Raw genomic sequence first — 56,735 nt, 5'->3', positions numbered from 1 at the left:
AGGTGACGCATTCCGTGACAGGCCCCGGCCAGCCCAAGCACATCCTTCCGGTACACCTTCTTGCCACCGCCTGACTGTCCTTCGTCGGACGTCGGCGTGCGCAGGAACTCCGGTAAGGAATTGACCTGTACGCCCAGGCCGGTATAGCTGTCCAGGTCCAGCAGATGCATGTAAAGCGAATAGAACGTGATGGAGCGACCGTCTCCCGTTTCGGTCGAATGCTTGAGCAGCACGAACCCTGCATTGCTATCGAGCACGCCTTCACCACCATCAATTGCTTTCTGGCACACACGGTAAGCCACCACCTCGCCGTCTGCGATGGCGCGTACCCGCTCATTCTGTGTGTCGGGCATCAGGTGGACGCCGGTATGCCAGCGTCTATCAAAGGCAATCGGATAGATGCCATGCGCGAGTTCGAACTGGTCGACGGCATCCATCATCGGATCGATGGCATCCGCACTAACGGACGCCGCGCCTGCTGCGGGCAAAAAGGGGGGGCTGATAATCATTGTTAGTGCGACATGTTATAGGTGTTCTTCATCTTGAGATCACCTTGCGGGAGGGATGGCAGCGGGGTATCGTCCCCCGCCGGTCCTTCAAACGAGTGCGATGCAGCTTTGACCGTGAATTTTCCAGGACAATGGATTTCCACGTTGCCGTTCTCAATCGTGATGCTCGCGCCACCGCTCGTCACAACCACTTTCTGTTTTGCCGCGACCAGCACATCCTGACCGGCACTGGATATGCGCAACTGCTTTTCCGAAAACAGATCCATCCCGTCGTTCTGTGCCTGAATCTCCACCTTGCCATTGCCCGCGAACAGCTTCATTCCGGCGCTCTGGACAAACAGGCTGATCTTTTCGGCTACGCTCGCCACGAACGATTTTCCGGCAGCGAAATATGTACTTTCGCCACTCACGAAATTCAGGTGCTGATCTGCGGTCATGCGTGCGGATTTTTCCGTTGAGATGCCGATTCCGGACGGGCTGCCGAATAGCATTTGCGGCTCACTGAAAGCGGTTGCATTGCCTGTACCGCCTCCGGCCGTCCGGCCTCCTGTAGATTGAGCAGCGACTGTATGTTTTGTCGCACTGGTGTACTGCGTGAGCGAATCGTGTCCCGGCTGCAGGCTTTCCGCGTTGCGCTGCCTGCTCGCGTCCGACAGACCCTTGACCACGTTTTCCGCGCGCATCAGTTGCTGCTGCGTATCCGACGTGTCGAACGGTTGGCTGCCTGCTGACGTGGTGTGCGTCGTGACGTAAAGACCCTTGTTCGCACGTACCGCGCCATACGCATCGGTTTTCAGGTCAAACCCGCTTCCCATATATGAGCCGCGCGTGTTCCCGTTCTGGTCAACCAGATAACCCAGGTGGAGCAGGCTGTTCGCGCTGCTGCTGAAAAGTCGCGCCCTCGTCTGACCGGTCGCGTCATCGAGAACCATCTCGTTATAGCCCGAGCCCGAGTACTCTTTGGACCGATAACCCGACAGTATTCCGTTGCTGTTCCATTGCGGTTTGACCGCACCGTTGTAGACCCGATGCAAAACCAGCGGCCTGTCGCAATCCCCACCGACATAGCCCACTATCACTTCTTCACCGATACGCGGAATATGGACACCGCCGTATCCGCTGCCCGTATCCGACTGTGCGACTCTTATCCAGCATGATGCCTGCTCGTTGCCAGGATTCAGTCGGTCCCAGACGAACTGAACCTTTATGCGGTTCAGTTCGTCCGTATAGGCTTCTTCCCCCTTCGGCCCAACGACAATCGCCGTTTCAAGGTGCATCTCGGGCTTCCGGTGCTCGAAAGGGCTGCGATACGGCACACTCACGCGTTGCGCCTCGACCTCGACCAGATAAAAGCCTTTGCTGCCGTCCGCGTGAGCAATCGTCAACGACTCATTGCCAGCACTTTCCGCCCTCGCCTCTGCGAGTTGCTTTTTCAGGCTATGTGGAAAATTCGATTCACCCGACGACAGCGGCAGATTGTTCTCGATGTAGCGCCGCACCTTTATTGCAGCGAATTCGCGCTGGCTGGCCTGATCGCTGTCATGCACCGGATGACTGTCCAGAGTGAAACGAAGGCCAGCGTCTATGGCAAGCACACCACCCGCGCCATGAAACCGCTTGGCCCGCGACTCCCATTCTTCCAGACGTATTTTCGACAGATGTTCGCCCCGGTCCTGCGTGGCGTAGGTGTACGGTCCCGTGTACTCGTACACCTCGGCCTGCTCAGGCAGGTTGCCCTGGTTCGCCCGCGTCGGCAGCGTCGTCCCTTTGGGATTGGACGGTGCGGATGGTGACTTGTAGTCGAATGTGCATGTCGTATGGATCGCACTTTGAAGTGTGCGTGATGCGCCCCATTGCGTGAATGCATTCGCCGCGCTGGTGACGCCAGAACGGTAGAATTCGACAGTCTCCGGCGACATCGCATCGAGGCTGTAGACGTCGTCGGTAATGACGAGCGTGTGCGACTTGCCGTCCGTGCTATGTCGCCAGAAGCCGAACAGGCCTTCGTCTTCCATCAGGCGATGCACGAAATTCCAGTCGGTTTCGCTCTGCCGACAGTAAGAGCGTGGCGGCAGCGGCTGTGATAGCGCAAACTGGAAATATCCCTTCGCCTGTGGATGCTCGTTGAATACGTCGGTAATGATTTCGTCGGCGGACTTGTCCTGCCAGTTCCGCATGTCGCGCCGGAACCTCAGGAAATGCATCCACGATGCGAAAGATAATTGATAGCTTGCCAGACTCCCATCTGCGCCAAGCCTTCGCGCCGTATGGATATAGCCGTTAACCGGCTTGTACGATTTATCACCCTGCTGTATCCAGAGTGTCATCGGCTGCGCGATGAGCTTCTTGAGCTCGACGTCGCCCGCCCCCGACAGCATATCCAGCGTCACGCTGAAATCGCGGCCCAGTTCGCCGTGCGTGACGGCACGGTGCGGCACCAACGTGTCCTTCGGCAAGGCAGGAATGTCGGTTTTCAGCAGTCGGTCCTGCTGAATCAGGCCACCCCGGATGGCCTGGACAAGGTCAGTCATGTTCATGCGTTATCCATCTTGTCGGGTAAGCGCCTCGCGTGCTCTCTCACGGAAACGCCTTCGTGAATCTGAATGCCTGCAATTCTGGCGCGATTTAGATGTTAAGAATTTACCGCAAATTAAAGCCCCCCGTACATCCTGAAAACGCCAAATCGTGTTTGGGTGCTTAGCCGACGACCATCTAATTCGGGGTGGTCGCGTACTGCGTAGCGATTTATCCAATATGCATACGAGATATGCATGGGTCGCCTGAGATGGGACGCGCGGCGGTATTTAATCGGTTGCACGGTGTCGGCCAGCCGCTCCGCCGGTTCCTGATTACGCAGGTGATGACGACCAGCGACCAATCAAGCAGCCGCTTCGTCTGGCAACGCACGAGGACTATCCCGCTCAAGATTGCACGGAAGTTGTCGATAAAAAGCATCGAATGGTCATAGCGTAGTTTTCTCGGTTCGAAACTCCTGGAAATACACCTGAACAATGAAAGCAGCAAAACCAAGTATTTTTCTGGCGTGGGCGTTGCCAGTGGCAGCCTTCGCCGGTACCGGATGTCTAGTAATACTCCAAAGCGAACACCCTTGGGTCTCCACGCTAACGCCACCACTAGGCCTCGAAAAGCATCCCCTGCTTGTCGGCTTTTGCTGCGTATTGGGAATATGTGCAGCGACCGCTGTCGCCATCTTCCGCCTTACGCTTCAGGAATTGGCGACCGGTCACCCCAAAAAAACGTGGGTGAAGTTTCGTGCGGAATGCTACGCGGCAGCCGGATTGTTGTCTGTGATCGGGTCAGTCGTCATCGGAGCGGCGACCGTTGACGCCTGGACAGATCAGGTTCACGAAATGGGCAACGCCGCAGCCCCAAAAATGACTGTCGTCTTTACAGACTGCAATGCGCGCCTCGAACGTAACCCAAACAAAGGGATGCCTTCAACTTCAAAGCCGGCCCAGCAGGCGTCGGTTGGTCACGACGCGGATCGTGCGCCCCGTGCCGTTAATGTCTCCGGGCAACAACCGACAGCACCATTCACAATGTATTGCGAATCATCGCAACCAGCGCCTGCTCCACCTACAAGAGATTTAGTTACGGTGGTGATGGCTGTAGTCATTTTCAGTCTAACGGGCTGTGCCGTTGCTACCAAACTGGCTATTGCTTGGCACGAGCATCAGAACTCCAAGGAGACACCCACGAAAACGCCAATAACCGATTCACCAGGCCCACGCGAATCATCGCCTACCCCCAACCCTCAAAGCCCCAACTTCCCCTCTCTACCGGCAATTTTGCTCGTCGGTCTAGCGCTTTTCTGTTTTTGGGCGGACAGTGGTCAAGGTCGCGAAAAGTAGTGAGGACGGCGGGCGATTTCGTCATGCGCATGTTTGTGGCACTTGACGGAAAGTAAAGCAAGATTTGTCGCGGGTGCCGCCACGCAAAAGAATTCGGCGCATCGCATCCGACCATCAGCAAGGCGGCAGCGGACGCCGCCTGAATTTCGTGCCACGGTGACTTTTTGAGCGCACCGCTCGTATAGCGTGTGACGTCGAGTGTCGCTGACCGACCCCGAACGGTCGGAGGCCGCAGCCATAAGCAGCCGTTCAAAGGCATCTCATTGCTCCAAGCGCTGCCCAGAAATGACCTCCTTTTAGACACGTAGCTGGCTAAGCCCGTCGTTCATCGCACAATGAATAAGTTCACCACGCGAAGTACACCGCGCTCGATTTCGCGCCACCGAGCAAGATCGGCTTTATCGCGGATGTTTGTAACTTCGGCCCGCACTCTGAGTTCGGGCACATCGAAATGAATTTCGCATCGAGTGAGCAGGTCACGCGGTGGAAGCTTCTTCAGAGTGCTCCTGCAAAACATGAATGTTGAGTCGTCTTCCGGGTCGTAAAAGTACTCCACCTGGTCGCTTGGGATATCCGTCGATGGGTGCTGAATCGAAACATAGTGTGCGAGGCCCCAGACATCCGGGGCTCTATCGTAGGGTCCCCAGTGTGTCTCATCCTCGTGCCACCGTTCCGCAACCGCCCTGGCTGCAGTCGGGTAATAATGAGTTTCAAAGCCTACATGTATCCAGCGGTTGCCCGGTGGCGGCAAAGTCTTTACCGTGTTGTACGACCGAATGTAGTCCGCGTAGTCGCTCGCATTCTCGATAGGTTTGAAATCGGTTTGCCGTATCTTGATTGCAAAATCGGCAATTTCGTTGTCGAACGTAGGGCGTTTGGGTGCTTTTTATAGGACTCAGCGCTCCAAATATCGATTCCTTTGTAGGCAACGGGCCCAATCAGGTACTCGGTCGGTACCACGAGCTTTGCTCCTCCCATGGTTCCCACAACCGGGCACGTCGCCCCTGTCAAAGGATTTGGCGTTTGGCGCGGAACCCCTGGCGCACACTCCTCTGCATTCGCCGTGGGAGCAGCGAACAAAAGCCCCATGAACATAAATTGCCTTAGACGCAAATGCAGCTTCGAAGTGGTAAAAGAGAGGTGCATAAATGAATACGCAATCGGGTAGCGGACCAGTATCAGCGAGCGGGTCGACTGATGGGCGTCTCAGTCGTCGGCACGGTGGCTTTTGAGCATTTTCACAAGCGCAAACGCGCCTAGGATCGCCCCGCCAATGGACATTGCCGATAAGCTCAAGGTCAGAATATCGAGCAAACTATCTTGCGGAAAGTCCAACACGGAGTGTTGCGGCACGGCAGGGTCGTAGTAGACCCATACAGTACTTCCAACTGCCCGAGTCTCTTCATCAGCTTCGGCTCGGTGCTTAGATGAAAACATATGAACGAAATAGGCATTGCTCAAGGCCGTGCTTTTAGCCTCGTATTTCCGCCCATTCACTGAATATGAGTAGGTCCAGCCGGTCTCCCAATTGACGTGGCGACCCATAGCCCGGTGAACGTATGCCGTCTCTATGGTTCCGTCGGTCGACGCCCAATTTTGCTGAATATTTTCCCAGTGCCAGCGATCAAAAACTCCGTACCCCAGCCACCCGCCACCGACCAATAAAGCGAGCAAATTTAGAGCAACAATCCCCTTCCGCAAAGGCTGCACTTTCACCTGCGCGCCACTAGATGATAGGTTGGTCACTATTAACTCTTCTGGTCGTTTTAGCATGGTTTGTACGATACATTCCGCAGCATCTCTCCGGCCCGTTTACGCACATTCGACAATATTTGACGCTGTTCATAGAGTGATTGTCAACAATTGGCATTCCTTCGTCGAATGTCTCAGACTGGCCGCGGCCCATCCGATGCAATCGGCATACGTCACCTGAAACTTACGGGCCGGTGGCAGAGCAGTCGCCTATCTGTTTGCTGGAGAGAGTCGAAGAATTGGTTCAAGTCGCTAATCTCGTTTCGCGCTAAGCAATACGTTGCAAGTCGCGTGGTCAGAAGGTCGGCGTGATCGAGGGCGGCTCAGGTTGCACTCGCTTCAACGCGGAATCTCCGTCTGCAACCCACAATAGACGGTGGACGAGCCGATAAGCGGACACTCAACCGCGTATCGCTGTGCGATACTCGCGCCTTAACTTTGGTTCGTTCATGAATAGCTTCCAGTATCGTCGCGTCAATATCGTTGGCGCTCCTGGATCAGGAACTACAACACTGGGGCGTGCGCTCGCAGCGCGGCTCGACTTCAACTTTATGGATGCTGACAGCTTCTATTGGAAGCCGACCGTCCCACCGTTCAAAGAGAAATATGATCCGGATGCGCGCTTGGCGATGCTTCTTGCTGAACTTGAGGCATCCCACGCATCTATAGTCGCGGGCTCAGTGTGCGGCTGGGGTGACAATCTCGAAGATGGATTTGACCTCGTTATCTTCCTGTCGCTGCCGACCAAGCTTCGGCTGCAGCGAATCGAAGCACGGGAGATTTCCTTATTCGGGGGTGCCGATCCTGCCTTCCTTGCTTGGGCCGCACAGTATGATGAGGGTAGGTTGCCGGGTCGTAGCCGCTCGCGCCACGAAGCTTGGCTCGAAAGCCGCCTATGTCGCGTGCTGCGATTTGAGGAAGATCAGGCTGTTGACATCCGGGTCGAACAAATTATCGAATCAATTTCGCGGCCCGCCTGATTCTTATCAGCAGCATCAAGGGCCGCTTCTGGCCGAACCCCGCCCGACGTCCAGCGCGCGTGAATTCGTCGGGCGCGCATCGTGCGTCGGACCGTAACCGACCCATAAGGGACCTTCGGATTCGCCGATAGCGGCCATTGGGTAGCTTGCTGCTAAACTCGAAATTAATCTCGATCACCGTGCCACCCTCGTGAGTAACGCCGAACAACGCCCTCCTGACTTCGAGCCGGACAAATTTATCGACTTGCTGCGTCGCCGTTATGAAGAGAACCCGGAACAGTTCTCCATTACGCAGGAGCATATCGAGCGATGTACAGGCCCACTAGGCGAAGTAATACCGCACAGATTCGATGCTTTTGCACTCGTGCTCGCTCGTGGATATCACGATGGACAACTGTCCTTTGCCTTCTGCGATGCGGTTGTGAATATCATGGTCGGGAAAGTGCACTCAGATTCGGTAGCTCAACGCGATACGTGGCCGCCGCTGTTCTGGGATGTCTTTCTCGCATTCGATGCTGGAGAGTTCTTCCGGGCTGGTGAACGTCACATCGATCCGGCCGAGAAGTACACAAGACCGTTGATTGCGAAAATCATCGACGAGTCGAAAAATGATGCTGGATGATCGTTCGCGGCCAGCTAGCCGGGAATTTCTATGAAGATTTCCGTACCGTGACCAAATCTGACATCTTTGCTGCGGCGACGGCCTTTGTGGACTGGTCACGCCCATGGATTTTTTATGACACGGTGATGGCGCAGCCCGCACTTACAGCGTCTGATCGCGCCATCATAGAAAAGATTTGGCTAGAGGTGTGCGGGTCCAGTCACTGGCGACATACCGACCTCAGTCAATGCTGTGCGACCGCCGATCACGCGCTTACGATTGCTTTTCCATGGCTGCCTGAGCAAGCACGTGCAAAGTTCGTGCGTGCCGCTGCGTATCAATGGAAGTAATCAACGTCACCTTCCGTAACCAACCAGAAGAGAGCAATCGAGTAACACCAAAGTGGTTTTTCAGTCTGCTATTAGCCGCCACGTTTCTTCATCGCAAAGGCTCACTGTATTTTTATTCTCATACCATCCGTTCACCGTTGGCAGGGATGTAATAACCGCAGGAATGCCTTCTGAAAACTCCACAAGGCAAATGGTTTTCCAACCATGTGGTATCTCATCAAATGGCGCGGCAAATTGCTGCGTTACACCAAGAATCTTGCAGCGTGTTCGTGTGACTGACTGTGGTGCGTTCTTCGGAAAAGCAATCGCGAAAGTCCGACCTACTGGAATATCGGCGTAAGCAAACGAAATGAGCAAAACTTCACAGTTTGCGGGCCGTTCCTTCGGAAGTGCGCCCCACACATGGAACAGGACTGTCGGCGAGGCTCGCCCCTCAACGTCTAGCACTCGTTCACGCAGGGGTACGTTACTCTCAGGGCGCACGTCTAAATTCCTTGTTGATCGGGTTTAGAGCAACGTTTGGTTGGGTATGTCATCGAATCAAGCCGCCGCGTCGAACGACTCAAATTGGCCGGTTACTGTCTCATGAATCCGGCATGCGGTAACCCGCTTCGGGTCGCCAGCCACGCCAAGACTTAACTAATAATCGAAAACGACATGATTGCTGTTTGACCGCTATCGAAACTGAGTGTTACGCCTTGACCGAACGTAAGGATCTCAGAGCCAACCTTCTCTTTGAGTAGGCTCATTTTCAGTTGTGTCACGCCTCTAGCCGTGGGCGATGGCTCGATCAGCCGAAATGTAATATCTGGGCCGATGAGCGTCCTAACGCCGCCACAAGTCTCCGAGATATATCCGAGTGCAACAAGCTGACGCCCAAAGCTGGCTGCTTCGAACTCATTTAACGCCACGGTGACTTCGTCGATATCTTTCATGTAGCGAGTTGCTTGAAACTTCGCAGCGTTATATTGGTGGCGACTGATGCCTTCTCCGCCGGACCACAGGCTGCCCCGGCTCTTTGTCAGAAAGTCTCGATCCACCTCCATTACCCACGAACAAAACGGCTCGGCCTCGCCTTCGGGATATTCCACTAAAGGAAGATTCCAAAACCAAGGGATTGGATCTCCATCGACTTTACGTTCGAATAGTGAAGGGGCGCGTGGACGCCCCATCGAACCCAAACACTTCGCTACCCGCTCTATACCCCCGACTTCCTCTACCGAGAGGGCGACCCCGGAATCGCCCACTTGTTCCAGGCTCGACGGCGCGCGAGATGGACTGAAAAACTCAATGTAGGTATTAGCACCTGTCAAATAGATGCCCGTCCAGGCGCGGTCGTCACCGGCCTCTATCGTGCTAACTTCCATATTGGCGAATTCATTTCGCATGAATTCAGACTCAGCAATCGCATTTTGTGCGGTCACGTCAACGTGAACGTAAAGATGATTTAGGTGTACGTCAGGCGTTTTCAATTTCTCTCCGCTTGAATGACATCGCACTAGCAAATGCTCACGCTGCTGTCTCGCTCCACAATATGGACACCGATTGTCGCCGATTCCGACTGCGGGGTCGACCGACCGTAGCTGGCCGACCACAGTCCGACGCGATTCTCGCTCAACCTACACGAGTTCTGATTTTTTCAGCACCTTCACAAATTCGTGGACAATTCCCGCACACGTCCCATGTTCAACGATGGTATCGAGCATAGACAGCAGGTCTCGAAGTTCGCCTTTCGTGAGAGGGCCATATTCTCCGCTGATTTCCTCGTAGCGCGAGGTACCGCGCGAGGCGGTCGAACGGTGGAGTCCGTACCCTTTCGCCTGGCCCTCCACTGAGAGCTGAAGCCACAGTGAACCCCCATCAGAAGCGGCAGCACAGTTGACTACGACTGCGGAAGGCGACGTGTAGTCTGTCATATTGAAGTTGTGGTAGATGGCAATCAACGAACAGGGATAGGTTCCACCTGTTCGGAGAGAGGTGGTGCGATTAAGTCAGCAGGGAACCCGGTACCGTTCGATTGTTGACGATCTACGGTGCGATGTCGAAGGTCCGTTCCTGGCCGCAGGTGGCCGAACCGAGTCCGACGCTGCACACCAGTTCAAGGCCCTCGTTCGTAGGCTTCGTCAAACAGAAGCTCCAGCCCCGAATGCGCACCTCGCAGGCCATCCACGACGGACCTAGCCCAATCATAGTACTCGCGCTTACGCTCCCACGACCAGTCGGCTGGAGGGCTGGCCGAAATATCGCGCAGGTTGCATATCTTGTCGGCGAGCTTGACCAGCTTCGCCGCATGACTGAGGTTCTGCGCATGCTCTACCTGAAGACGCTTTCTGTCCTGCTTAGGAAGCCGTTTATCGTCGGTCACTTCAAGAACGATGCTTGACACTTCTGACCCGAAGATCGCTTGTAGTTCTTCAAAGGTGGTTTCGGTGTCTTCAATTGTGTCGTGGAGAATCGCCGCGATCAGCACGACCTCGTCGCTGACATCGGCCTCGTTCGCCAGGACGTTTGCAAGTGCAATCGGATGATTGATGTAGGGAGACGCGTCGCGGTCCTTCCGCCTCTGCCTGCGATGCTTTTCCGCCGCGAAGGCTATCGCCTGAATGATTCTGTGCATACGTGTGCTCCGATTTACGTCCCGTCGCCGTGCCGCAGTCTATCCGGGATTACCGGCCTGCGTTGTGCAGTTTCGTTCCGTCAACCTGATTATCGCCCGGTCGCGCGATGCCCGGTCAAAACAGGCTACCGCTGCGGCGCCGGACCTGGCCGGTATTAACCAGGAAATCATCCCTTGCTGCGGTGATCTCTTGCCATAGGGCTTGGAATATTTATTCGCGTATGTCGTGTTTTGCGCGCAACCATCGCTGCTCATGGACTCATGCTCATCGGGTTGCTCCCGCACATTCGGCATCCGGAGGTGAATCAATCCAGACGGAAGGTCTGGCGATTTCATACGGATCGACAGGTGTCGTTGTGTCTGCAAGCTTCGTCCACGTCGCGCCATTGTGCATGGCGGAAATAACCAGTACGCGGGCAGGAAGAAGTCGCATGCGAACCCATTGACGGAAGGGATTGAAAACTTCGGTATGCCACAGGCTGTCGAGGTCGCGAAAAACCCGTTGCCATTCCGGTAACCGAAAATTGTTCAGCCACCCTCCCACAATCCTTTCCGGCGCAACGTCGATATCAACGAGCAGATCGAACCACTCGCCGTTGCGGTAAATAGCTACGCCGATTGCGACCGCAGTGACGAAAATGCGGATGTCCGGGTTGAGACGCGAGAGCCGGAATTCCATAAATTCGGTTGTGTGTTCAACGGGCTCGACCGCGCCCACCAATGCGGACATATCGTCCAGCCAGTCAAGCAGTTTGAGCCGGTGCCGGAGATAGCATTCCTGGAGAGACCGATATCCCGATGCCCTCCGCCGTCTATAGGTTGCACGCTGAAAACGGACCGAGGTGCTGTCGCGTAGATTGTGGGTGCGCTTGCACGCCAGTGGTCCGGTGCGCTGTTCAGAAAATCTGGTGCGGGTTGTGCCGGGGCGCTTTCGCCGTTTCCATGGATGCGACCGCATCTTTATTGTCCTTCTTCTATACCTTTTAGGATATCGGCTGGCCTGTAACCGGTGTGTTGCTGGTGGCTAGACGCCTGAAGAAAACGATCACGGGGATGTGTCTACTGGCAAACGCGGTCGAAGCCTCATGCTACATCTTGGCCGACCAGAACCGCACCATCGAAATCATCCCCGCTCGGAAACACGAACGGACTTGATATCCCTGCGACGCTCGATCAGGTTGCGAAATGCTTCACGCACGGCTGCCCCGTCAGGTATCGCACGAAGGTGTGCTATCGGTCGTACCGCGTCAAATCCGACTACGGTTACGTTGGCGCGTCCAACGATCCTGATCCAGAACGGCTGATCGAGGACCACGTCTTTCACGCGGTACAGTTCGATTTCGTGAAAGTTCCTCGACAGCACGCCGAAGCGGTATTTGTAGCGTTCGCTCGTCAGTGTGTAGGACCAGCAGCGAATGTTCAGGTAAGCCCATCCGGCGATGAGCAACGCAATTGCCGCCACGATGTAGCTGATAAAGTTTCCACCGTTGAGCGTGGCAAAAATGCCAATGGCAAAGACGGCCAGGCACGAGACATATGTCCGGAAATTGACCCACTGCGAAGGGCGTCCGGCCCAGATTTGAACCTCGTTGGTGCTGTTCATATTGGCGTGCCCGTTCACTAGCGCAGCGACGCAACTGCGTCCTGGCAGTCTTCCGATAAGCCCCGGTTAAATGCAAGGAACGTCATCAGGTTAACGACTGACTTCTGAAGCTGTTCCTTACCCGGTGATGTAGCACAGCGCTCGGCAACCGCGTCTGCACCGTCCCGCTGAATTCCCGCACGGAGAGAGTCGGTCATCTGCTTTTCGGTGGCGCTCAACTGGGAGCGCACCTGGGCTGCATGGGCCGGGTCCGTATATTCGGTGAGATGGACCAGAGCCGCGCCGCATATCCTGGTTGCCGTAACGTACTGCTCGCACGCGGGCGGTATTTCCTGCGCGTGCACGGTGCCCAGCACCAGCCACGTGGCAGCGGCTGCGCCGTATTTCAAAAATGAACTGTTCATTTTTCCCTGTTGCCCGTGAATAGACGTGTGAATAAAAAGCGCCGACAAGAGTCTGTCGGCGAAACGGTCCCGACCTCCGAGGGCTATCTGACCTGCCGGAACCGTGAAACGAAATTAGCGCTGTTTGGATTCGTCGCCTGCGCTATGAAAATCAGCTAACGAGAGAAGGATTCCTTGCGGCGCGGGCGCTTCCTGTGGCACAGGCACACGGCGATGAATCGACGGCCTTAGCTCAAGATTTGGCGTGTCCGTCGCTGGGAATTTCGTCGGGTCGATCAGCAGGAAGTCGGCACCTGGACCTTCGGCAAATACGAGCGCATGCATCGCGAGTGCCTCGCGGATTTTTTCGACCAGGAACGCCGGGAAAATGCCGGTAAAGTGCGTGATCTCGCTTTGCTTGATCCAGGCCGCACGCGGACGCCCCTCTGCCTCGTGATTCGCAAGGATGGCCCGCACAACGATTCCCACCACGACATCTACAGATTCCATTTCGATATCCCGATAAAAAGTTGCGATTGCTAGTCGGGTTGCCTGGCTGCTGATCAGGTATCTCCATCGAGCGCGAGAGCCGGTCTATGCTGCTGCGCCCAAGGAATCGAAGACGGTCTGACGGACACAGATACACCCTCTGGCGATTCGCGCCTACACATAATATACTTCATGACGAATATTATGTGTAGTGACGCCCTTCTCGCTTTGGTGTCGAAAACTGACACTTCCTCGTCAATCGAGGGGGGCACCAGTCTTGAGCAACACAGCACAGCTTGCGAAATCCATTGGCGGAGCCATCGCGGCTCGCCGGAAGGCGCTAGGAATGACTCAGGAAAAATTGTCTGAACTGATTCAGATCGAGCAGTCGTCCCTTTCCCGCATAGAGCGAGGTAACCTCATGCCTAATCTGGAACGCCTTGCCGGTATCGCTGAGAAGCTGGAATGCCGTATCGCGGATTTAATGGGTGCTAGCGGTACGGGTTCGGTAGACCGGGCTATCCGAATTCATGAGCGACTGTCGAAGCTATCACCGGCGCAACAAGAGGTATTTGAGAAGCTGATGGATAGCGCTTTTGCTTTGGTAGAGGCCCCGCACAAAAAACGCAGCACGCGTGGCGGGTAGAGCGCGGTGAGCATGGACGAGTCAGGCAGGACCTGAGAATGGGATTTAAGCGTTCGCGATAGGCGAAAGATCGTCGGTCAACAGAAAGCGGTCCAACCGCTTTTGAGCGTTCTCGATGATGTGCCGGGGAATACTTTCCAGTTGCCTGTCGTGGACCGCAAGCACTTGTTCCACCGCAGCGCAACCGTCGCCGGAAATTTCGCAAATTCCATTTCCTTTGCCTCGCACGGCACTGCCCTGTAGCGCGGCCTCGGCGGCACGGAACACGTCAAGATCGACACGACCGGTCGTGGCTTCGTGCACGAAGTACGAAATGTATATCGCATGGAAAAGTCGGCCAACCGTATCGCGGCTACCTTGGCCGCTCTTTAGCGTGACGAGCGCTAGGTGACATTCGAGCGACGTTTGACGAGCGACATGCGCCGCCAGCGGCAGGAGCATTTCCTTGCTCATTGGCTTTTTGATTTGACGGGCGGCAGACTTGTGCTGCTTCACAGTGTTTCCAAGAAATTTCGACAGACGCAGATTTTCGCACAACGCGATAAAGACATCCTCTCCCTCGCCACGACATCCCGTTCAACCATGTAATCACGGCCCGCTTGCACATCATCTGATGATCCGGAATAATCAAACCAAGAAATCTTTAAATCTTTATCGAGGTTTACATGATTATTCTCATCGGGGCAGAAAAAGGCGGGGCGGGAAAAAGTACGATTGCAACCAACATCGCTGTTCACCTAGCCCAGCACGCAGTGGACCTTGTTCTTGTCGACACTGATGCACAAGCTACATCTGCACGCTTTATCGAGCGTCGTGACGACACGCAAACTCGGCCATCCATTCCTTGCGTACAGAAAACAGGTGACGTTTCATCAACGCTTCGCGATCTCGCCCGCCGCTATCAGGTCGTTATCGCTGATGCCGGTGGCCGTGACTCTCGCGAAATGCGTTCAGCAATGGCAGTAGCCGACCTGATGCTCATCCCTACCAGGGCGTCGCAGGCCGACCTCGAAACGCTTCCCAAAGTCAATGATCTGGTGTCGCTCGCACGCGGGCTGAACCCGGAATTAAAAGCTACTGCAGTGCTTTCGATGGCACCGACGAACCCGACCATCCGTGAAGTGCAGGACGCACGCGAGCTATTTTCGCAGTTCGATCAGCTAACGCTAGCCGACACGACCATCTGCGAACGCAAGGTTTACCGGGATGCACTGCTGAGCGGCAATGGCGTTGTCGAACTCGGCAACTCGCAGGCACGGGCGGAAATCCAGCTTCTGGCGCAAGAATTCTTCGAACTCGATCACGTCTAAGGGCCATACATGACCACCAGCAAATTCAAGTTATCCCCTGCCCGTCAAGGCACGGGACCGGCTGCAAGCAGCATCAGTGAATTCGCAGGCGCTGCAGCAATGGTCACGTCACAGGCGGTCACCAAACCCGAGCGTATGTTCCGCCTCAACATGGACATTGACGCGGACGCTCACCGCCGCCTGAAAATCCGAGCTATCGAAGAAGAAGTAACGGTTTCCGATATCATCCGCAAGCTCGTGGCTGGTTATCTGGACAGCCGGTAACTGCAGCCCTGCGGTAACGGTTGCTGCTTAGCCTGAAGCCGGAGCAAGGCGTACCCTGAGCCGTACGCCTTTTTTTCGTCTGCAAATCTTCATTTGCGTAGTTGATGATTTGTGCAGATGATGATTTGTGTAAATGAAGACTTCTGCGAATCCTGTTCTCACGTTTTATGCAGATCGTGATTACAGGATTTACGGTTCCCTGCAATTCATGTTCTGTGCAGATGTTGACTACTGCGTTTGCAGATTCCTGCGTACTCATTTCCCGGTTCCTGCAAGCGCAGATTTCTGTACCGCGCGTGGACTGTGTGAACTATGCTTGCCACCGTTCATAACCGGAGACCGCCAGATGGCAACGAGCCGCAAGACGTCCAGCACACCGGCAGGCAAGACAGCCAGCCGCATCAAACCGGATCAGGAGCGCGTCAAAGTGCCTGCTGCAGTCGCAGCACCCGGAAAGGCCAGCAAGCCCACCAGGAAGCCGCGTAGCAATGTGGACGAGGTGCCTGTCTCGAACCGCGTCAGAGTGCCGACCAGGGCTGTGCCGTCGATTATCCAGTCGCTCGATGCGTGGGCACCCGACGAAACTCCGGGCGATCCGAAACCGCTCAACCTCCTGGTAGAGGCAGAACTGCACAAGCGGTTCAAGGCGTACGCCGTGGTACACAGCACGACTATTTCCCGGCTGCTACGGGCATTGATTGCGCGCGAGCTAGATAGCGAAGGGGCGTGATCGGTGAAACAGGCGCTGCGGCTGCGCAGGAAGCCTGCACAGCAGGTTCGCGGCTGGTCGGCTACCTACAATGAAAAAGGCCGATATGTGAACAGCAAATCTGCCAGGTGATGCCTTGTCCCACTGCACAGCCAGACGTGATCACCAAACAGGTTCAGGAATATCGGTGCATTTCCTGGAGCCACAAAAGAAAAGCGCCGTTCAGAATTTGACTGAATGGCACTCGAAACTGCAGATACCAGGTTATTTCACGTTATCGGCCTCTGGAGGCAGCAGGAAGTCAGCCCAGGCCTGCATCATCGGAATGCGCTTGTTGAAAAGGTCGGTGCGAAGGTAGGCGCGCTCGGTTTCGTTACCGATTTCATGTGCAATCGCGCTCTCGGCAAGGTCGCTCGAATAATCGTTCTCTCTGGCCCAATCACGGAAACTGGAACGAAAACCGTGCACCGTGGCAAAGCGATCCGGCGTATCACTGCGCCGCTCCATGTACAGCATGAATTCCGACAGGGTTCCATCCTTGACCATGGTTTCGCCCTTCCTGTTTTTCCGCTGTTTAATCGATGGAAAAATCAGGGCGTCCTGTGCCTGTTGTGACTGTTGTGACTGTTTGAGCGACGTCAGGAGTGCCACCGCCTGATCCGGCAGTGGCACGAAGTGCGGCTTATTCAAGTTCCTGCGCCTTTTCATGCGTACAGGCGGAACGGTCCACACGCGAAAGTCCGGACTGAATTCTTGCCATTTTGCCCCACGGACTGCTTCACTGCGCATAGCCGTCAAGATCAGGAAAAGCAACGCTGTCCGCGTCATGTCGTTTGAATCACGTTCGACCAGATGCTTTTTGACGAATGCAGGTACATCACTCCATGGCATCGCCGGGTGGTGCTCAGGCTGGTGATTCTGCGGCGCGAGAAGACGATTAACAACCGCGACGGGATTGGCTTTGATCCTGTCGTCGTGGGCCATAGCCCAGTCCATGACAGCCTGCATGCGCTGCTTCACACGACTGGCAGTTACAGCGTTGCCCAGCCAGATGGGTCTTAGCACGTCAGCGCAGTCGGCGGGCGTGATCGTGTCGAGTTTTCTGCTGCCGATTTTTGGAAATACATAGGTTTCGAGGGTCCTGATCCACTGCTTCCCGTGCTGACCTTGCTCCCCGCCTTTCCAGGTTGGTGCGAGTTCCTTGTACAACTTGCGCGCGGCTTGCTCAAAATGCTGCCCTGTGGCTGCTGCCTCCGCTCCTTCACGCTCGCGGTTGCGCTCGTCAATCGGGTCTTTGCCCTGATCGATCAGCCTGCGGGCATCCTGGGCCTTTCTGCGTGCATCCGCGAGTTTCACAGTCGGGTAAGTGCCCAGACCCATGTCGCGCGGCCTGCGCGTCACAGGACTGGTAAAACGCAGCGTCCAAGTTGCGCCCTTAGCCGTTGGCTTAACAATCAGGCCCGGCACCATGCCATCAGATTTCGGGCTGTCACCCAACCTGAGACCTTGCACCAGACGTTCGTTCAGATTTTCCGCTCCACGTGCCATCCCAGTTCCTCCAGAATTTAACCCCCGAAACGACCCCTGAATCGGGTGGAATTTCTGTGGAACATTTTACACCAGGTCGTCCACGCCATGACAGGTGGACGACCTGGTAAAAATCGCTGAAACCCTTATTGCACAATACGTCAACAAGATTGCACAGAGCATCAACAAGGTGCACAAGACATCAGCAAAATGACGGATTTACCAGTTAAGGAGCGGATACCAGATCATGCCCCACACCGACGCGCCCAGCATGATGGCGAGCGTCGGCCAGCTCGTGCGGATCCAGTTGTTCATCGAGCCGTTCATGACCGGGCGCTCCTGTTCCTGCGCGCGCCGGCCCGCCGTGCTGCAAGACCTGTTTTGCCCTCAACTCCCCACTGCATTGCCTCTCCTGTTCTATTTGCGCCGGCCTTTTCACCCCGGCCGCTTCCCGCTTGCGACACCGGCCACGCCCCCAGGCCACAGCCGCGATCCTGACCTGCGCCGCGCTGCAAGGGCCCGGCCCGCGCGGCCTTGCGCCACGCTATAATCGTCGGTCCGCTGCTGGTGCCCGTTCTTTCACCGTACCACCGTGATTGTCGCCACCGCGCGTGTCCGTCACCTGTCTCCGCCCGTCTTCGATCAGGCCCGATCCGCCAAGTGAACCCGCTACTCGACTCCCTCCAGACCTATCCCTTCGAAAAGCTACGCGCGCTTTTCAAGGATGTCACGCCGCCCGCCGCCCTGCCGCACATCAGCTTCGGCATTGGCGAGCCGAAACACCCTACGCCGGCGCTGATCCGCGACGCGGTGATCGCTTCGCTCGGCGGCCTGGCAACGTATCCCGCCACGCTGGGCTCGGCGGCGCTGCGCGAGTCGATTGCAAGCTGGGTCACGAAGCGCTACCACCTGCCGCCGGTCGATCCGGCCACCGAGGTGTTGCCGGTCGCCGGCTCGCGCGAGGCGCTGTTCGCGCTCGCGCAGACCGTGATCGACCCCAAACGTAACGCTGCGGGCGAGCCCGCGATCGTACTCTGCCCGAACCCGTTCTACCAGATCTACGAAGGTGCGGCCCTGCTGGCCGGCGCCGAGCCGTACTTCGCCAATAGCGATCCGGCGCGCAATTTCGCCTGCGATTACGCGGCGATTCCCACCGACATCTGGGCGCGCACGCAACTGCTGTATGTCTGCTCGCCGGGCAATCCGACCGGCGCCGTGCTGACGCTGGAAGACTGGCGCGAACTGTTCGCGCTGTCCGACCGCTATGGTTTCGTGATCGCCTCCGACGAGTGCTACTCGGAAATCTATTTCGACGAGACGAAGCCGCCGCTCGGCGCGCTCGAAGCGGCTCACCGGCTCGGCCGCAACTTCGAGCGGCTGGTGATGCTCTCGAGCCTGTCGAAGCGCTCGAACGTACCCGGCATGCGCTCGGGCTTCGTGGCGGGCGACCCGGCCATCCTCAAGCAGTTCCTGCTGTACCGGACCTACCACGGCGCCGCCTTGTCGACGGTGTATCAGGCTGCGAGCATCGCGGCCTGGAACGACGAGACGCATGTGCTCGAAAACCGCGCCAAGTACGTGCAGAAGTTTGCCACCGTCACGCCGATGCTCGCCGAGGTACTCGACGTGCGTCTGCCCGATGCCGCCTTTTATCTCTGGGCCGACGTGTCGCGCACGGGCCTGTCGGATACCGAGTTCGCCCAGCGCCTCTACGCCGACTATAATGTGACGGTTCTGCCGGGCTCGTATCTCGCGCGCACTGCGCACGACACGAACCCCGGTCGCAATTTCGTGCGCCTCGCGCTCGTCGCCGATGTCGACGAGTGTACCGAGGGCGCCCAGCGGATCGTCGACTTTTGCCGGGGCCTCAAGCGCTGAGCGCGTCCGGCGCGCCGTCGCGCTGCTTCCAGCCGCAATTCCATTTCTCATCCATTCTCGCCACTACTTACGAATATGTCGCAACAACTTCAGCAGATCATCGATAACGCCTGGGAAAACCGCGCAGAGCTGTCGCCGAAGGCCGCTCCGGCCGACGTGCGTGAGGCCGTCGCACACGCCATCGAACAGCTCGACAAGGGTGTTTTGCGCGTCGCCGAAAAGAAGGACGGCGACTGGGTTGTCAATCAATGGCTGAAGAAAGCGGTGCTGCTGTCGTTCCGCCTCGAAGACAACGCGCCGATGCCGGCCGGCGGCTACTCGCAGTTCTACGACAAGGTGCCGTCGAAGTTCGCCAACTACACCGCTGCAGACTTCGCCGCCGGCGGCTTCCGCGTGGTACCGCCCGCCATCGCGCGCCGCGGTTCGTTCATCGCGAAGAACGTCGTGCTGATGCCGTCGTACACCAACATCGGCGCATACGTCGACGAAGGCACGATGGTCGACACGTGGGCCACCGTCGGCTCGTGCGCGCAGATCGGCAAGAACGTCCACCTGTCGGGCGGCGTGGGCATCGGCGGCGTGCTGGAGCCGCTGCAGGCCAACCCGGTCATCATTGAAGACAACTGCTTCATCGGGGCGCGCTCGGAAGTCGTGGAAGGTGTGATCGTCGAAGAGAACTCGGTGATCTCGATGGGCGTGTATCTCGGCCAGAGCACCAAGATTTACGACCGCGAAACCGGCGAAGTGACGTATGGCCGCATCCCGGCGGGTTCGGTGGTGGTGGCCGGCAACCTGCCGTCGAAGGACGGCTCGCATAGCCTCTACTGCGCGGTGATCGTCAAGAAGGTCGACGCGAAAACGCGCGCCAAGGTCGGGCTCAACGAGCTGCTGCGAGGCGACTGATGGCACGCGCCAACAAGACCGTCGTCTACGGCATCCCGAACTGCGACACCGTGAAGAAGGCCCGTGTGTGGCTGGAAGAACACGGCGTCGAGTTCGAGTTTCACGATTTCAAGAAGGCCGGCGTCACGGCGCCGCTCGTGCAGGACTGGCTCAAGGACGTCAAGCTCGACGCCTTGCTGAACCGCCGCGGCACGACCTGGCGCGGCCTGTCCGACGACATGAAAGCCGCCGCGGATACCGAGTCGGGTGCGATCGCGCTGATGATCCACAAGCCTTCGGTGATCAAGCGGCCCGTCGTGGTGGTCAATGGGCGCGTCAAGACGCTCGGCTTTTCGGTTGAAGAGTACGAGACGTTGTTCGCCTGAACGTCGCTCCTGACCGCGTTGCCCGCTTCGCCGGGCGTGTGCCGGGATCGGGCGGTCGAGGAACGCGTTGAACGCGGCGCCGGTGCCGGGTGGTAACAATGGCCCCGGCGCCGTGTGCGCAAGAAGCTGTTGCCGGCTGCGGCGATTCACCTGCAGCCGGCATTTTTTCATTTCAAAGTGGCTTGTACTGAATCCATGTCCGGCACCCTTGCCCTTACCGAACAACTGATCGCGCGCGCGTCCGTCACGCCTGACGACCAGCATTGCCAGCGCATCCTGATCGAACGCCTCGCAGCGCTCGGCTTCGAGTGCGAGACCATCGAATCGCACGGCGTGACCAACCTGTGGGCCGTCAAGCGCGGCGTCGACGGCACGCGCGGCAAGCTGCTCGTGTTCGCCGGCCACACCGACGTGGTGCCGACCGGCCCGCTCGAGCAATGGAGTTCGCCGCCGTTCGAGCCCACCCATCGCGACGGCATGCTGTACGGACGCGGCGCAGCCGACATGAAGACCTCGATTGCGGGCTTCGTGGTGGCGAGCGAAGAGTTCGTCGCGGCCCATCCGGCCCATCGCGGCTCGATCGCCTTCCTGATCACAAGCGACGAAGAAGGTCCCGCCACCGACGGCACCGTGAAGGTGGTCGAAGCGCTGAAGGCGCGCGGCGAGCGGCTCGACTACTGCATCGTCGGCGAACCGACTTCGAGCGCGCAGTTCGGCGACATGGTGAAAAACGGCCGGCGCGGCTCGATGTCCGGCAAGCTCACCGTCAAGGGCGTGCAAGGCCACATCGCCTATCCGCATCTGGCGAAGAACCCGGTGCATCTGCTGGCGCCCGCGTTGGCCGAACTCGTGGCCGAACGCTGGGACGACGGCAACGAATACTTCCCGCCCACCACCTGGCAGGTGTCGAACATGCACAGCGGCACCGGCGCGAGCAACGTGATTCCGGGCCACGCGGACGTCATGTTCAATTTCCGCTTTTCGACAGCGAGCACGGTCGAAGGTCTGCAAAGCCGCGTGCATGCGATTCTCGACAGGCACGGCCTCGAATACGATCTGCAGTGGTCGGTGAGCGGCCTGCCGTTCCTCACGCCGCGCGGCGACCTGTCGAACGCGCTTGCCCAGGCGATCAAGGACGAAACCGGCGTGACGACCGAACTGTCGACCACCGGCGGCACCTCCGACGGCCGCTTCATTGCGCGCATCTGCGAACAGGTGGTCGAATTCGGCCCGCTGAACGCCACCATTCACAAGATCGACGAGCATATCGACGTCACCCATATCGAGCCGCTCAAGAACGTGTACCGCCGCGTGCTCGAACAACTGGTCGCATAACCCAAGCCCGCCAAGGACACCCCCGCGATGACGCTCCCGTTTTCCACCGTCCGCGACCTGCTGCGTTTCGCAGTGACGCGCTTTAACCAGGCCGAACTGTCGTTCGGCCATGTCTCGGCCAACGCTTACGACGAAGCCGCTTACCTGGTGCTGCATACGCTGCATCTGCCGCTGGACCTGCTCGAGCCGTTTCTCGATGCGAAGCTGACCGCGGCGGAAGTCGACGCGGTGCTGAGCGTGATCGAGCGCCGCGCCACCGAGCGCGTGCCGGCGGCCTACATCACGCAGGAAGCGTGGATGCACGGCTTCCACTTTTACGTCGACGAACGCGTGATCGTGCCGCGCTCGTTCATTGGCGAACTGCTGCAGGACGGTCTGCAGCCGTACGTCGAAGATCCCGAGCAGGTCGGTGCGGTGCTCGAACTGTGCACCGGTTCCGGCTGCCTCGCGATCCTCGCGGCGCATGCGTTTCCGAATGCGGATATCGATGCGGTCGACCTCTCGAAGCCGGCGCTCGAAGTCGCGACGCGCAACGTCGACGAGTACAAGCTCGACGAGCGCATTGCGCTGTTCGAAGGCGACCTGTTCACGCCGCTGCCCGAACGCCGCTACGACGTGATCATCACCAATCCGCCGTACGTCAATGCGGACTCGATGGCCTCGCTGCCGGCCGAGTACCGGCACGAGCCGGAGATGGCGCTGGCGGGCGGCGCGGACGGCATGGACATCGTGCGCCGGATCATCTCGCAGGCGCGCAACTGGCTGACCGACGACGGCGTGCTGGTGGTCGAGATCGGCAACGAGCGCGCGAATGTCGAAGCCGCGTTTGGCGGTCTCGATCTCGTGTGGCTGTCCACCAGCGCGGGTGACGACAATGTGTTCCTGATTCAGGCGGCTGATCTGCCGAGCTGATCCGGCGGTCTGATTCACCGGACTGAAGTATCCGAGGCGCCGCTGGCTGCCGGCACGCCTTTTCCCCCGTTGCCCCTGCAACGAAATGCAAAGAATCTGCCGAACCCGACCGCAACGCGAACGGGTTCGGTAAGATGAGCGCGATTGACTTCTTTGCCGCCACACCGGGCGGTCGGGAAGCGCATCAAAAAATCCTTCGCGCGCCTATGCAATTCGACTTGCTTCATATCGCCCCGCTCGTTGCTCTCGCCCATCTGCTCGGCGTGATCGCGGCGTGCCATGCCATTCTGAATACGCGCACCTCCCAGGGCGCGGTCGCATGGGCGGTATCGTTAGTGGCTATGCCTTATCTGACGCTGGTGCCGTATCTGTTCCTCGGCCGCAGCAAGTTCCAGGGTTACGCCGACGCGCGCCGTCTCGAGAACGAATCGCTGCGCACGCAAGCGCATCCTCACGCATGGGACGAGCACGACTCTTCGGCCGGCTACCCTACCGACGCGCTTGGCCACCAGCTCGTGCGCTCCCTCACGCATCTCGGCGGCATGCCGTTCCTGCCGGGTAATTCGGTGCGCACGCTGGTGAACGGCGAAGCCACCTTCGCCGCGATCCTCGAAGCGATCGACCAGGCACGCAGCTACATCATCGTGCAGTTCTTTATCGTGCGCGACGACGCGCTCGGCGAGATGCTCAAGGACGCGCTACTTGCCAAAGCCGCGCAAGGCGTGCGCATCTATTTCCTCTACGACAGCATCGGCAGCTTCGATCTGCCGCATCGTTACGTGACGACCTTGCGGGCAGCCGGCGTGGAGGTGCATCCGTTCGCCACCCATCGCCGCTTCGTCAACCGCTTCCAGCTCAACTTCCGCAATCACCGCAAGATTGTTTCGGTGGATGGCGAACGGGCGTTTGTCGGCGGCCATAACGTCGGCGTGGAGTATCTCGGCGCCAAGCCACCGCTCTCGCCGTGGCGCGATACGCATATCGAAGTGCGCGGGCCGGTGATCGCCAGCATCCAGTTCGTGTTCACCGAGGACTGGTACTGGGCCACCCAGACCCTGCCGTCGTTCGAGATGCCCGCCTACGAACCGAACGGCGAGGGCATGCACTGCATCGTCATGCCGACGGGCCCGGCCGACAAGCAGGAAACCTGTTCGCTGTTCTTCGTCGAAGCGATCAACGCGGCGCGCGAACGCATCTGGATCACCACGCCGTATCTCGTCCCCGACGAAGCGGTGTTTTCCGCGCTGCGTCTTGCGGTGCTGCGCGGCGTGGACGTGCGCATCCTGATTCCGAGCCGACGCGACCATTACGTGGTGTTCGAAGCATCGAAGCTCTACGCCTACGACTCCGTGCGCGCGGGCATCCGGATCTTCCGCTACCGGCCGGGTTTCCTGCATCAGAAGGTTGTGCTGATCGACAACGTGGCCGCCGCCGTGGGCAGCGCCAATCTCGACAACCGTTCGTTCCGCCTGAACTTCGAGATCATGGTGCTGACCGTGGACCGCGGCTTTGCCGCCGAGGTCGAAGCGATGCTGTTAAGCGACTTCGCGCAAGCGTACGAGATCGACCGCAGCGAGTATCGTCAGGCACCGGCGTTCCGGCGCGTGACCATGCATGTGGCCAGGTTGTTTGCGCCGATTCTTTAGGCGCGTGGCTCAGAGCAGCTTCTCGATCTCGCCGGTAATCGCATCAGGCTTCGTCACCGGCGCGTAGCGCTTGACCACCGTGCCGTCGCGCGCCACCAGAAACTTGGTGAAGTTCCACTTGATGCCCTCGAGCCCCAGCAGCCCCGGCGCTTCGCCGGTCAGATAGCGGTACAGCGGATGCGCATTCGCACCGTTCACATCGATCTTCTCGAACATCGGAAAGCTCACGCCGAAGTTCTTCTCGCAGAAGCTGCCGATCTGCGTCGCGTCGCCCGGTTCCTGCTTGCCGAACTGGTTGCACGGAAACCCGAGCACGACGAAGTCACGCCCCGCATAGGCTTCGTACAGCTTCTGCAAGCCGGCGTATTGCGGAGTGAAGCCACATTCGCTCGCCGTGTTGACGATCAGCAGCACCTTGCCCCGATACTGTTCCAGGCTGACTTCCTCACCGCCGAGCGTGCGCGCCGAGAACGAATAGATCGATGTCATAGGTTGTCTCCGGTCCCATGCAACATGTTTGACGAAAGGCGTCAGTCTAAGCGAAAAGCTCCCGCGGCACAGTTGGCCGAACGGCCAATCCCGCGCGCACCGCTCCCCGGTCTAAAATAGCGTTTTTTCCAAGCCGGCCTCCTCTTTGTGATCCGCTTTAACCAGTTCAGTCTCGCGCGCGGCACCAAGCCGCTCTTCGAACACACCACCTTCACCCTGAACCCCGGCGAGAAGGCCGGGCTGGTCGGGGCGAACGGCGCGGGCAAGTCGACCCTGTTTGCCGTGCTGCTCGGCGAACTGCACGCGGACGCCGGCGATTTCTCAATGCCGCCGTCCTGGCAGATCGCCCACGTGGCACAGGAAACCCCCGCCGTCGACAAAACGGCGCTCGCCTACACGCTCGACGGCGACGCCGCGTTGCGCGCCATCGAAGCAGCGATTGCAGCGGCCTCGGCCGCGCACGACGGCGCCGCGGAGGGCGAAGCCCACGCCGCCTTTGCCGACGCCGACGGCTACACCGCCCCCGCGCGCGCCGAAGCGCTGCTGCTGGGTCTCGGCTTCACGCTCGAACAGACCCGCCTGCCCGTGGCCAGCTTCTCCGGCGGCTGGCGCATGCGCCTGAATCTCGCCCAGGCGCTGATGTGCCGCTCCGACCTGCTGCTGCTCGACGAGCCGACCAACCACCTGGACCTCGACGCCATCGTCTGGCTCGAAGACTGGCTGCACCGCTATCCGGGCACGCTGATCGTGATCTCGCACGACCGTGAATTTCTCGATTCGATCTGCAACGTCACGCTGCATCTGGAGCACCAGCAGATCAAGCGTTACGGCGGCAATTATTCGCAGTTCGAAATCCTGCGTGCGCAGCAGATCGCGCTGCAGCAGAGCGCCTATGAAAAGCAGCAGCGCACGGTCGAACATCTGCAAAGCTACATCAACCGTTTCAAGGCGCAGGCCACCAAGGCACGCCAGGCGCAGAGCCGGGTGAAGGCGCTCGAAAAGATGGAGCTGATCGCGCCCGCACATGCGTCGTCGCCCTTCACGTTCGAGTTCCGCACGCCGGATTCCGCACCGAACCCGATGATGGTGATGGAAAGCGTGCGCTGCGGCTATCGCAACGAAGGCGGCGAAATCCCGATCGTCGAGCACGTCAACCTGTCGATCCAGAACGGTCAGCGCATCGGTCTACTAGGCGCGAACGGCCAGGGCAAGTCCACCCTCATCAAGACGCTCGCCGGCACGCTCGAGGCGCTCGGCGGCGATGTCCGCGAAGGCAAGGGGCTGCGCATCGGCTACTTCGCGCAGCATCAGCTCGAAACATTGCGCCCGCAAGACTCGGCGCTGCAGCATCTGGCACGGCTCGCGCCCGACACGCGCGAACAGGAATTGCGCGACTTCCTCGGTGGCTTCAACTTCTCCGGGGAGATGGCAACGGCGGCGATCGCACCGTTTTCGGGCGGCGAAAAAGCGCGCCTCGCGCTCGCGCTGGTGATCTGGCAAAAGCCGAACCTGCTGCTGCTCGACGAGCCGACCAACCACCTGGATCTGGAAACCCGGCACGCGTTGACCATGGCGCTCGCCCAGTTCGAAGGCACGCTGATCCTCGTCTCGCACGACCGTCATCTGTTGCGCGCCACCACCGATCAATTCATGCTGGTGGCCAAACACAGGCTGCAACCGTTCGACGGCGACCTCGACGACTATCGCGACTGGCTGCTGCAGCACGCCGCCGAACAGCGTGCGGCGCTGAAGGCGGCGAGCGCAGGCAACGCGGCCGGCAACGCAACGAACGGCGGCAATAACGGCAACGCCGAAGACAGCGCGGCAAGCCGCAAGGAACAGCGCCGTCAGGACGCCGAAACACGCCAGAAACTGTCGCACCTGAAGAAGCCGCTGCAAAGCCGCATCAGCAAGATCGAAAAGGAAATGGACGCGTTGAACGCGGAAAAGGCGACGCTCGATACGTTCGTCGCCGATCCAGCCAGTTACGATCCGGAACAGAAGACCCGCCTCACGGAGGCGATCCGCCGTCAGGCGGACGTGAATGCGCGTCTCGAAGCACTCGAGGCCGAATGGCTCGACACGCACGAGGAGCTTGAGCAAATCGGTTAGCGCCGCCGGGTGAAGGCCGGCCCCGCGTTTTCTACCTACGAGAGAGGTTGGCTTTGACGTCTCCCGCTGCATTGCAAGGCCTGCGCGTACTCGATCTGACGCGCCTGTTGCCCGGCCCCGTCGCGGCCCTGCGCCTCGCGGAACTGGGCGCGGACGTGCTGAAGATCGAAGCGCCCGGCGCCGGCGACCCCACGCGCACGATGCTGCAGGCGTCGAGCGATCGGGTCGCCGGCCGCCCCGGCGCCTTCTACCGGATGGTCAACCGCGGCAAGCGCGAGACGCGGCTCGATCTCAAGTCAGAAGCGGGACGCACCGTGCTGCGTGCGCTCGCACGGGAAGCCGACGTGCTGATCGAGAGCTTCCGGCCGGGCGTGATGGAGCGGCTCGGCATCGGCTACGAAACGCTGAGCGCGCTCAATCCGAAACTCGTCTACTGCGCGATCAGCGGCTATGGTTCGACCGGTCCCTTCGCCGGTCACGCCGGACACGACCTGAACTACATCGCCTACGCGGGCGTGCTCGAACAACTGGCGAGCCGCGACGGCACGCCGGTCCTGCCGAACTTCCAGATTGCCGACCTGCTGGGCGGCGCCGCGAGCGCGGTTTCGCAGATTCTCGCCGCGCTGTGGTGCGTGGCGCGCGGCGGCAACGGCCGCTTCGTCGACGTCTCGATGACGCACAGCAGCCACGCGAACAACTTCCTCGCCCAGGTCTCGCTCGCCAACGACGGCGCCGCGCCGCAGGCCGGCGCCGGCCTGCTGAACGGCGGCGTCGCCTGCTACAACCTGTACCGCACGAAAGACGGGCGCTGGCTCGCAGTCGCGGCGCTCGAACTCAAGTTCTGGGAAACGCTGTGCCACGCGCTCGACCGCCCGGAGTGGGCGTTCCGCCACTGGAGCGTCGGCCAGGCCATCGGCGGTCCAGATGCGCTCGCGCTGATCCAGGACCTCGCCGGCCTGATTGCAAGCCGGTCGCTGGAAGATTGGGTACGTTTGCTGGAGCCGCTCGATTGCTGTGTTTCGCCGGTGCTGACGGCCGCCGAAGCGGCGCAGCATCCGCTTTTCAATCCGGAGACGGAGACAGAGACAGATAGCCAGGCGCAGACCAGCGCGAGCGAATCACCGGATGAGGCCGGCGGGCTGCCGCAATAGAAGCCTCCTCCTCTACCGCCGTGGCAAAGTCTGCCGCGGCGCGCGTTCGTCGTCGTACAGCATATATTTGCGGCCTTCCACATGCCGGTCGATGGTGGCACGCACTTCATCGGGCGTCACGTTCTCAGCCACGACGCGCCGCGAGATCTGGCCGGTGGTGTCGATCCACTCGACGATCCGGCACGCTCCGCCCCAAGGCTGGCGGATGGGCGCAGAGACGCGGCAGCCGCGCACCTGCATCGGACGCTCGGTCACGGTTTCATGAGACTGTTTCAAGGCGCGATCCTTTTCCGCTTGAGGGATGGCAGACCCGCCCAGCTTAGGGAATACGCGCGTTGCGTTGGTTACAGGCTCGAGGGAGTTATTTACGGAGCATTACTTGGCAAAGACGGCTTCATTGCACCGCGAACGCGCCTTACTCAAGGGTCCTGATCCGGTCGATCGCCTGTTCGAGCCGGTCGACAGCAATAACCTGTAAGCCGTCGATGGGCTGCTTGGGTGCGTTCGCCTTCGGAATCAGCGCAATCGAAAAACCCAGCTTGGCGGCTTCCTTGAGCCGGTCCTGGCCACGCGGCGACGGCCGGATTTCGCCCGCCAGCCCCACTTCGCCGAACACGATCAAGCCCTTCGGCAGCGCCTTGTTGCGCATCGACGAATGGATCGCCAGCAGCACCGCGAGGTCGGCGGCCGGCTCGGTGATCTTGACGCCGCCCACCGCATTCAGGAACACGTCCTGATCGAAGCAGGCAATGCCGGCATGCCGGTGCAGCACGGCGAGCAGCATCGCCAGCCGGTTCTGTTCCAGACCCACCGCGAGGCGGCGGGGATTGGGCACATTGGCGGCGTCCACCAGCGCCTGGATTTCGACCAGTAGCGGCCGCGAGCCTTCCTGCGTCACCAGCACGCACGAACCCGGCACGACCTGTTCGTGCTGCGACAAAAACAGCGCCGACGGATTCGCCACGCCGCGCAGGCCGCGCTCGGTCATCGCGAACACGCCCAGTTCGTTGACCGCGCCGAAGCGGTTCTTGAACGCGCGCACGAGACGGAACGACGAGTGCGTGTCGCCCTCGAAATACAGCACGGTGTCGACGATGTGTTCGAGTACGCGCGGACCAGCCAGATTGCCTTCCTTGGTCACGTGGCCGACCATGATGATCGCGGTGCCCGACTGCTTGGCAATCCGCGTCAGTTGCGCCGCGCACTCGCGCACCTGGGCGACCGAGCCCGGCGCCGAAGTCAGGGCCTCGGAATAGACCGTCTGGATCGAATCGATCACGGCCACGTCGGGCCGTTCGCTTTCGATCGTCGCCTGGATTTTTTCGAGCTGGATTTCGGCGAGGAGCCGCAGTTCGCTCGCCTTGGAGCCCGGATCGAGCAGTGACAGCCGCTGCGCCCGCAAGGCAATCTGCGCAGCCGATTCTTCGCCGCTGATATAGAGCGCGCGCCGGTCGTGGGCAATTTCCGCGAGCGACTGGAGCAGCAGCGTCGATTTGCCGATGCCCGGATCGCCGCCGATCAGCACCACGCCGCCCGGCACCAGGCCACCGCCCAATACGCGGTCGAATTCGCTGACGCCGGTGGAAAAGCGCGGCACGTCCGACGCTTCGATATCCGCGAGGCGCTGCACCGGCGCGCTCTTCGCGAGCGACTGAAAGCGGTGCGCGGACGGCGATTCGGCCACCGTCTCCACCAGCGTGTTCCATGCATGACATGCCGGGCACTGGCCCTGCCACTTGGGCGCCTGCCCGCCACATTCGGTGCAGGTGTACATCGTCTTCTGTTTAGCCACGCGCCCTTGCCTGTGAGGTTGATCTATCTGCTGCGACGTCTGTTGCGACGTCTGTTTCCGGCGCTGCCTGCAACGCCGGATCAGCGCTGCCTACAGCGTTATTCCGCCCGCACCGGCACCCGCGGTGCCACCGCGCACATCAGCTCGTAGCCGATCGTGCCGCACGCCTGGGCGACGTCGTCGATCGGCAGCGTATTGCCCCACAACTCGACGCGCGAGCCGACGCCCGCCGTCGGACACGGCGTCAGATCGACGGTCAGCATATCCATCGACACCCGGCCGACAATCCGCGTGCGCACCCCATCGACGATCACCGGCGTGCCTTCCGGCGCAACACGCGGATAGCCGTCCGCATAGCCGCATGCCACCACGCCAATGCGCATCGGCGCACGCGCCTTGAAGATCGAGCCGTAGCCCACCGTCTGGCCCGCGGCGATGCTCTGCACCGCGATCAATTCCGACGCGAGCGTCATGGCCGGCTGCAGGCCCGTGCCTTCGATGGCCTTCGTCACGCCCGAAGGCGACGCGCCGTACAAGATGATGCCCGGCCGCACCCAGTCGAAATGCGACGCCGGGTGCCACAGCGTGGCCGCCGAATTGGCCAGGCTGCGCGCCCCCGCGATGCCCTGCGCGCCGCGTTCGAACGCTTCCATCTGCGAGGCGACGCCGCGTTCGCCGTCCGCGTCCGCGAAATGCGTCATCAGCGTGATCTGCCCCACGCCCTGGCACGCGCGCGCCCGTTCCCACGCCGCCCGGAAACGCTCCGGCGTATAGCCGAGACGGTTCATGCCGCTATTCATTTTCAACTGAATATTGACGGGCTTCGACAGGCGCGCCATTTCCAGCATGCGCAACTGCTCGTCCGAATGCAGCGCCGTGCTCAGGCTGTAGCGGTCGATCACGTCGATATCGGTGGGGCGGAAAAAGCCTTCCAGCAACAAAATTGGCCCAGCCCAGCCCAATTCACGCAACTTCACCGCTTCTTCGAGGTCGAGCAATCCAAAGCCGTCGGTTGCGCGCAGACCGGGAAAGGCTCTGGCGAGGCCGTGCCCGTAGGCGTTGGCCTTGACTACCGCCCAGATTTTCGAAGTTGGGGCGTAACGGCGGACGACGGCGAGGTTATTGGCGAGTGCAGCGGTGTGGATCGTGGCTGAGAGGGGGCGCGGCATGGGAAATTTTCGTAAAGACGCTTGCGAATCAGGAGCTTACAGTGCGTTTTCAGTGCTCAGGAGCCCGCTGGGCGGTGCGATCAAGGATTCTGCTAGTCCGAATCCAGCTATTTTCATGATATAAAGCCGTGCGCACAACCCATTTCGAACGGAATAAGCCCGGACGCCTTGCACACGGCCGGGGCGGACGGACCGCAGCGAGGACAGCATCGCATCAGATGAAAAAAGGTTTTTACACCATCATGGCCGCGCAGTTTTTTTCGTCGCTGGCCGACAATGCGCTTCTGATTGCTGCTATTGCACTGCTGAAAGACCTGCATGCCCCGAACTGGATGACGCCGCTGCTCAAGCTGTTCTTTGTGCTGTCGTACGTCGTTCTTGCTGCTTTCGTCGGCGCCTTCGCCGATTCGCGTCCGAAGGGGCGCGTGATGTTCGTCACCAATACCATCAAGGTAGTCGGCTGCTTCACGATGCTGGTCGGCGCGCATCCGCTGATCGCGTACGGCATTGTCGGATTCGGCGCTGCAGCGTATTCGCCGGCCAAGTACGGCATCCTCACCGAACTGCTGCCGCCTGACCGCCTCGTCGCCGCGAACGGCTGGATCGAAGGCACCACGGTCGGCTCGATCATTCTCGGCACGGTATTGGGCGGCGCGCTGATCAGTCCGCATATCGCGTCGCACATCCTCAAGCACCACATTCCCACCGTCAACACGCCAGCCGAAGCGGCGATGCTCGTGATCATGGCGATCTACGTGATTGCCGCGCTTTTCAATCTGCGCATTCCCGACACCGGCGCACGCTATCCGCAACAGGAACGCGGCCCGATCAAGCTCGTCACCGATTTCGCCGAATGCTTCCAGATTCTCTGGCACGACAAGCTCGGCCAGATCTCGCTCGCCGTCACCACCCTCTTCTGGGGCGCCGGTGCGACCTTGCAGTTCATCGTGCTGAAGTGGGCCGAAGTGTCGCTCGGCATGTCGCTCTCGGAAGGCGCGATCCTGCAGGCTGTCGTCGCGGTCGGCGTGGCCGCGGGGGCGATCATCGCCGCCTCGCGCGTGCCGCTCAAGAAGTCGCTCTCGGTGCTGCCGGTCGGCATCATGATGGGTATCGCGGTGATGATGATGGCCTTCTACACCCGCGATCTGTTCCCGGCGCATTGGGGCATTTACTTCGGCCGCATGCACGTGCCGGGCTATCTGATCCTCGCTTATATCTTCCTGATGATCGTCGGCGGCCTGTCCGGTTTTTTCGTGGTGCCGATGAATGCGCTGCTGCAGCATCGCGGCCACGTGCTGCTTTCAGCCGGCCACTCGATCGCCGTGCAGAACTTCAACGAGAACCTCTCGGTCCTCGTGATGCTGTGCCTCTATGCCGTACTGGTGTGGCTCGACGTGCCGGTGTCGGCGGTGATCGTGCTGTTCGGCACCTTCGTCTGCGTGATGATGTGGTTCGTGATGCGGCGCCACCAGGCCAACCAGCGCGCGTTCGATTCGGTCGCCCTGATCGGCGAAGTGAAACACTGACGCGCGCCTTTGAGACGCCATTCTGACGCGCTACGCTAAAGCGCCGGAATGCACGCATGCGGGATGCGCGCCGCGCCCGCGCTTCTTTCTTTCCAGCCTCCCATGACTCAACCGATTCCCAACGTCCTGACGATCGCCGGTTCCGACTCCGGCGGCGGCGCCGGCATTCAGGCCGACCTCAAGGCTTTCTCGGCGCTGGGCGCGTATGGCGCGAGCGTCATCACGGCGCTGACTGCGCAGAACACACGCGGCGTCACGGCGATTCATACGCCCGATCCGGCGTTTATCGCGGCGCAACTCGACGCGGTGTTCGACGATATCCGCATCGACGCGGTGAAGATCGGCATGCTGGCCAACGCGCAGGTCGCACGGGCCGTCGCCGAGGCGCTGCGGCGTTATCGGCCAAAGCACGTCGTGCTCGATACCGTGATGATTTCCAAGAGCAATCACGCGCTGCTCGCCCCCGACGCGGTGGCCGTGGTACGCGACGAGTTGCTGCCGCTCGCCGACCTGCTGACGCCGAATCTGCCGGAAGCGGCCGCGTTGCTGGGACGCGCGCCCGCCACCGACGAAGCCGGCATGATCGAACAAGGCGAAGCGCTGCGGGCACTCGGGGCACGCGCCGTGCTGATGAAAGGCGGCCACCTTAGCGCCGCCGACAGCCCCGACTGGCTGGTGCAGGACAGCGGCACGCTGCGCCTTTACGCTGCGCGTGTGCCGGTGAAGAACACGCATGGCACGGGCTGTACGCTGTCGTCGGCGATTGCAGCGCTGATTCCGCAGCGCGCGGATCTCGCGAGTGCGGTCGCCGATGCGAAGACTTATCTGACCGGCGCGCTGCAGGCGAGCGATCAACTCGACGTCGGTCAGGGCGTCGGTCCGGTGCATCATTTTTATCGGTGGTGGTGAGGCGCGTGGCGGCGTGAGTGGTAGCGCGCGGGGTGGCGCGCCTCGTCACCGCAGCGCCGGTTGCGCTCACTGACGCGCAAATGCCCGCGCCTTTTGCGGCCAGTCGTCCGGCACGATAAAGCCGCGCGAACGCTCGACCCAGCGGCCCGCATCGTCGAGATGGAAAGCCGCCACCATCGTCGGGCCGTTCTGATGGGCGACACGTTCGCTCAAAGCACTGGCTTCGACGAATGCGATGCCCGCCGCTTCCGCCGTCCCTGGCTCATGCCGGCGCGGCGCCAGCCACTCGAGCCGCGGCAACACCCGCCAAGCTTGCGCATGGTCGGCCGCAAAAGCCGGCCAATCCGTGCGAGTGGCCCACCAGCCGCGCGCATGCGCCGGATCGAGTTCGACGGGATCGCTTGTCGTTTCGCCGTGCGGGTAAAACAGCCAGCCCTTGATGAACATCTGTGGTTCCCACGGCCCCACATGTCCGAGCGAGGCGAACTCCTCGCGCGCGCTGAGCGGCAACTGATGATCGAGCACGTGAGTGAGCTTCAGATCGAAGCGGTCCTGCAGATTGGGCCCGACGTAATCGGCCAGTTGCGCCCGTCCATCGCCGGCGTGCAGATAGCACTTGACCGCCAATTCCCAGTGCAACCGTCGCCCCGCCTGCGTCTGCACCAGAAAATCGCACTCGCCCAAGGTCAGACCGGCGCGCCGCAGCGGCACGTTCGCGGCAACCAGGCGGGCCGTCGGCCCGTGCTGCAGAAACCACCCGAGCAGGCATTCCGCGTAGCGGCCAAGACGCGTCACGCGCGCCGCCGCGAGGTCGCTGTGCAGCGCGCCCGGGTTGGCGTCGAGCGCGTGCAGCCACTCGAGCGTGGCGGCTACCTCGTCCGCCGTTTCGAACGCACTCGCCAGCATCCCGATCGGTGGTTGCGCACGCAACAGGTCGGCACTGAACAGCAACCACGCGAGATCGCGCACCGCGGGCTCGCGCAGCGCATCCCAGTGTGCCGTGGGCACAGCGGCCGGAAGCGCTGCGGCCCCAGGCGTATCCATCAGCCGGTCGCCGCTTCGGTCCCGGCCGCCTTCAGCCAGGTATCGCGGGCGAGGCACAGATCGGTCCACGCCTTCGCCTTGTCGGGCAAGCTGCGCAGCAGATAGGCCGGGTGGTACGTGACGATGACGGGCACGCCCTCATACGCGTGGACGCGGCCGCGCAGGGACGAAATGCTTGCGTCGGTCTTCAGCAGGCTCTGCGCGGCGAAACGGCCCAGCGCGACGATCAGCTTCGGCTTGACGAGCGCGACCTGGCGCTGCAAATACGGCTCGCAGCGCGCGACTTCGTCCGGTTCGGGATTGCGATTGCCGGGCGGCCGGCACTTGATCACGTTGGCAATGTAGACGTTGGTGTCGCGCGCGAGCGTCAGCGAACGCAGCATGTTGTCGAGCAGCTTGCCCGCCTGGCCGACGAACGGTTCGCCCAGGCGGTCTTCGTTTTCGCCGGGGGCTTCGCCGATCAGCATCCAGTCGGCGTTGCGGTCGCCCACGCCGAACACCGTGTTGGTGCGCTTCTCGCACAGGCGGCAGCGCTCGCAGGCGGCCACGCGTTCGGCGAGGGCATCCCAGTCGAGGGTCTGCAGCGCGGGTTCGGTGCGTTCCGCGCGTTCGGCCGCAACGATGCTCGCTTCCGACGGCGGCTGGGACGGGAGGTCGTCGAACCACGCGAAATCGTCGTCGGGTGGCGGCGAGGAAGCGGAGGGTTCAGCAGGGGCTGGGCGGGTTGGCTGCGCGGGCCGTGCGGCAGCCCGATCGACCGGCGCGGCGAACTCGCGCGCTTCCTCGGCGCGTGCAGCGGGCGCGCGAGCGCCCTGCTCGAAGGCGTCTTCGCGCCGCCCCGTTGCGGGGCGAGCTTGACCCGCGTCATGTGCAGATCCCTGCCCCAAGCCCTGCACGGGCGCCGTGCCCTCGGCACGCACCGCAGCGCCATCAGGAACAGCCTCGAGCGCCACGGCCACTTCCTCAGCGGCGCCGGCGCCCGCCTGCCCCATGCCGCGCCTCACCCACATCGGCGCGAGGCCGAGTTCTTCCAATGCAGATTCATGCAGCGCCATCTGCGCCCTCCCTGACAAACGAAAAACGCATCACGATGGCGTCCTCCCGGCTGCGATGTCGCGCCGGATAGTAGTTCTTGCGACGGCCGATCGAAGCAAAGCCGAAGCGTTCATAAAGCCGGATGGCCCGTTGGTTCGACGGCCGCACTTCGAGCAGCAGTCCGTCGAGTTTCTCGTTGCGCGTGATGCGCACCGCTTCGCGCAGCAGCGACAGGCCAGCGCCCGCACCCTGCGCGGCGGGCGCCACGCACAGATTCAGCAGATGCATCTCGTCGACCACCGGCATCAGCACGCAGTAGCCGATCAAGGTGCCGGTGACATGGCGCAGGCAGATGCCGAAATAGCCGTTACGCAGCGAGTCTTCGAAATTGCCGCGGCTCCACGGAAACTCATAGGCCGCTTTTTCGATGATGGCGACCTCGTCGAGGTCACCTTCGGTCATTGGCGACATGTAGCGGTCCGCCAGCAACACTCCGCTCATCGTCCGCCCTCGCCTTGAGGTCCGGAGTGAGGCGCCGGCGCGGAGGCAGAGGCCGCTTCGCGGCCGGATGCGGGTTGCGCCGCCTGCTGCGCGCCCGGCGCCTGTTCTGCCTTGGCGGCCTTCTCCGCCTTCCCGGCCATCCGTTCCGCCGTCGTCTGCGCCACCTTGTTGCGCACGTATTCGGGCGCCGCGAGCTCGGCCGGCACAGTACGCCCGGCGCGCAACGCGCGCAACGCCGCAAACGCGAGCGGCAGCGCATGCGGCAGCGCTTCGCCGTCGACGGCCCGCGCCACCGCCCCGGCGGCGAGACGCGCGCCGAACGCGGCAGCGGCATTGCCCGCCAGCGTGAAAGGCGTGTCGGGCAAGGACAGCTTGTCCGGCGCATCGAGCGAGGCCGGCTGGATCGTGCGCCATTCGCCTTCGGCTTCGTCCCACGCAAAGTCGGCCCAATAGACTTCGTCCATGCGGGCGTCAAGCGCCGCCACGACGCGCTTGACCGACGGATCGCGCAGACGCGCGCTCTCGGCACAGGCGAGCAGCGTGCCGATCGGCACGACAGGACAGTTCAGGCCGAAGGCGAGCCCTTGCGCCACGCCCGTTGCAGTCCGCAGACCGGTGAACGAGCCGGGACCGGCGCCGAACGCAATCGCGTCGCAATCGGCCAGCACGAGGCCGGCTTCGTCGAACAGTTCGCGGATCGCGGGCAACAGGCGCGTGCTGGACACGGCGCCGGTCGCTTCGTGGCGTACCCAGACGCGCGGTTCTTCGGAGCCGGGGGCGCCCGCAGCGGCGGACGCAGCGGACAGGAGCGCGACCGAGCAGAATTCGGTCGACGTATCGAGGGCAAGCAGCACAGTTCGGGTCATGGCCGCTATTGTAATGCGACGCCCCGCCTTGCCGGACACGTGCGGCGCGACTGGAGGTGGGGGGTGCCGCTCAAAGCCGCCTTAAAGTCTCCCCAAAACCCTTCGAAGCCCTTCAAAGCCACCTCAAACCGCCCCGCACCGCCCCGCTCCCCGCGCCGTTTGGAAGAATCGTTCGAGCCTGGTTCGACCCGTCCGTCGATCGCGCTTGATATGATCGACAGCCCATCTTGAATTCGCCACGGAGAAAACATGAGCGACGTCGACGCGCAATTCGCGAAAGCCCACGAAGAGGTCCAACAACTGCCGGAACGCCCGGGCAACCTGACGCTGCTACGCCTGTACGCGCTCTACAAGCAGGCCACCAAGGGCGACGTGCACGGCGACAAGCCCGGCTTCACCGACATCGTCGGCAAGTACAAGTACGACGCCTGGGCAGCGCTGAAAGGCACTGCGCAGGACGCCGCCAAGCAGCAATACGTCGAACTGGTCGAATCGCTGAAAAGCGGCGCTTCGGCCTAAGTCCGGCGCACAAACAAGCGGACATCGGCCCTTTCCTTCACGGAAATGTCTTAATTGTGGCGCGGTGCAGCAAAACCCTATACAATGCTGCCTGCGCTTCACTGCTTTGCCCGGCTTTCTCCCAGCGGCCTTTGCGGCGCAGCGCCTCGTAGCGTTTTGCTCCAATCCAGTTTAGAACCTGTCCCCTCCTGCCTAGCCCCCTACGGGCGATCATGTACCAGGCTGGCGGCACGCCGTGTTGGCATGTCGCAACCGATACAGCTTCTAACGAAAAGCTCGCCTTGATTGTCGCGAGCTGCCCCCGTTTTTCGATTTGCTCGCTGCTTCTTTGCTCGCTGAATCCGACGACTTGGGTATGCCGATTGGCGCCGACGTATTTATTCCGTGCATCACCCAGGATCGTTTCAAGGATTCTCATGACTTCGAGCAATACCCCCAGCAGCCCGTTGAACGCCATCGCCGACCAGGCACTCGGTCTCATCGACACCGACGCAGCACCCGCGCAAGCCGCAGCCGTTGCTGCAGCGCCGGAAGCCGTCGCAGTTGTCGCCGAGGCACCGGCCGGCCCGTCGTTCGCGTCGCTCGGTCTGTCACCGGATGTCGTCTCCGCGCTGACCGCCGCTGGCTACCAGACTCCGACTCCGGTTCAGCAACGCGCCATCCCCGCCGGCATCGCCGGTCGCGATCTGATGGTCTCCAGCCCGACCGGTTCGGGCAAGACCGCCGCGTTCATGCTGCCCGCCATCGAGCGTTTCTCGCAACTGCAAAAGGCGCAAGCCAGCCAGCCGCGCGAGCCGCGTCCGGCTGATGGCGCCCGCACGCGCCGTCCGCAACCGGTTGCCCGTCCGACCATGCTGGTTCTGACGCCGACCCGCGAACTCGCCATGCAGGTCACCACCGCCGCCGCCACGTACGGCAAGCACCTCAAGCGCCTGCGCACCGTCAGCATTCTCGGTGGCGTCGCTTACGGTCAACAGCTGATGCTGCTGGCCAAGAACCCGGAAATCCTGGTGGCAACGCCGGGCCGTCTGATCGACCATCTGGAACGCGGCCGTATCGACCTGTCGCAATTGCAGATCCTCGTGCTCGACGAAGCCGACCGCATGCTGGACATGGGCTTCATCGAAGACATCGAAACGATCGTCGCCGCTACGCCGGCCACGCGTCAAACGATGCTGTTCTCGGCCACGCTCGACGGCAAGATCAGCTCGCTGACCGGCCGTCTGCTGAAGGATCCGGAACGTATCGAGATCGTCCAGCGCATGGAGCAGCGCACCAACATCGCGCAAACCGTCCACTACGTCGACGACCGCGATCACAAGGACCGTCTGCTCGACCATCTGCTGCGCGACTCCGGCCTCGACCAGGCTATCGTGTTCACCGCAACCAAGATGGACGCCGACCAACTGGCTGGCCGTCTGGCCGACGCCGGTTTCGAATCGGCCGCCCTGCACGGCGACCTGCCGCAAGGTGCGCGTAACCGCACCATCAAGGCCCTGCGCGAGCGCCGTGTGCGCGTGCTGGTCGCCACGGACGTCGCCGCTCGCGGTATCGACATCCCGGGCATCACGCACGTGTTCAACTATGACCTGCCGAAGTTCGCGGAAGACTACGTGCACCGTATCGGCCGTACCGGCCGTGCTGGCCGCTCGGGTATCGCCGTGAGCCTCGTGCATCACGCCGAACAAGGCGCGCTCAAGCGCATCGAGCGTTTCGTGCGTACGCCCCTGCCGGTCAATGTCGTCGAAGGTTTTGAGCCGCGCAAGTCGGCTCCGTCGGGCAATGGCCGTCCTGGCTTTGGCGGCCGTGGCCGTCCGGGCGGTGGCAATGGCGGCGCTGGCCGTCGCTTCGGCAGCGGCAGCGGTGCCGGCAAGCCGGCCGGTAACGGCGGCGGCGCTCGCAGCGGTAGCGGCGGCGGCAATGGCGGCAGCTGGGCCGGCAAGTCGGCTGGCGGCGGTTCGCGTGAAGGCTACGGCGGCTCGCGTGACGGTGGCTACGGCGCACGCCGCAGCGACGGTCCGCGTACGGCGCGTCGCGGCAGCTAAGCGGCCAGGGTTGGGGTGGCACAACGCCCTGCGCGGCGGTCCTCAGGACCCTGTGCAGGACCTGTTGCCAGACCCGCTGAAAACGGCCACGGGCGGCCCTCGCCACCCGAACGTCAGAAGAAACCGGTGCTCATGCGCCGGTTTTTTTTCGTCCGCACGGTGGTCGCCTACGATATTTCACGATGTGGAAAATTTTTTTGCCTCGTAAAAAATCGTGCTGCGTGGCACAACAAGGGCTATTGCAGCAGGGGAAACAGCATTTCTCAATGCGAAACAACGTCATTAAGCCACTGATTTATAACAACTAAAAATCTCACACAAAGCGTGACACGCGTCTATTGCACGCGCTTCGATTTGCCTAGACTCTTATATAAGACTTCACGAAACGAAACGCCCCCACGGCACAGCGCTTCGCGAAGACAGGATTCACCGATCCACTATCCAGGCAATCAAGGAGCACACCATGACGTCACGCCAACAGCAAGCACAAGAACTCCAGCAACAGTGGGAAACCGATCCGCGCTGGAAAGGCATCAAGCGCACCTACTCCGCCGACGACGTGGTGCGTCTGCGCGGTTCCGTGCAGGTCGAGCACACGCTCGCGAAGCGCGGCGCGCAAAAGCTGTGGGACAGCGTCAATAACGAGCCGTTCGTGAACTCGCTCGGCGCGCTGACCGGCAACCAGGCCATGCAGCAGGTCAAGGCCGGCCTGAAGGCGATCTATCTGTCGGGCTGGCAGGTGGCGGGCGACGCCAACGTCGCCGGCGAAATGTACCCGGACCAGTCGCTGTATCCGGCCAATTCGGTGCCGCTGGTGGTCAAGCGCATCAACAACACACTGACGCGCGCCGACCAGATCCAGTGGTCGGAAGGCAAGAATCCGGGCGACGAAGGCTACATCGACTACTTCGCGCCGATCGTGGCCGACGCTGAAGCCGGTTTCGGCGGCGTGCTGAACGCCTTCGAACTGATGAAGGCGATGATCGAAGCCGGCGCCTCGGGCGTGCACTTCGAAGACCAGCTCGCCTCTGTGAAGAAGTGCGGCCACATGGGCGGCAAGGTGCTCGTGCCAACCCGCGAAAACATCGCCAAGCTGACCGCCGCGCGTCTGGCCGCCGACGTCTCCGGCACGCCGACCGTCCTGCTCGCCCGCACCGACGCGGAAGCGGCCGACCTCGTCACCTCGGACATCGACGATAACGACAAGCCGTTCCTGACCGGCGAGCGCACTGTCGAAGGTTTCTACCGCACGAGGCCGGGTATCGAACAGGCCATCTCGCGCGGCCTCGCCTACGCGCCGTACGCCGACATGATCTGGTGCGAAACCGGCAAGCCGGACCTCGAATTCGCGAAGCGGTTCGCCGAGGCGATCCACAAGGAGTTCCCGGGCAAGCTGCTGTCGTACAACTGCTCGCCGTCGTTCAACTGGAAGAAGAACCTCGACGACGCGACGATCGCCAAGTTCCAGAAAGAGCTCGGGGCGATGGGCTACAAGTTCCAGTTCATCACGCTGGCCGGCTTCCACGCGCTGAACTACTCGATGTTCAACCTCGCGCACGGCTATGCCCGCACGCAGATGAGCGCCTTCGTCGAAATGCAGCAGGCCGAATTCGCGGCCGCCGAAAAGGGCTTCACCGCCGTGAAGCACCAGCGCGAAGTCGGCACCGGCTACTTCGACGCCGTGACGCAAACGGTCGAACGCGAAGCCTCGACCACCGCGCTGCACGGGTCGACGGAAGACGAGCAGTTCTTCGACAAGAAGGTGGCCTGAGAGGCGTTGCCGCAGCGTCGAAGCGACATTGCGGCGCCCTCGAAGGCAGGTTGAGATACCTCGCAGCAGCCTGAAAGAACGCGCAAGCGGATCGATGGAAGGACAGACGGGAAGCGGCCCCGCCAGAGGGCCGCGATCAGGGAGGAGACAGTCAAGCCGGAGAAGGTCTGCAAAGTGGGCTCACAAGGTCCCAGGACAGACCCGAGCGGACTGGAATCTGAGAGAGAAGCAAGCGGCGCAGGGCAACGTGCCGGGATGGGTCAATACGTGCCCATACACGCCTTTACGTGTCGTTAAGTGTCGTTAGGCAGGACCCGCGCCGGCTTCACCGCCGGCGCGTTTTATTGCGCCGTCGTACACCCGTCTCAGCGATACACGATCACCGGAATCTTCGTATGCGTGAGCACCCGCTGCGTCTCGCTGCCGATCAGCAGGCTGCCGAGTCCGCGGCGTCCGTGCGAGGCCATGAAGATCACATCGCACGCGCCCTTCTCGGCCGCCTCGATGATGCCGAGGTACGGCGAAGGATGCACGCTGGTGCGGCTCGTGACGATTACGCCGACGTGGCGTCCGGCCCGCTCGACCTCCTGCAGATGCACGCGCGCCTCTCGCTCGCTGCGCTCCAGAAAGTCGCCCGGCGGCTCGATCACCACTTCGGAGAACGGCGAGTAGGGATATTGCGGCAGGCACGCGTAAGCCGTGACGCGCGCGCCTACGGCCTGGGCGAGATCGATTGCGCCTTCGATCGCTTTGCGTGACAGATCTGAACCATCGGTCGGAACCAGGATGTGCTTGAACACGGTGCCTCCGTCGTCGTCTGCTGCGGCCGGACCCGGCAAGGCGAAGAGCGCTGCCACGGCAGGCGCCAGGCGGGTCCCTCAATCGATTGTAGTGCGCCTGAACGGACGCAGCGCCCGCGTGCGGGTCTGTCCGCATATCGGAAACCCGCGCGGCGGCGCCGTGCGCCGCCCTCACCCCCAATAACCGGGATGACCGTAGGTATGCTTAAGAAAGTCCAGAAAGAGCCGCACGCGCAGCGGCAAATGACGGCGCTGCGGGAACACCGCATGAATCCCGATGGGCGGCGCGGCGAACTCGTCGAGCACGCTGACGAGCCGGCCGGCGGCGATATCCGTGCCCACTTCCCACCACGAGCGCCACGCGAGGCCGTAGCCGTCGAGACACCACTCGTGCAGCACCGCGCCGTCCGAGCATTCCATGGTGCCGGAGACCTTGATGGACACCACCTTGTCGCCCTGCTGAAACATCCAGCCGCGCTGCTGGTTGGCGCTCGCGCCCAGCGCCAGACAGTTGTGATGGGCCAGATCGGCGAGGCTTTGCGGCGCGCCGCGGCGCGTCAGATAGGCGGGCGACGCCACGCAGACGCGGCGGTTTTCGCCCAGCCGCAGCGACACCAGCGACGAATCCGGCAATTCGCCCAACCGCACCGCACAGTCGAAACCTTCGTTGACCAGATCCACCAGCCGGTCGGACAAGTCGAGCGTGATCGAGACGTCGGGATGCGCGACGGTGAAGGCCGGCACCAGCGGCGCGACGTGCCGGCGGCCGAAGCCGGCCGGCGCCGACAGGCGCAGATGGCCGCTCGCCTTCACGCCGCCCGCCGAGACGCTCGCCTCGGCGTTCTGCATGTCGTGAATCACGCGCTGGCAGTCCTCGAGAAACGCCGAGCCTTCGAAGGTCAAGGTGATCTTGCGGGTGGTGCGCACCAGCAGCTTGACGCCCAGCCGCTCTTCGAGCGCGTCGATGCGGCGGCCGATGATGGCCGGCGCCACGCCCTCCGCCTGCGCGGCCGCCGACAGGCTGCCTTTGGCCGCAACGGCGACGAAAGTTTCGATCTGCTTGAAACGGTCCATGGAGGAGTCGGAGCCCTGCGTACACGGTCGGCCAGAGGCCTTGGCCATGCACGAAAGCGCGCGTATCGGAGTGGCAATGCGCGTCAGATTAGGTGGGTGAAAGTAAAAGATCAAGTGATGTTTAGCCTCTTTTTGAGCGCAGAGCATCACTAATACAATTTGTCTGACCTCGAATTGGAGCGCACGGCAATGTCGGCCACAACGGCAATCTTCCCCAAAGCAGTGATTTTCGACGCCTACGGCACGTTGTTCGACGTGCATTCGGTCGTCGCTGCGGCGGAGCAGATGTTCCCAGGCCACGGCGATGCGCTCTCGCAGTTGTGGCGCCAAAAGCAGATCGAATACACCCAGTTGCGCACGCTGGCCGACCCGGCGGGCGGGCGCTATCAGCCGTTCTGGAACATCACGCTCGACGCGCTGCGCTTCGCGGCCCACAAGCTCGGCCTCACGCTGAATCGCGCGGCGGAAAAGCGTCTGATGGACGAATACGCGTGCCTGTCGGCTTTCCCGGACGCGGTGCCCGCGTTGCGCCGCTTGTATGAGCAGCGCGGTCAGCACGCCCCGCTCGGCCTCGCCATCCTGTCCAACGGCAATCCGCAGATGCTCGACATCGCCGTGAAGAGCGCCGGCATGAGCGGCCTGTTCGACCACGTGCTCTCCGTCGACGCGGTACGCGCCTACAAACCCGCCCCCGCCGCCTACACGCTCGGCACCCAGGCGTTCGGCGCGCAGCCGCGCGAGATCGTCTTCGTGTCGTCGAACGGCTGGGACGCGGCCGGCGCGAACTGGTTCGGCTACACGACTTTCTGGCTCAACCGGCAAGGCGCGCCCGCTGAAGAGCTGGGCGTCACGCCACATGGCACGGGCGGGAGCATGAACGACCTGCTCGATTTTTTAACAACCCTCGCAGCGCCCGAGAGGAGCACAAGCCGTCCGCGCCACAGCCCTGGCGCATGACGGCACGAGCCTACCTCATGGACGCATGCAACGCAGTCCGAAGCAACCCCGCGCATTTCAGGCGCATTTGAACATTTGCATCTTTGCAATCTGACCGACCAAGGAGAAAACATGGCGAACCCGCTTTCATCGTCGCAGTTGCCGCAGGGCGTGGAAATCACGGCTGATCTCAAGCCGGGCTACGAAACCATCCTGACCCGCGAGGCGCTCGAACTCGTCGCGGCGTTGCATCGCACGTTCGAACCGCGCCGCCAGGCGCTGCTGAAAGCGCGTGCCGAACGCACGAAGCGTCTCGACGCCGGCGAGCGTCCCGACTTCCTCGTCGAGACGAAAAGCATTCGCGACGGCGACTGGAAAATCGCCCCGCTGCCGCAGGATCTGCAATGCCGCCGCGTGGAAATCACCGGCCCGGTCGAGCGCAAGATGATCGTCAACGCGCTGAACTCCGGCGCGGATTCGTACATGACGGACTTCGAAGATTCGAACGCGCCGAGCTGGGACAACCAGATCACCGGCCATATCAATCTGAAGGACGCGGTGCGCCGTACGATCTCGCTCGAACAGAACGGCAAGTCGTACCAGCTGAACGACAGGATCGCCACGCTGATCGTGCGTCCGCGCGGCTGGCACCTCGACGAGAAGCATGTGAAGGTGGACGGGCAACGCGTCTCCGGCGGCATTTTCGATTTCGCGCTGTTCCTGTTCCACAACGCGAAGGAACTGGTCGCGCGCGGCTCGGGCCCCTACTTCTATCTGCCGAAGATGGAGAGCCATCTGGAAGCGCGTCTGTGGAACGACATCTTCGTCGCCGCGCAGGAAGCGGTCGGCGTGCCACGCGGCACGATCCGCGCCACGGTGCTGATCGAAACGATCCTCGCCGCGTTCGAAATGGACGAGATCCTGTACGAGCTGCGCGAACATAGCTCGGGCCTGAACGCCGGCCGTTGGGACTACATTTTCTCGGCGATCAAGAAGTTCAAGACGGACAAGGACTTCTGCCTCGCCGACCGCTCGCAGATCACCATGACCTCGCCGTTCATGCGGGCCTATGCGCTGCTGTTGCTGAAGACCTGCCACCGCCGCAACGCGCCGGCAATCGGCGGCATGAGCGCGCTGATTCCGATCAAGAACGACCCGGCCGCCAACGACCGCGCCATGGGCGGCGTGCGCTCGGACAAGGCGCGCGATGCGGGCGACGGCTACGACGGCGGCTGGGTGGCGCACCCGGGTCTGGTGCCGATCGCGATGGAAGAATTCGTCAAGGTGCTGGGCGAGCAGCCGAACCAGATCGGCAAGCAACGCGCCGACGTTGAAGTGAGCGCGAAGGACCTGATGGATTTCCGTCCGGAAGCGCCGATCACCGAAGCGGGTCTGCGCAACAACATCAACGTCGGGATTCACTACCTCGGTTCGTGGCTGGCGGGCAATGGCTGCGTGCCGATCCACAACCTGATGGAAGACGCCGCGACCGCGGAAATCTCGCGCTCGCAGGTGTGGCAGTGGATCCGCTCGCCGAAGGGCGCGCTCGACGACGGCCGCAAGGTTACCGCGGAACTGGTGCGCGAACTGTCGAAGCAGGAACTCGCCAAGGTGAAGCAGGCGGTGGGCGGCGATACCCAGCCGTATGACCGCGCGGCTGAGATCTTCGAAGCGATGTCCACGTCGGAGCAGTTCACCGACTTCCTGACGCTGCCGCTGTATGAGGAAATCTGAGGCACGGCGCTAGCCGGGCCCTGAGCTCTGGTGGTACACGAGTGCAAGGGCGCGCGGCATGCGTCCTCGCCTCACGATCTGGCTGCGCCGCTTCGCAATGAAGCGGCGCAGGCCGCAAGGCTGACCGACCGGACGGCCCAGCAGGCTCAGGCTTGCCGGGCCGTTTTTTTGGAGCGGCGATGCGCCACCCAGTCGCCCGAGCGGATCTCCGGCAAGCCCTTCACCGCATGTTTCGTCACCGGATAGAAGCGGCACGCCAGCGCGGCGCCGTCGACTTCCACCGTGACCTCGCGGGCCACGAACAGCCCCTCGACACCCGGATAGATTTCCTCGATTTCATCGAGCACCGCAATCAGATCCGGGTCGATTTCGTAGACGTCGCCGCACACCGGCGGCCCCGCCTCGTCGAGCACCAGACCCGGATACGCGCCGAAATCGAACAGATACCCGCGCACGGTGGCCGTGCCTAGCAGGGTCGGCTCGGCGATGTCGTGGCGCGCGGCAGCCTGGCTGATGTCGTTGATCTCGCCGGCCCGCAGGGTGCCGTACACGAAAACCTTCTGCATCGGATGGGGTCCTCTCTATTGCGTGGGCGTGGCTGGCACGACCCGGTGGGTGTCGGTCGAGCCGGGCGAAGCGCGCGGCGGCGCTCATGGGTCTCGTTTGGCGACGATTCCAGATTCCGGTCGGAGGCATTATGCCCTCCGCGATCGAGGCAAGCGATCTGCAAAAAAACCCGCTGCGGCCAGACCCGGCACAACACCCTACAATGGGAACCACCTCACCGTTCAAGGTTCCGTCAGGTGTCCATGTCATGAACCGGTCCGCCGCTGCCGCCCCTTTCACCCGAGTCGAGTTCTCCGACCTCCCGCCGGCCTTCGCGCCCACCCGTACGCATCCAATCCGTGTGCGCTCGCGGCCCATGCCCGCCGGCGTGCGCATCGCCCGTCACACCCACGCGTGGGCGCAGGTCGCGTACGCCTCGCGCGGCGTGCTGCGCATCGGCACGCTCGGCACCACCTGGATGGTGCCGCCGTCGCGGGCCATCTGGGTGCCGCCGCATGTGACGCATGAAGTGGTGATCGTCGAGGACGCCTTTCTGCGCACGCTGTATATCGACGAAAACGCCGTGCCGCCCGGACTCGATACATGCCGCGTCGTCGAAGTGTCGAACCTGTTGCGCGAGGTGATCGCGGCGCTCGATATGCCAGGCCTCTCCGACACCCGCGAACAGGTGCTCGGCGCCCTCGCGCTCGACGAGCTGACCCGCTCGCAGCCGTTGCCTTTATCCGTGCCCATGCCCAACGAAAAGCGCCTGCGCGCGCTGTGCGAAGCGGTGATTGCCGATCCCGCCAATTCCGATTCGCTCGAGCAGTGGGCCGCGAGTGTCGGCGCCAGTACCCGCACGATTGCGCGCCTGTTTCGTCAGGAGCTCGGCGTCAGTTTTTCGCAATGGCGCCAGCAGGCGCTGCTTGCCCGCGCGATTCCGCTACTCAGCCAGGGACGGCCGCTCGCCCACGTGGCGCTGGAGTTGGGCTATCAGAGCCAGAGCGCTTTTTCGGCCATGTTCCGGCGCGCGTTCGGCAGGAGTCCGCGGGCGTTTATCGAACGCGGCTCGGAGCGTCATACGGCTGAGGGGGATGCGGAAAGCGCGGCTCAGAGCGGCCAGGACGTGCCGGACGGCGCGCAGTTGGCGGATGCGCCGGAGTTCGATCGCTGAGCCTGAACGATGCAGCGGCGCGGCGGCATTGCGGCGTTGCGTTGTGTCATGTCGCTGCGCGGCTCACCCCCGCGCGCTAAACGCGACGCGACAAATGCCGGATCGCCCCGAGTTGCGCGAGGCGCGGACCGGCGAGCTTGTAGCCCTTGCGCAGATACAGCCGCGCGGCGGGATTGTCGACGAACACCCGCAGTTGCAGTTCGCGCAGGCCCCGCTCGCGCGCCCAATGATGCGACATGTCGAGCAGATAGGTGCCGGCGCCGCGCCGCCGATAACCGTCGGCGATCTGCACGTCGCGAATGTGCAGCGAATCGCCCTCTTCGGTGAGGCGCAACACGCCGGCCGGCGTGCCGTCGATTTCGAGGATGTAGTTCTCCGACTCGCGCCAGCTACCGAGAAACAGATCGCTGCGCCAGACGAGATGATGCCGCCGATAGTAACCCTCCATGTTCTTGCGGGTCAGCGCTTCGGCAAAAGCGAAGTCGTCCATGCTGGCTTTGCGCAACTGGAACGGCGACGGAACATCGGTAGGGACGAACATGACACGGCGGGCAAATGGTGGTCCGCACAACGTTAAAACAGGCCGCGCGCGCTGGCAATGGCTGTTTGTCCCGAGATGGGCGGTGAGGCGCGAAACGGGGCAAAAAACCTTCACGCGCCGCGAGGTGGCGGCCCGCCTACGCGGCCACGGGATGTGTTCCAGCAGAAGATAACGTTCTCCTTACAGGTGGCCCGTGGGATCCGAGGCTCTCACACACCCAGCCCGTGCCGCTCAACAATCGCCTGTTCAACGCCGGTTAGACCCCGACACCACATCGATCCACACCGCCAGCACGAGGATGCTGCCTTTGACGATCATCTGCCAGTACGCGTCCACGTCGAGCATCGACATGCCGTTGTCGAGGCTCGCCATCACCAGTGCGCCGATCAACGCCCCATACACCGTGCCCGAGCCGCCGCGCATCGAGGTGCCGCCGATAAAGCACGCCGCGATCGCATCGAGTTCGCCCATCGATCCTGCCGAGGGCGAACCCGCTGCCAGCCGCGCCGTGTTGACGATGCCGCCGAACGCGCACATCAGCCCCATCAGCGCGAAAATCGCCAGCTTCACGCGGTTCGTATTCACACCCGACAGACGCGTCGCCTCGAGGTTCGAGCCGACCGCATAGATGCGCCGGCCGAACACGGTCTGCGTGGCGATCCACGTGAAGATGCCGAGCAGCGCGAGCAGCAACAGCACCGGCACCGGAATGCCGCCGTAACGGTCGAGCGTCGCGACGAAGCCGAACAGGATCACGCCCGCGCCGATAATCTTCGCCACGTCCTGCCAGACCGGCACCACCGCCAGTTGATAGCGTTGCCGGTTGCGGCGCTGCCGCACCGTGAGCAGCGCCAGCAGCACGAACAGCACCACGGCGAGCGTATCGCCGGCGAAGCGCGGCAAATAGCCCTGGCCGACGAACACGAAACTATCGGACACCGGTGCGATAGTCGAGCCGCCGGTCACGCCGAGCAGAATGCCCCGATAAGCCAGCATGCCGCCGAGCCCAACGATGAACGACGGCACCCGCCGGTAAGTCGACCACCAGCCGTTGAAGAGGCCCACCAGCACGCCGAGTACCATCACCACCGGCACGGTGACGCCGATCGGCCAATGACGGTTGACGTCGAGAATCGCCGCCACGCCGCCGAGCAGCCCGAGCAGCGACCCCACCGACAGATCGATCTCGCCCGCGATGATGACGAACACCATCCCGCAGGCGAGCATACCGGTGATCGACATCTGCCGCAGCAGGTTCGACAGATTGCGCGGCGTGATGAACGCCCCGCTGGTGAGAAACGAGAAGAAGATCCAGATAGCCGCGACCGCAATCAGCAGCGCGAGAATCTTGTAGCGCGCGAACAGTTGCTGCAGCCGCTGCGCACCGCCGAACGAGCCGTGCGGCGCGGCATCCTTGGCGTTTTGGGAAGTGACGTCGGGAGTCATGCTGCGCTCGCTCCGGTTGGGTTCGTGGATCGCTGCGCGGGGCGGATGGCGGCCGTCAGGATGTCCTCCTGGGTGAGGCCGTCGTTGATGAAGTCGCCGCGCAATTCGCCTTCGCCGATCACCAGCACGCGATCGCTGATGCCGAGCACCTCGGGCATTTCGGACGACACCATCACGATCGACATGCCGCGCTGCGCGAGCTGAACGATCAGTTTGTAGATTTCGTATTTGGCGCCGACATCGACGCCGCGCGTGGGTTCATCGAGAATCAGCACCTTCGGGTCGGTCAACAGCATGCGCGTCAGCACGGCCTTCTGCTGGTTACCGCCCGAGAGACTCGCAATCGACAGCATCGGATGCGCCGCGCGCACCGAAAGCCGCTTCATCTCCGTGTGAATCGTATCGAGCTCGGCCGCGGAATCGATGCGCGCGCCTTTGGCAAAGCGCTGCAGCACCGACAGCGTGATGTTATGACCGACGCTCAGATGCGGCACGATGCCGTGGCGCTTGCGATCCTCCGGCACCATGCCGATGCCGGCGCGAATCGCATCGGCCGGCTCGCGGATCTTCAGCGGCTTACCCTCGAGCCATACCGTCGCTTCGCTCACCCCCGGATAGGCGCCGAAAATCGCCTGCATCAACTCCGTGCGCCCCGCGCCCACCAGACCGGCGACGCCGAGGATCTCGCCGCGCCGCAAGCTGAACGACACGTCGTCGACGCGCTTGCGGCGCGGATTGGTGACGTCGAAACAGGTGACGTGGCGCGCCTCGAAGATCACGTCACCCAGCGGCCGCGGCTCGCGCGGAAACAGGTTGGTGATCTCGCGGCCCACCATCAACGAGATGATGCGGTCGGTGGTCAGCGCGCGCATCGGCTCGGTCGCCACATGCCGGCCGTCGCGAATCACGGTGATCGTGTCGCAAACCGCTTCGACTTCGTCGAGCTTGTGCGAGATATACACGCACGCCACGCCGCGCCGCTTCAGATCGCGCACGATATTGAGCAGAATCTGCGTCTCCGAACTCGTGAGCGACGACGACGGTTCATCGAGAATCAGCAGCCTCGCGCGCTTGTTCAACGCCTTGGCGATCTCGATCAGCTGTTGATGGCCGCCGCCGTAATTCATCACCGGCTGCGCCACATTGATGCCTTCGATACCCAGTTCGCGCAGCAGTTCGTCGGCGCGCTGGAACATCGCGGCGTAGTTCATGCGGCCGCCGGACAGCGTGATTTCGTTGCCGAGAAAGATGTTCTCGGCCACCGACAGTTCCGGCACGAGCATCAGTTCCTGGTGGATGATCACGATCCCGGCGCGCTCGGTGTCGCGCACGTTCGCCGCCTTCAGGGGCGCGCCTTCCCACAGGATGTCGCCGTCCCACGTGCCATACGGATAGACCCCGGACAGCACTTTCATCAGCGTCGATTTGCCGGCGCCGTTCTCGCCGCACAAACCCACGCATTCGCCGGGCGACACCGCGAGATCGATGCCGTCGAGGGCCTTCACGCCGGAAAACGCCTTGACGATGTTGTGCATCGCCAGTAAAGGTTGCGTCATTCGCTTTTGCCTCGCTGCAAGAAACACGGCGGCGCGGCGGCGCGCAACACGCCGCCCGCCACCGCGTGGAACTTCCGCTTATTGGCTCGCGAGCTGGGCCTGGGTGTAGAACCCGTCCTTCACCACGATATCCACGTTGCTCCTGGTCAGCAGCGTCGGCTGCAGCAGCACGGTGTCGACCTTCTTCTTGCCGTTGTCGTATTGCGCGTTAAAGGAAGGCTTCTCGCCCTTCGCCAGTTGCACGGCAAGCTTCGCCGCTTCGCCCGCAATCAGCTTGAGCGGCTTGTAGACCGTCATGGTCTGCGTGCCGTCGATCACCCGCTTGACGGCGGCAAGGTCGGCATCCTGACCGGAGATCGGTACCTTGCCCGCCATATGCTGCGCCGCCAGCGCCTGAATCGCGCCGCCCGCCGTACCGTCGTTCGACGCCACCACCGCATCGATCTTGTTGTTGTTCGCGGTCAACGCATCTTCCATGATGCGCAGCGCCGTCGATGCGCTCCACTCCGGCACCCACTGCTGACCGACCACCTTGATGTCGCCCTTGTCGATGGCCGGCTGGAGCACCTTCAACTGGCCTTCGCGCAGCATCTTCGCGTTGTTGTCGGTCGGCGCGCCGCCGAGCAGGAAGTAGTTGCCCTTCGGTTGCGCGTTGTAGACGCCTTGGGCCTGCAATTCACCGACCTTCTCGTTGTCGAACGAGATGTAGGCGTCGATATCGGCATCGAGAATCAGGCGGTCATACGACACGACCTTGATGCCCGCCTTGTGCGCTTCGGCCACGACATTGCCGAGCGTCTTCGAATTGAACGGCACGATCACGATCACATCGACGCCGCGCGAAATCAGGTTTTCGATCTGCGAGATCTGCCGCTCTTCACTGGCATCGGCCGATTGCACGGACACCTTGGCGCCGAGTTTTTCCGCTGCGGCCACAAAATAGTCGCGATCGCGCGACCAGCGTTCGACGCGCAGGTCGTCGATGCAGAAACCGATTTCCGGATGATCCTTGCTCGCGTGCGCCAGCGGCGCGGCGAGCGACAGGCTGGCGAGCACCGCTCCACACACGAGCGAACTCAGAACGGAACGACGCGTTGCGAATTTCATGTCTCACTCCTTTTCTCTTATAGCCGGCAATACCGGATTAGCGGCCGTTCGCGGCGAACCGCGCGGCCGGATTCACGACGACGATGGACTACCCCTGTTGCGGCACAGCCAGGACGGCCGTGCGATGCCAATTTCTCTGCATTCCTATGCAGTTGCTTCACTGCTTCAGCACGATCACCACGTACTTTCCATGCGCTGGTGGAGCACGTTGCGCCGTTGTCTTAACGCTAGGCGTGCCCGGCAAACACCGGCTCAAGCGCTCGATACAGCGCCTGGAAGGTCGGACGCCGCTCATTGCTGTACCAGGCGTGCCGCACCCTGTCCGGCTCGCGCACGGCGAGAATCTCCGGCGTCGGACAGATGGCGTCGAGCGGCGCATCCGGTTCCAGCGCAAGATGCGCGAGGCGCGCCGCGCCTAACGCCGGCCCGACTTCGCCGCCGGCCCGCAAGGTCAACGGACGCCCGGCGATATCCGCCAGCATTTGTGTCCAGTAAGCGCTGCGCGAGCCGCCGCCGATCACGGAAATCTCATCGGGCACAAGCCCGGCTGCATGCAGCGCATCCATGCCGTCGAGCAGGCAGAAGCCCACGCCTTCGAGCGTCGCGTTGGCGAGATCGGCACGGCCGGTTTGCGGCGTCAGGCCGTAAAACACGCCCTTCGCATTAACGTTGTTGTGCGGCGTGCGCTCGCCCGACAGGTACGGCAGGAACCATGGCCGACGATCGCGCGCCTCGGCTTGTGCATCGGCGAGCAGCGCGGCGACGTCCGCGTAGCCGGTCAACTGTGCCGTGAAATCGAGGCAACCCGCCGCGTTGAGCATCACCGACATCAGATGCCACGTCTGCGGCAAGGCATGGCAAAAGCTGTGCACCGCCGAAGCGGGGTTCGCGAGGAAGCCGTCCGACACCGCGAAGTACACGCCCGAGGTGCCGAGCGACAGCATCGCCTGTTTCGGCTTGACGATGCCCACACCCACGGCACCCGCCGCGTTATCGCCGCCGCCTGCCACCACCGGGATCTCGCGCAGGCCCCACTCGCGGGCCAGTTCGGGTTTGAGCGTGCCCGTTACGCGATTGCCTTCGAACACCGCCGGCATCTGCTCGCGCGACAGCCCGCAGGCCGACAGCAAGGTCGCGCTGTAGTCGCGCTGCGCGACGTCGAGCCAGAGCGTGCCGGCCGCGTCCGAGGGATCGGTGGCGAAATCGCCGGTCAGCAGATAGCGCAGATAGTCCTTCGGCAACAGCACGTGAGCGATGCGCGCAAAGATCTCCGGTTCATGCTTGCGCACCCACAGCAGCTTGGGCGCCGTAAATCCCGGCATGGCCATGTTGCCCGCGATCTCGCGCAGTTGCGGCACAGCCGTTTCCAGTTCGCGGCATTCGATGTCCGAGCGTCCGTCGTTCCAGAGAATCGCCGGACGCAAGACCTCGCCTTGCGCGTCGAGCAGCGTCGCACCATGCATCTGGCCCGTCAGGCCCAGCGCTTCGATCTGCGTCGCGCCGATGCCTGCCGCGCGTGCTTCGTCCAGCAGATCGGCAAGCGCCGCCCGGGTTGCCAGCCACCAGTCGTGCGGCGCCTGCTCGGACCACCGTGGTTGCGGCCGGCTGACCGAGAGCGCGTGCGTGGCCGTGCCGCGCACGCGACCATCCCGGTCGAGTAACACGGCCTTCACGCCCGACGTGCCGAGGTCGATACCGATGAACATGTCTCCATCCTCGTTTTGCGCAAGTGTGCGCTTCGCCCGCCCGGATGCAATTGCGAAACTGGCGAGTCGTACTAATGTTTTTCAGCTCTTTTTTCGACGCTTGCCGTCATGACCGCGATGGCGCCGCTATCGACGCCATCGCGGCATTCGCCGCCACCATTACCGCTCAGCGCAGACCGTAGATCGCCTGATTCACCACGCTTTCCAGCCGTTCCTGCTGGCCGCTGACGTGCTGCGGATTCAGGCCGCGGTCGAGTGCGTCGCCGGCGAGCGTCGACAGCGAATAGCCACCGGAGAGAATCTTGCGGCCGAATTCCGTCTCCCAGCCGGCGTAACGCTGACGCTTGAACTGTTCGAGCCGGTCGTTTTCGACCAGCACGGCGGCGCGCTCCACCGCCAGCGCGAGGTTATCGATCGCGCCGATGTGGCCGTAGAACAGATCTTCCGCATCGACGCTCTGGCGCCGCACCTTCGAGTCGAAGTTCATGCCGCCTGTCGTAAAGCCGCCATGCTTGAGGATTTCATAGAAGGCGAGCGTCAGTTCCTCGACGCTATTCGGAAACTGGTCGGTATCCCAGCCGTTTTGCGGATCGCCGCGATTCGCGTCGACGCTGCCGAAGATGCCGAGCGCAAACGCCGTAGCAATCTCGTGATGGAACGAGTGCCCCGCCAGCGTCGCGTGATTGGCTTCGATGTTGACGCGGATGTCGTTCTGCAAGCCGTATTGGGTAAGGAAACCGTGGACGGCGGCGACGTCGTAATCGTATTGGTGCTTGGTCGGCTCCTGCGGCTTCGGCTCGATCAGCAGCGTGCCCTTGAAGCCGATCTTGTGCGAATGCTCGACCACCATGCTGAGAAAGCGCGCGAACTGTTCGCGTTCGCGCACGAGGTCGGTGTTAAGCAGCGTGTCGTAGCCTTCGCGGCCGCCCCACAGCACATAGTTGTCGCCGCCCAGCCGGTGCGTCGCATCGAGCGCGTGGCGTACCTGGGTGGCGGCAAAGGCGAACACTTCAGGGTCCGGACTGGTCGCCGCGCCGCCCGCGTAACGCGGGTGCGAGAACAGGTTGGCCGTGCCCCACAACAGCTTGACGCCGGTGTCCTGCTGCTTGCGCGCCAGATAATCGCTGATGCGCGCGAAGTTCTCGCTGTAGGCCTTCAGGCTGTCGCCTTCGGGGGCGACGTCGGTGTCGTGGAACGTATAGTAAGGGGTGCCTAGCTTCGAGAAAAATTCGAACGCCGCGTCGGCTTTCTGGTGCGCCCGTTCCATCGCGTCACCCGGTTGCTGCCACGGGCGGTGGAAGGTGCCCTGTCCGAAGATGTCGACGCCAGGCCAGACGAAGGTGTGCCAGTAGCACACGGCAATGCGCAGATGCTCTTCGAGCGTCTTGCCGAGTACGCGCTTCGTGCGGTCGTAGTGGTGGAAGGCCAGCGGATTGTCCGATTGCGGACCTTCATAGCCAATCTTTGGGATGTGTTCGAAGTAGGACATCTGCGTCTCCGTTTTATGTTGCAATGCAACCCGTGCAGCGTCGTGCAGCATGGCCGCGCCGGGTTCGACAAGGTGACGCCATGCTGCCAGCGCGTGGCCTATGCCCGCAATTGCGAAATTGCACAGCCCAACTAATGTTTCTCACCGCTTGCGCCGTTCTTGCAAGCGCGCGGCGCAATCCCAGCCTAAAATAACCGGACGCTTAAAAAACCGGTGCGACGTTGCTGGCCGCGCCCTATATGGAGACAATGGTCCGCCGCCCCATCAGGCCGCGCGCCATCCAACGCAATGACCCGACCCCAGAGTCCGCAGACGCCGCATCGCATCGCGCTGCTGTTCAACGCGAACAAGGTGTATGACCGCGAGATCATTACCGGCATCGGTAATTACCTGCTCTCGACCCGCGTCGCGTGGGATCTGTTTCTCGAAGAGGATTTTCGTTGCCGGCTGACGGGCATCGAGCGTTTCGACGGCGACGGCATCATCGCGGACTTCGACGACCCCGCGGTCAGCGAAGCCTTGCGCGGTTGTCCGCTGCCGGTGGTGGCGGTGGGTTCGTCGTACGAGGACGAGACGCACTACCCACCCGATCTGCCGTATATCGCCACGGATAACGCCAAGCTCGTCTCGCTCGCCTATACCCATCTGATTGGCGCCGGTCTGCCGCATTTCGCGCTGTACAGCCTGCCGCAGGCGCCGGAGAACCGCTGGGCCCAGCAACGCGAGCTGGCCTTCGCCGGCCTGCGCGCCGCCGAGGGCCGCAGCGCCGAGGACATCGACACCGAGATCTACCGCGGTCTCTCGACCAGCGCACCGGCATGGAATCAGGCCACCGAGCAACTCACCGGCTGGCTCGAAAAGCTGCCCAAACCGGTCGGCATTATTGCGGTCACCGATGCCCGCGCGCGGCACCTGTTGCAAGCCTGCCTGATCGCCGGCATCGCGGTGCCCGAGCAGGTCTCCATCATCGGTATCGACAACGATCCGTTGACGCGCACGCTCACCCGCATTCCGATCTCATCGGTGATTCAGGGCACCGAGGAAAT

General features: G+C 61.9%; 54 protein-coding genes (2 of these 54 cut by a window edge). 25 read left to right on the top strand and 29 right to left on the bottom strand.

Translation table 11 applies throughout. The features are described from left to right. A protein-coding gene (locus tag P3T42_RS07465) for a peptidase M23 (protein ID WP_429305585.1) crosses the window boundary here: on the bottom strand, positions 1 to 509 show its start. The gene continues 1,903 nt to the left of window position 1, outside the view; only the first 509 of its 2,412 coding nucleotides appear in the window; its start codon is at positions 507 to 509; the stop codon falls past the left edge of the window. Between the two features lie 2 nt (positions 510 to 511). Next, positions 512 to 3,046, bottom strand: a complete 2,535-nt coding sequence (locus tag P3T42_RS07460) for a type VI secretion system Vgr family protein (protein WP_429305584.1) — start codon at positions 3,044 to 3,046, stop codon at positions 512 to 514. A 474-nt stretch (positions 3,047 to 3,520) separates the two neighbouring features. On the opposite strand from P3T42_RS07460, the gene P3T42_RS07455 reads away from it, so the two are divergent. Further along, entirely contained in the window at positions 3,521 to 4,381 is an 861-nt protein-coding gene (locus tag P3T42_RS07455) for a hypothetical protein (protein WP_429305583.1), read from the top strand. Positions 4,382 to 5,587: 1,206 nt separating this feature from the next. On the opposite strand, the gene P3T42_RS07450 is transcribed toward P3T42_RS07455, so the two are convergent. Continuing rightward, positions 5,588 to 6,154: a DUF3592 domain-containing protein gene (locus P3T42_RS07450; RefSeq protein WP_429305582.1), complete on the bottom strand. Its 567-nt coding sequence runs from the start codon at positions 6,152 to 6,154 to the stop codon at positions 5,588 to 5,590. A 428-nt stretch (positions 6,155 to 6,582) separates the two neighbouring features. On the opposite strand from P3T42_RS07450, the gene P3T42_RS07445 reads away from it, so the two are divergent. The 3 genes from P3T42_RS07445 (at position 6,583) to P3T42_RS07435 (ending at position 8,064) form a co-directional block, all read left to right on the top strand. Further along, complete coding sequence (locus tag P3T42_RS07445; RefSeq protein WP_429305581.1) at positions 6,583 to 7,113, top strand: AAA family ATPase; 531 nt, start codon at positions 6,583 to 6,585, stop codon at positions 7,111 to 7,113. Positions 7,114 to 7,303: 190 nt separating this feature from the next. Continuing rightward, a complete protein-coding gene (locus P3T42_RS07440) occupies positions 7,304 to 7,735 on the top strand; it encodes a hypothetical protein (protein WP_429305580.1) in 432 nt (143 codons plus the stop codon). Continuing rightward, positions 7,732 to 8,064: a hypothetical protein gene (locus tag P3T42_RS07435; protein ID WP_429305579.1), complete on the top strand. Its 333-nt coding sequence runs from the start codon at positions 7,732 to 7,734 to the stop codon at positions 8,062 to 8,064. The genes P3T42_RS07440 and P3T42_RS07435 overlap by 4 nt, the downstream gene beginning before the upstream one ends. A 635-nt stretch (positions 8,065 to 8,699) precedes the next feature. Here P3T42_RS07435 and P3T42_RS07430 read toward each other — a convergent pair. From P3T42_RS07430 to P3T42_RS07405, 6 genes are all read right to left on the bottom strand, one after another. Beyond that, the gene (locus P3T42_RS07430; RefSeq protein ID WP_429305578.1) at positions 8,700 to 9,536 is read right to left on the bottom strand and encodes a DUF5829 family protein; all 837 of its coding nucleotides are present in this window, start codon (positions 9,534 to 9,536) and stop codon (positions 8,700 to 8,702) included. Positions 9,537 to 10,162: 626 nt separating this feature from the next. Next, positions 10,163 to 10,681 carry an HD domain-containing protein gene (locus tag P3T42_RS07425; RefSeq protein ID WP_429305577.1) on the bottom strand — a complete coding sequence of 173 codons (519 nt, stop codon included), beginning with the start codon at positions 10,679 to 10,681 and terminating at the stop codon, positions 10,163 to 10,165. 265 nt (positions 10,682 to 10,946) lie between these two features. After that, a complete protein-coding gene (locus P3T42_RS07420; RefSeq protein WP_429305576.1) occupies positions 10,947 to 11,411 on the bottom strand; it encodes a hypothetical protein in 465 nt (154 codons plus the stop codon). Positions 11,412 to 11,804: 393 nt separating this feature from the next. Then, on the bottom strand, positions 11,805 to 12,284 hold the full coding sequence (locus P3T42_RS07415) for a PH domain-containing protein (RefSeq protein ID WP_429305575.1): 480 nt from the start codon (positions 12,282 to 12,284) through the stop codon (positions 11,805 to 11,807). Positions 12,285 to 12,301: 17 nt separating this feature from the next. After that, on the bottom strand, positions 12,302 to 12,688 hold the full coding sequence (locus P3T42_RS07410; RefSeq protein ID WP_429305574.1) for a hypothetical protein: 387 nt from the start codon (positions 12,686 to 12,688) through the stop codon (positions 12,302 to 12,304). A 114-nt stretch (positions 12,689 to 12,802) separates the two neighbouring features. Beyond that, entirely contained in the window at positions 12,803 to 13,177 is a 375-nt protein-coding gene (locus P3T42_RS07405) for a hypothetical protein (protein ID WP_429305573.1), read from the bottom strand. A gap of 190 nt (positions 13,178 to 13,367) precedes the next feature. On the opposite strand from P3T42_RS07405, the gene P3T42_RS07400 reads away from it, so the two are divergent. After that, the gene (locus P3T42_RS07400) at positions 13,368 to 13,802 is read left to right on the top strand and encodes a helix-turn-helix domain-containing protein (protein ID WP_429305572.1); all 435 of its coding nucleotides are present in this window, start codon (positions 13,368 to 13,370) and stop codon (positions 13,800 to 13,802) included. A gap of 45 nt (positions 13,803 to 13,847) precedes the next feature. On the opposite strand, the gene P3T42_RS07395 is transcribed toward P3T42_RS07400, so the two are convergent. Further along, positions 13,848 to 14,297: a hypothetical protein gene (locus P3T42_RS07395; RefSeq protein WP_429305571.1), complete on the bottom strand. Its 450-nt coding sequence runs from the start codon at positions 14,295 to 14,297 to the stop codon at positions 13,848 to 13,850. Positions 14,298 to 14,467: 170 nt separating this feature from the next. Here P3T42_RS07395 and P3T42_RS07390 point away from each other — a divergent pair, with 170 nt between their 5' ends. The 3 genes from P3T42_RS07390 (at position 14,468) to P3T42_RS07380 (ending at position 16,106) form a co-directional block, all read left to right on the top strand. After that, complete coding sequence (locus P3T42_RS07390; RefSeq protein ID WP_429305570.1) at positions 14,468 to 15,112, top strand: division plane positioning ATPase MipZ; 645 nt, start codon at positions 14,468 to 14,470, stop codon at positions 15,110 to 15,112. Between the two features lie 9 nt (positions 15,113 to 15,121). Then, positions 15,122 to 15,376: a plasmid partition protein ParG gene (locus tag P3T42_RS07385; protein WP_429305569.1), complete on the top strand. Its 255-nt coding sequence runs from the start codon at positions 15,122 to 15,124 to the stop codon at positions 15,374 to 15,376. Between the two features lie 346 nt (positions 15,377 to 15,722). Further along, a complete protein-coding gene (locus tag P3T42_RS07380; protein WP_429305568.1) occupies positions 15,723 to 16,106 on the top strand; it encodes a hypothetical protein in 384 nt (127 codons plus the stop codon). Between the two features lie 243 nt (positions 16,107 to 16,349). On the opposite strand, the gene P3T42_RS07375 is transcribed toward P3T42_RS07380, so the two are convergent. Further along, the gene (locus P3T42_RS07375) at positions 16,350 to 17,633 is read right to left on the bottom strand and encodes a tyrosine-type recombinase/integrase (protein ID WP_429305567.1); all 1,284 of its coding nucleotides are present in this window, start codon (positions 17,631 to 17,633) and stop codon (positions 16,350 to 16,352) included. 639 nt (positions 17,634 to 18,272) lie between these two features. Here P3T42_RS07375 and dapC point away from each other — a divergent pair. The 6 genes from dapC (at position 18,273) to cls (ending at position 24,651) form a co-directional block, all read left to right on the top strand. Next, positions 18,273 to 19,490 carry a succinyldiaminopimelate transaminase gene (gene dapC, locus P3T42_RS07370; protein ID WP_074299650.1) on the top strand — a complete coding sequence of 406 codons (1,218 nt, stop codon included), beginning with the start codon at positions 18,273 to 18,275 and terminating at the stop codon, positions 19,488 to 19,490. A 75-nt stretch (positions 19,491 to 19,565) separates the two neighbouring features. After that, entirely contained in the window at positions 19,566 to 20,393 is an 828-nt protein-coding gene (gene dapD, locus P3T42_RS07365) for a 2,3,4,5-tetrahydropyridine-2,6-dicarboxylate N-succinyltransferase (protein WP_074299652.1), read from the top strand. After that, entirely contained in the window at positions 20,393 to 20,758 is a 366-nt protein-coding gene (locus tag P3T42_RS07360; RefSeq protein ID WP_074299654.1) for an ArsC family reductase, read from the top strand. The genes dapD and P3T42_RS07360 overlap by 1 nt, the downstream gene beginning before the upstream one ends. Before the next feature lie 195 nt (positions 20,759 to 20,953). Then, positions 20,954 to 22,093 carry a succinyl-diaminopimelate desuccinylase gene (gene dapE, locus P3T42_RS07355; RefSeq protein ID WP_074301657.1) on the top strand — a complete coding sequence of 380 codons (1,140 nt, stop codon included), beginning with the start codon at positions 20,954 to 20,956 and terminating at the stop codon, positions 22,091 to 22,093. Between the two features lie 27 nt (positions 22,094 to 22,120). Then, positions 22,121 to 23,005, top strand: a complete 885-nt coding sequence (gene prmB / locus P3T42_RS07350; RefSeq protein ID WP_074299655.1) for a 50S ribosomal protein L3 N(5)-glutamine methyltransferase — start codon at positions 22,121 to 22,123, stop codon at positions 23,003 to 23,005. Between the two features lie 206 nt (positions 23,006 to 23,211). Then, positions 23,212 to 24,651 (top strand): cardiolipin synthase, encoded by a 1,440-nt coding sequence (gene cls / locus P3T42_RS07345; protein WP_429305566.1) that lies wholly within the window; start codon positions 23,212 to 23,214, stop codon positions 24,649 to 24,651. 9 nt (positions 24,652 to 24,660) lie between these two features. Here the strand turns inward: cls and P3T42_RS07340 are convergent, their stop codons facing one another. Next, positions 24,661 to 25,140, bottom strand: coding sequence for a glutathione peroxidase (locus tag P3T42_RS07340; RefSeq protein WP_074299657.1), 480 nt, complete (start codon positions 25,138 to 25,140; stop codon positions 24,661 to 24,663). Between the two features lie 147 nt (positions 25,141 to 25,287). Between P3T42_RS07340 and P3T42_RS07335 the strand changes: the two genes are divergently transcribed. Continuing rightward, the gene (locus P3T42_RS07335; RefSeq protein ID WP_429305565.1) at positions 25,288 to 27,252 is read left to right on the top strand and encodes an ATP-binding cassette domain-containing protein; all 1,965 of its coding nucleotides are present in this window, start codon (positions 25,288 to 25,290) and stop codon (positions 27,250 to 27,252) included. 71 nt (positions 27,253 to 27,323) lie between these two features. Beyond that, positions 27,324 to 28,403, top strand: coding sequence for a CaiB/BaiF CoA transferase family protein (locus P3T42_RS07330; protein ID WP_429305628.1), 1,080 nt, complete (start codon positions 27,324 to 27,326; stop codon positions 28,401 to 28,403). Between the two features lie 12 nt (positions 28,404 to 28,415). On the opposite strand, the gene P3T42_RS07325 is transcribed toward P3T42_RS07330, so the two are convergent. The 3 genes from P3T42_RS07325 to alr all read right to left on the bottom strand — a co-directional run bounded on the left by P3T42_RS07325 (position 28,416) and on the right by alr (position 31,364). Continuing rightward, on the bottom strand, positions 28,416 to 28,679 hold the full coding sequence (locus tag P3T42_RS07325; RefSeq protein WP_074299662.1) for a DUF2866 domain-containing protein: 264 nt from the start codon (positions 28,677 to 28,679) through the stop codon (positions 28,416 to 28,418). A gap of 139 nt (positions 28,680 to 28,818) precedes the next feature. Further along, entirely contained in the window at positions 28,819 to 30,195 is a 1,377-nt protein-coding gene (gene radA, locus P3T42_RS07320; RefSeq protein ID WP_074299664.1) for a DNA repair protein RadA, read from the bottom strand. A gap of 98 nt (positions 30,196 to 30,293) precedes the next feature. Next, entirely contained in the window at positions 30,294 to 31,364 is a 1,071-nt protein-coding gene (alr, locus tag P3T42_RS07315) for an alanine racemase (protein WP_074299666.1), read from the bottom strand. 218 nt (positions 31,365 to 31,582) lie between these two features. On the opposite strand from alr, the gene lplT reads away from it, so the two are divergent. After that, a complete protein-coding gene (gene lplT, locus P3T42_RS07310) occupies positions 31,583 to 32,890 on the top strand; it encodes a lysophospholipid transporter LplT (RefSeq protein WP_429305564.1) in 1,308 nt (435 codons plus the stop codon). A 102-nt stretch (positions 32,891 to 32,992) separates the two neighbouring features. Further along, on the top strand, positions 32,993 to 33,799 hold the full coding sequence (gene thiD / locus P3T42_RS07305; RefSeq protein ID WP_429305563.1) for a bifunctional hydroxymethylpyrimidine kinase/phosphomethylpyrimidine kinase: 807 nt from the start codon (positions 32,993 to 32,995) through the stop codon (positions 33,797 to 33,799). A gap of 66 nt (positions 33,800 to 33,865) precedes the next feature. On the opposite strand, the gene P3T42_RS07300 is transcribed toward thiD, so the two are convergent. Genes P3T42_RS07300 through tsaB form a run of 4 tightly spaced genes read right to left on the bottom strand, consistent with a single transcriptional unit; the run spans position 33,866 to position 37,245 of the window. Then, a complete protein-coding gene (locus P3T42_RS07300) occupies positions 33,866 to 34,843 on the bottom strand; it encodes a DUF1853 family protein (protein ID WP_429305562.1) in 978 nt (325 codons plus the stop codon). Next, entirely contained in the window at positions 34,843 to 35,898 is a 1,056-nt protein-coding gene (locus tag P3T42_RS07295) for a uracil-DNA glycosylase (RefSeq protein WP_429305561.1), read from the bottom strand. Before P3T42_RS07295 ends, P3T42_RS07300 begins: the two co-directional genes overlap by 1 nt. Further along, entirely contained in the window at positions 35,885 to 36,379 is a 495-nt protein-coding gene (gene rimI, locus P3T42_RS07290; RefSeq protein ID WP_074299674.1) for a ribosomal protein S18-alanine N-acetyltransferase, read from the bottom strand. Before rimI ends, P3T42_RS07295 begins: the two co-directional genes overlap by 14 nt. Beyond that, entirely contained in the window at positions 36,376 to 37,245 is an 870-nt protein-coding gene (gene tsaB / locus P3T42_RS07285) for a tRNA (adenosine(37)-N6)-threonylcarbamoyltransferase complex dimerization subunit type 1 TsaB (RefSeq protein ID WP_429305560.1), read from the bottom strand. Before tsaB ends, rimI begins: the two co-directional genes overlap by 4 nt. Before the next feature lie 249 nt (positions 37,246 to 37,494). Here tsaB and P3T42_RS07280 point away from each other — a divergent pair, with 249 nt between their 5' ends. Then, positions 37,495 to 37,764, top strand: coding sequence for an acyl-CoA-binding protein (locus tag P3T42_RS07280; protein ID WP_074299679.1), 270 nt, complete (start codon positions 37,495 to 37,497; stop codon positions 37,762 to 37,764). Positions 37,765 to 37,801: 37 nt separating this feature from the next. Here the strand turns inward: P3T42_RS07280 and P3T42_RS07275 are convergent, their stop codons facing one another. Then, positions 37,802 to 38,182 (bottom strand): hypothetical protein, encoded by a 381-nt coding sequence (locus P3T42_RS07275; RefSeq protein ID WP_429305559.1) that lies wholly within the window; start codon positions 38,180 to 38,182, stop codon positions 37,802 to 37,804. Between P3T42_RS07275 and P3T42_RS07270 the strand changes: the two genes are divergently transcribed. Further along, entirely contained in the window at positions 38,181 to 39,809 is a 1,629-nt protein-coding gene (locus tag P3T42_RS07270; RefSeq protein WP_429305558.1) for a DEAD/DEAH box helicase, read from the top strand. The two genes, P3T42_RS07275 and P3T42_RS07270, sit on opposite strands and share 2 nt — an antisense overlap. A 463-nt stretch (positions 39,810 to 40,272) precedes the next feature. After that, positions 40,273 to 41,580, top strand: a complete 1,308-nt coding sequence (gene aceA, locus P3T42_RS07265; protein WP_074299686.1) for an isocitrate lyase — start codon at positions 40,273 to 40,275, stop codon at positions 41,578 to 41,580. A gap of 365 nt (positions 41,581 to 41,945) precedes the next feature. On the opposite strand, the gene P3T42_RS07260 is transcribed toward aceA, so the two are convergent. Continuing rightward, the gene (locus tag P3T42_RS07260) at positions 41,946 to 42,380 is read right to left on the bottom strand and encodes a universal stress protein (protein WP_074301659.1); all 435 of its coding nucleotides are present in this window, start codon (positions 42,378 to 42,380) and stop codon (positions 41,946 to 41,948) included. 171 nt (positions 42,381 to 42,551) lie between these two features. Beyond that, positions 42,552 to 43,454, bottom strand: a complete 903-nt coding sequence (locus P3T42_RS07255; protein WP_074299688.1) for a LysR family transcriptional regulator — start codon at positions 43,452 to 43,454, stop codon at positions 42,552 to 42,554. 189 nt (positions 43,455 to 43,643) lie between these two features. Here P3T42_RS07255 and P3T42_RS07250 point away from each other — a divergent pair, with 189 nt between their 5' ends. Both P3T42_RS07250 and aceB read left to right on the top strand, forming a co-directional pair. Next, positions 43,644 to 44,411 carry a haloacid dehalogenase type II gene (locus P3T42_RS07250; RefSeq protein WP_429305557.1) on the top strand — a complete coding sequence of 256 codons (768 nt, stop codon included), beginning with the start codon at positions 43,644 to 43,646 and terminating at the stop codon, positions 44,409 to 44,411. A gap of 111 nt (positions 44,412 to 44,522) precedes the next feature. After that, the gene (gene aceB, locus P3T42_RS07245; RefSeq protein WP_074299692.1) at positions 44,523 to 46,124 is read left to right on the top strand and encodes a malate synthase A; all 1,602 of its coding nucleotides are present in this window, start codon (positions 44,523 to 44,525) and stop codon (positions 46,122 to 46,124) included. A 146-nt stretch (positions 46,125 to 46,270) separates the two neighbouring features. On the opposite strand, the gene P3T42_RS07240 is transcribed toward aceB, so the two are convergent. Beyond that, positions 46,271 to 46,690, bottom strand: coding sequence for a gamma-glutamylcyclotransferase family protein (locus P3T42_RS07240; RefSeq protein ID WP_429305556.1), 420 nt, complete (start codon positions 46,688 to 46,690; stop codon positions 46,271 to 46,273). A 248-nt stretch (positions 46,691 to 46,938) separates the two neighbouring features. Here P3T42_RS07240 and P3T42_RS07235 point away from each other — a divergent pair, with 248 nt between their 5' ends. Next, positions 46,939 to 47,844 (top strand): AraC family transcriptional regulator, encoded by a 906-nt coding sequence (locus P3T42_RS07235; protein WP_429305555.1) that lies wholly within the window; start codon positions 46,939 to 46,941, stop codon positions 47,842 to 47,844. Positions 47,845 to 47,920: 76 nt separating this feature from the next. Here P3T42_RS07235 and P3T42_RS07230 read toward each other — a convergent pair whose 3' ends face one another. From P3T42_RS07230 to xylA, 6 genes are all read right to left on the bottom strand, one after another. Further along, positions 47,921 to 48,385 (bottom strand): GNAT family N-acetyltransferase, encoded by a 465-nt coding sequence (locus tag P3T42_RS07230; RefSeq protein ID WP_429305554.1) that lies wholly within the window; start codon positions 48,383 to 48,385, stop codon positions 47,921 to 47,923. Positions 48,386 to 48,631: 246 nt separating this feature from the next. Further along, entirely contained in the window at positions 48,632 to 49,831 is a 1,200-nt protein-coding gene (locus P3T42_RS07225; protein ID WP_429305553.1) for a sugar ABC transporter permease, read from the bottom strand. After that, positions 49,828 to 51,387 carry a D-xylose ABC transporter ATP-binding protein gene (gene xylG, locus P3T42_RS07220; RefSeq protein WP_074299703.1) on the bottom strand — a complete coding sequence of 520 codons (1,560 nt, stop codon included), beginning with the start codon at positions 51,385 to 51,387 and terminating at the stop codon, positions 49,828 to 49,830. The genes P3T42_RS07225 and xylG overlap by 4 nt, the downstream gene beginning before the upstream one ends. Before the next feature lie 78 nt (positions 51,388 to 51,465). Then, positions 51,466 to 52,494 carry a D-xylose ABC transporter substrate-binding protein gene (xylF, locus tag P3T42_RS07215; RefSeq protein WP_074299705.1) on the bottom strand — a complete coding sequence of 343 codons (1,029 nt, stop codon included), beginning with the start codon at positions 52,492 to 52,494 and terminating at the stop codon, positions 51,466 to 51,468. 227 nt (positions 52,495 to 52,721) lie between these two features. After that, a complete protein-coding gene (gene xylB / locus P3T42_RS07210) occupies positions 52,722 to 54,200 on the bottom strand; it encodes a xylulokinase (RefSeq protein ID WP_074299707.1) in 1,479 nt (492 codons plus the stop codon). 166 nt (positions 54,201 to 54,366) lie between these two features. Then, entirely contained in the window at positions 54,367 to 55,689 is a 1,323-nt protein-coding gene (gene xylA, locus P3T42_RS07205; RefSeq protein ID WP_429305552.1) for a xylose isomerase, read from the bottom strand. Between the two features lie 288 nt (positions 55,690 to 55,977). Between xylA and P3T42_RS07200 the strand changes: the two genes are divergently transcribed. Beyond that, positions 55,978 to 56,735, top strand: the 5' portion of a protein-coding gene (locus P3T42_RS07200; RefSeq protein WP_074299709.1) for a XylR family transcriptional regulator. Its footprint extends 466 nt past the window's final position; 758 of the gene's 1,224 nt are visible here — the first part of the coding sequence; its start codon is at positions 55,978 to 55,980; its stop codon lies beyond the right edge, outside the window.

It is taken from the genome of Paraburkholderia sp. GAS38, assembly GCF_050434965.1.
In the GTDB taxonomy this organism is placed as follows: Bacteria; Pseudomonadota; Gammaproteobacteria; order Burkholderiales; family Burkholderiaceae; genus Paraburkholderia; species Paraburkholderia phenazinium_A.
The sequence above is the reverse complement of the archived record's forward strand: the minus strand, read 5'-3'. Positions and strand labels throughout refer to the sequence as shown.

Bases quoted from the DNA above. Each gene is read 5' to 3' on its own strand.
- P3T42_RS07300 (WP_429305562.1), bottom strand. From the start codon at position 34,843: ATGGATACGCCTGGGGCCGCAGCGCTTCCGGCCGCTGTGCCCACGGCA.
- P3T42_RS07240 (WP_429305556.1), bottom strand. From the start codon at position 46,690: ATGCAGAAGGTTTTCGTGTACGGCACCCTGCGGGCCGGCGAGATCAAC.
- P3T42_RS07460 (WP_429305584.1), bottom strand. From the start codon at position 3,046: ATGAACATGACTGACCTTGTCCAGGCCATCCGGGGTGGCCTGATTCAG.
- thiD (WP_429305563.1), top strand. From the start codon at position 32,993: ATGACTCAACCGATTCCCAACGTCCTGACGATCGCCGGTTCCGACTCC.
- P3T42_RS07380 (WP_429305568.1), top strand. From the start codon at position 15,723: ATGGCAACGAGCCGCAAGACGTCCAGCACACCGGCAGGCAAGACAGCC.
- xylA (WP_429305552.1), bottom strand. From the start codon at position 55,689: ATGTCCTACTTCGAACACATCCCAAAGATTGGCTATGAAGGTCCGCAA.
- alr (WP_074299666.1), bottom strand. From the start codon at position 31,364: ATGCCGCGCCCCCTCTCAGCCACGATCCACACCGCTGCACTCGCCAAT.
- P3T42_RS07405 (WP_429305573.1), bottom strand. From the start codon at position 13,177: ATGGAATCTGTAGATGTCGTGGTGGGAATCGTTGTGCGGGCCATCCTT.
- P3T42_RS07225 (WP_429305553.1), bottom strand. From the start codon at position 49,831: ATGACTCCCGACGTCACTTCCCAAAACGCCAAGGATGCCGCGCCGCAC.
- cls (WP_429305566.1), top strand. From the start codon at position 23,212: ATGCAATTCGACTTGCTTCATATCGCCCCGCTCGTTGCTCTCGCCCAT.
- P3T42_RS07275 (WP_429305559.1), bottom strand. From the start codon at position 38,182: ATGAGAATCCTTGAAACGATCCTGGGTGATGCACGGAATAAATACGTC.
- prmB (WP_074299655.1), top strand. From the start codon at position 22,121: ATGACGCTCCCGTTTTCCACCGTCCGCGACCTGCTGCGTTTCGCAGTG.
- lplT (WP_429305564.1), top strand. From the start codon at position 31,583: ATGAAAAAAGGTTTTTACACCATCATGGCCGCGCAGTTTTTTTCGTCG.
- tsaB (WP_429305560.1), bottom strand. From the start codon at position 37,245: ATGACCCGAACTGTGCTGCTTGCCCTCGATACGTCGACCGAATTCTGC.
- P3T42_RS07445 (WP_429305581.1), top strand. From the start codon at position 6,583: ATGAATAGCTTCCAGTATCGTCGCGTCAATATCGTTGGCGCTCCTGGA.
- P3T42_RS07415 (WP_429305575.1), bottom strand. From the start codon at position 12,284: ATGAACAGCACCAACGAGGTTCAAATCTGGGCCGGACGCCCTTCGCAG.
- P3T42_RS07340 (WP_074299657.1), bottom strand. From the start codon at position 25,140: ATGACATCGATCTATTCGTTCTCGGCGCGCACGCTCGGCGGTGAGGAA.
- P3T42_RS07360 (WP_074299654.1), top strand. From the start codon at position 20,393: ATGGCACGCGCCAACAAGACCGTCGTCTACGGCATCCCGAACTGCGAC.
- xylG (WP_074299703.1), bottom strand. From the start codon at position 51,387: ATGACGCAACCTTTACTGGCGATGCACAACATCGTCAAGGCGTTTTCC.
- aceA (WP_074299686.1), top strand. From the start codon at position 40,273: ATGACGTCACGCCAACAGCAAGCACAAGAACTCCAGCAACAGTGGGAA.
- xylF (WP_074299705.1), bottom strand. From the start codon at position 52,494: ATGAAATTCGCAACGCGTCGTTCCGTTCTGAGTTCGCTCGTGTGTGGA.
- P3T42_RS07435 (WP_429305579.1), top strand. From the start codon at position 7,732: ATGATCGTTCGCGGCCAGCTAGCCGGGAATTTCTATGAAGATTTCCGT.
- rimI (WP_074299674.1), bottom strand. From the start codon at position 36,379: ATGAGCGGAGTGTTGCTGGCGGACCGCTACATGTCGCCAATGACCGAA.
- P3T42_RS07295 (WP_429305561.1), bottom strand. From the start codon at position 35,898: ATGGCGCTGCATGAATCTGCATTGGAAGAACTCGGCCTCGCGCCGATG.
- P3T42_RS07390 (WP_429305570.1), top strand. From the start codon at position 14,468: ATGATTATTCTCATCGGGGCAGAAAAAGGCGGGGCGGGAAAAAGTACG.
- P3T42_RS07270 (WP_429305558.1), top strand. From the start codon at position 38,181: ATGACTTCGAGCAATACCCCCAGCAGCCCGTTGAACGCCATCGCCGAC.
- P3T42_RS07280 (WP_074299679.1), top strand. From the start codon at position 37,495: ATGAGCGACGTCGACGCGCAATTCGCGAAAGCCCACGAAGAGGTCCAA.
- P3T42_RS07235 (WP_429305555.1), top strand. From the start codon at position 46,939: ATGAACCGGTCCGCCGCTGCCGCCCCTTTCACCCGAGTCGAGTTCTCC.
- xylB (WP_074299707.1), bottom strand. From the start codon at position 54,200: ATGTTCATCGGTATCGACCTCGGCACGTCGGGCGTGAAGGCCGTGTTA.
- aceB (WP_074299692.1), top strand. From the start codon at position 44,523: ATGGCGAACCCGCTTTCATCGTCGCAGTTGCCGCAGGGCGTGGAAATC.
- dapE (WP_074301657.1), top strand. From the start codon at position 20,954: ATGTCCGGCACCCTTGCCCTTACCGAACAACTGATCGCGCGCGCGTCC.
- P3T42_RS07385 (WP_429305569.1), top strand. From the start codon at position 15,122: ATGACCACCAGCAAATTCAAGTTATCCCCTGCCCGTCAAGGCACGGGA.
- dapD (WP_074299652.1), top strand. From the start codon at position 19,566: ATGTCGCAACAACTTCAGCAGATCATCGATAACGCCTGGGAAAACCGC.
- P3T42_RS07455 (WP_429305583.1), top strand. From the start codon at position 3,521: ATGAAAGCAGCAAAACCAAGTATTTTTCTGGCGTGGGCGTTGCCAGTG.
- P3T42_RS07420 (WP_429305576.1), bottom strand. From the start codon at position 11,411: ATGTCCGCATTGGTGGGCGCGGTCGAGCCCGTTGAACACACAACCGAA.
- P3T42_RS07230 (WP_429305554.1), bottom strand. From the start codon at position 48,385: ATGTTCGTCCCTACCGATGTTCCGTCGCCGTTCCAGTTGCGCAAAGCC.
- P3T42_RS07450 (WP_429305582.1), bottom strand. From the start codon at position 6,154: ATGCTAAAACGACCAGAAGAGTTAATAGTGACCAACCTATCATCTAGT.
- P3T42_RS07255 (WP_074299688.1), bottom strand. From the start codon at position 43,454: ATGGACCGTTTCAAGCAGATCGAAACTTTCGTCGCCGTTGCGGCCAAA.
- P3T42_RS07375 (WP_429305567.1), bottom strand. From the start codon at position 17,633: ATGGCACGTGGAGCGGAAAATCTGAACGAACGTCTGGTGCAAGGTCTC.
- P3T42_RS07250 (WP_429305557.1), top strand. From the start codon at position 43,644: ATGTCGGCCACAACGGCAATCTTCCCCAAAGCAGTGATTTTCGACGCC.
- P3T42_RS07410 (WP_429305574.1), bottom strand. From the start codon at position 12,688: ATGAACAGTTCATTTTTGAAATACGGCGCAGCCGCTGCCACGTGGCTG.
- P3T42_RS07425 (WP_429305577.1), bottom strand. From the start codon at position 10,681: ATGCACAGAATCATTCAGGCGATAGCCTTCGCGGCGGAAAAGCATCGC.